This window comes from Allobosea sp. P1_B10 (genome assembly GCF_056406735.1).
In genome coordinates, this window is record NZ_JBFTZP010000005.1 from 57,672 (window position 1) to 112,522 (window position 54,851).

Annotated in this window: 55 protein-coding genes, 1 tRNA gene and 4 pseudogenes (2 of these 60 cut by a window edge); 27 read left to right on the forward strand and 33 right to left on the reverse strand. The window is 65.0% G+C overall.

The window, feature by feature from the left end; translation table 11 throughout:
• Both AC1D2L_RS13155 and AC1D2L_RS13160 read right to left on the reverse strand, forming a co-directional pair.
• Positions 1-257, reverse strand: partial view of a M48 family metalloprotease gene (locus AC1D2L_RS13155; protein ID WP_476846326.1) — the start only. The gene continues 1,225 nt to the left of window position 1, outside the view; the window shows 257 of its 1,482 coding nt (coding positions 1-257); it begins with the start codon at positions 255-257; its stop codon lies off the left edge, out of view.
• A gap of 5 nt (positions 258-262) precedes the next feature.
• Positions 263-1,057, reverse strand: a complete 795-nt coding sequence (locus AC1D2L_RS13160; protein WP_476846327.1) for a hypothetical protein — start codon at positions 1,055-1,057, stop codon at positions 263-265.
• 383 nt (positions 1,058-1,440) lie between these two features.
• Between AC1D2L_RS13160 and AC1D2L_RS13165 the strand changes: the two genes are divergently transcribed.
• A complete protein-coding gene (locus AC1D2L_RS13165) occupies positions 1,441-3,153 on the forward strand; it encodes a hypothetical protein (RefSeq protein WP_476846328.1) in 1,713 nt (570 codons plus the stop codon).
• A 121-nt stretch (positions 3,154-3,274) separates the two neighbouring features.
• On the opposite strand, the gene AC1D2L_RS13170 is transcribed toward AC1D2L_RS13165, so the two are convergent.
• From AC1D2L_RS13170 to AC1D2L_RS13185, 4 genes are read right to left on the reverse strand one after another with little or no spacing between them, the layout of a single operon-like run.
• Complete coding sequence (locus AC1D2L_RS13170; protein ID WP_476846329.1) at positions 3,275-3,712, reverse strand: GtrA family protein; 438 nt, start codon at positions 3,710-3,712, stop codon at positions 3,275-3,277.
• Entirely contained in the window at positions 3,709-4,416 is a 708-nt protein-coding gene (locus AC1D2L_RS13175) for a class I SAM-dependent methyltransferase (protein ID WP_476846330.1), read from the reverse strand. The genes AC1D2L_RS13170 and AC1D2L_RS13175 overlap by 4 nt, the downstream gene beginning before the upstream one ends.
• A 6-nt stretch (positions 4,417-4,422) precedes the next feature.
• On the reverse strand, positions 4,423-5,409 hold the full coding sequence (locus tag AC1D2L_RS13180) for an NAD-dependent epimerase/dehydratase family protein (protein ID WP_476846331.1): 987 nt from the start codon (positions 5,407-5,409) through the stop codon (positions 4,423-4,425).
• On the reverse strand, positions 5,406-6,419 hold the full coding sequence (locus tag AC1D2L_RS13185; RefSeq protein WP_476846332.1) for a glycosyltransferase: 1,014 nt from the start codon (positions 6,417-6,419) through the stop codon (positions 5,406-5,408). The genes AC1D2L_RS13180 and AC1D2L_RS13185 overlap by 4 nt, the downstream gene beginning before the upstream one ends.
• Before the next feature lie 486 nt (positions 6,420-6,905).
• Here AC1D2L_RS13185 and AC1D2L_RS13190 point away from each other — a divergent pair.
• Both AC1D2L_RS13190 and AC1D2L_RS13195 read left to right on the forward strand, forming a co-directional pair.
• Positions 6,906-6,982: transfer RNA gene (locus AC1D2L_RS13190), tRNA-Arg, on the forward strand.
• Positions 6,983-7,223: 241 nt separating this feature from the next.
• Positions 7,224-7,409, forward strand: a complete 186-nt coding sequence (locus AC1D2L_RS13195; RefSeq protein WP_476846333.1) for a hypothetical protein — start codon at positions 7,224-7,226, stop codon at positions 7,407-7,409.
• A gap of 90 nt (positions 7,410-7,499) precedes the next feature.
• On the opposite strand, the pseudogene AC1D2L_RS13200 reads toward AC1D2L_RS13195, so the two are convergent.
• Positions 7,500-7,712: pseudogene (locus AC1D2L_RS13200) on the reverse strand (IS6 family transposase); the annotation flags it as partial.
• 327 nt (positions 7,713-8,039) lie between these two features.
• Here AC1D2L_RS13200 and AC1D2L_RS13205 point away from each other — a divergent pair.
• The 3 genes and pseudogenes from AC1D2L_RS13205 to AC1D2L_RS13215 form a co-directional block, all read left to right on the forward strand.
• Positions 8,040-10,235, forward strand: a complete 2,196-nt coding sequence (locus tag AC1D2L_RS13205) for a hypothetical protein (RefSeq protein ID WP_476846334.1) — start codon at positions 8,040-8,042, stop codon at positions 10,233-10,235.
• 59 nt (positions 10,236-10,294) lie between these two features.
• Positions 10,295-10,618 (forward strand): annotated as a pseudogene (locus tag AC1D2L_RS13210) (IS3 family transposase); the annotation flags it as partial.
• Positions 10,616-10,803, forward strand: a pseudogene (locus AC1D2L_RS13215) (integrase core domain-containing protein); the annotation flags it as partial. The pseudogenes AC1D2L_RS13210 and AC1D2L_RS13215, both read left to right, overlap by 3 nt.
• 160 nt (positions 10,804-10,963) lie before the next feature.
• Here the strand turns inward: AC1D2L_RS13215 and AC1D2L_RS13220 are convergent.
• Positions 10,964-11,203: pseudogene (locus tag AC1D2L_RS13220) on the reverse strand (hypothetical protein); the annotation flags it as partial.
• On the opposite strand from AC1D2L_RS13220, the gene AC1D2L_RS13225 reads away from it, so the two are divergent.
• Entirely contained in the window at positions 11,135-11,305 is a 171-nt protein-coding gene (locus AC1D2L_RS13225) for a hypothetical protein (RefSeq protein ID WP_476846592.1), read from the forward strand. The pseudogene AC1D2L_RS13220 and the gene AC1D2L_RS13225 sit on opposite strands and share 69 nt — an antisense overlap.
• 831 nt (positions 11,306-12,136) lie before the next feature.
• Here AC1D2L_RS13225 and AC1D2L_RS13230 read toward each other — a convergent pair.
• The 7 genes from AC1D2L_RS13230 to AC1D2L_RS13260 all read right to left on the reverse strand — a co-directional run bounded on the left by AC1D2L_RS13230 (position 12,137) and on the right by AC1D2L_RS13260 (position 19,009).
• Positions 12,137-12,865 carry a hypothetical protein gene (locus AC1D2L_RS13230; RefSeq protein ID WP_476846335.1) on the reverse strand — a complete coding sequence of 243 codons (729 nt, stop codon included), beginning with the start codon at positions 12,863-12,865 and terminating at the stop codon, positions 12,137-12,139.
• A 37-nt stretch (positions 12,866-12,902) separates the two neighbouring features.
• Positions 12,903-14,228 carry an NAD(P)/FAD-dependent oxidoreductase gene (locus AC1D2L_RS13235; protein WP_476846336.1) on the reverse strand — a complete coding sequence of 442 codons (1,326 nt, stop codon included), beginning with the start codon at positions 14,226-14,228 and terminating at the stop codon, positions 12,903-12,905.
• A 128-nt stretch (positions 14,229-14,356) separates the two neighbouring features.
• Positions 14,357-15,655 carry an aspartate aminotransferase family protein gene (locus tag AC1D2L_RS13240; RefSeq protein WP_476846337.1) on the reverse strand — a complete coding sequence of 433 codons (1,299 nt, stop codon included), beginning with the start codon at positions 15,653-15,655 and terminating at the stop codon, positions 14,357-14,359.
• 67 nt (positions 15,656-15,722) lie between these two features.
• The gene (locus tag AC1D2L_RS13245) at positions 15,723-16,637 is read right to left on the reverse strand and encodes a phosphotransferase (protein ID WP_476846338.1); all 915 of its coding nucleotides are present in this window, start codon (positions 16,635-16,637) and stop codon (positions 15,723-15,725) included.
• Between the two features lie 208 nt (positions 16,638-16,845).
• Positions 16,846-17,571 (reverse strand): amino acid ABC transporter ATP-binding protein, encoded by a 726-nt coding sequence (locus AC1D2L_RS13250; protein ID WP_476846339.1) that lies wholly within the window; start codon positions 17,569-17,571, stop codon positions 16,846-16,848.
• Positions 17,568-18,224 (reverse strand): amino acid ABC transporter permease, encoded by a 657-nt coding sequence (locus tag AC1D2L_RS13255; RefSeq protein WP_476846578.1) that lies wholly within the window; start codon positions 18,222-18,224, stop codon positions 17,568-17,570. The genes AC1D2L_RS13250 and AC1D2L_RS13255 overlap by 4 nt, the downstream gene beginning before the upstream one ends.
• A gap of 17 nt (positions 18,225-18,241) precedes the next feature.
• On the reverse strand, positions 18,242-19,009 hold the full coding sequence (locus tag AC1D2L_RS13260) for an ABC transporter substrate-binding protein (protein WP_476846340.1): 768 nt from the start codon (positions 19,007-19,009) through the stop codon (positions 18,242-18,244).
• Between the two features lie 457 nt (positions 19,010-19,466).
• On the opposite strand from AC1D2L_RS13260, the gene AC1D2L_RS13265 reads away from it, so the two are divergent.
• The gene (locus AC1D2L_RS13265) at positions 19,467-20,132 is read left to right on the forward strand and encodes a GntR family transcriptional regulator (protein WP_476846341.1); all 666 of its coding nucleotides are present in this window, start codon (positions 19,467-19,469) and stop codon (positions 20,130-20,132) included.
• Here the strand turns inward: AC1D2L_RS13265 and AC1D2L_RS13270 are convergent.
• Together AC1D2L_RS13270 and AC1D2L_RS13275 are read right to left on the reverse strand one after the other, a co-directional pair.
• Complete coding sequence (locus AC1D2L_RS13270) at positions 20,129-20,374, reverse strand: hypothetical protein (RefSeq protein WP_476846342.1); 246 nt, start codon at positions 20,372-20,374, stop codon at positions 20,129-20,131. The genes AC1D2L_RS13265 and AC1D2L_RS13270 overlap by 4 nt on opposite strands.
• A gap of 145 nt (positions 20,375-20,519) precedes the next feature.
• On the reverse strand, positions 20,520-20,930 hold the full coding sequence (locus AC1D2L_RS13275; RefSeq protein WP_476846343.1) for a hypothetical protein: 411 nt from the start codon (positions 20,928-20,930) through the stop codon (positions 20,520-20,522).
• A 212-nt stretch (positions 20,931-21,142) separates the two neighbouring features.
• Between AC1D2L_RS13275 and AC1D2L_RS13280 the strand changes: the two genes are divergently transcribed.
• A complete protein-coding gene (locus tag AC1D2L_RS13280) occupies positions 21,143-21,526 on the forward strand; it encodes a hypothetical protein (RefSeq protein WP_476846344.1) in 384 nt (127 codons plus the stop codon).
• A 119-nt stretch (positions 21,527-21,645) separates the two neighbouring features.
• On the opposite strand, the gene AC1D2L_RS13285 is transcribed toward AC1D2L_RS13280, so the two are convergent.
• Positions 21,646-22,257 (reverse strand): MarC family protein, encoded by a 612-nt coding sequence (locus AC1D2L_RS13285; protein ID WP_476846345.1) that lies wholly within the window; start codon positions 22,255-22,257, stop codon positions 21,646-21,648.
• A gap of 201 nt (positions 22,258-22,458) precedes the next feature.
• Here AC1D2L_RS13285 and AC1D2L_RS13290 point away from each other — a divergent pair, with 201 nt between their 5' ends.
• Positions 22,459-23,184 carry a Crp/Fnr family transcriptional regulator gene (locus tag AC1D2L_RS13290; protein ID WP_476846346.1) on the forward strand — a complete coding sequence of 242 codons (726 nt, stop codon included), beginning with the start codon at positions 22,459-22,461 and terminating at the stop codon, positions 23,182-23,184.
• Between the two features lie 9 nt (positions 23,185-23,193).
• On the opposite strand, the gene AC1D2L_RS13295 is transcribed toward AC1D2L_RS13290, so the two are convergent.
• From AC1D2L_RS13295 to AC1D2L_RS13310, 4 genes are all read right to left on the reverse strand, one after another.
• Positions 23,194-24,534, reverse strand: a complete 1,341-nt coding sequence (locus AC1D2L_RS13295) for an amidase (RefSeq protein WP_476846347.1) — start codon at positions 24,532-24,534, stop codon at positions 23,194-23,196.
• A 188-nt stretch (positions 24,535-24,722) separates the two neighbouring features.
• Complete coding sequence (locus AC1D2L_RS13300; RefSeq protein WP_476846348.1) at positions 24,723-25,556, reverse strand: heme ABC transporter ATP-binding protein; 834 nt, start codon at positions 25,554-25,556, stop codon at positions 24,723-24,725.
• Positions 25,549-26,658, reverse strand: coding sequence for a FecCD family ABC transporter permease (locus AC1D2L_RS13305; protein ID WP_476846349.1), 1,110 nt, complete (start codon positions 26,656-26,658; stop codon positions 25,549-25,551). Before AC1D2L_RS13305 ends, AC1D2L_RS13300 begins: the two co-directional genes overlap by 8 nt.
• On the reverse strand, positions 26,655-27,611 hold the full coding sequence (locus tag AC1D2L_RS13310) for a heme/hemin ABC transporter substrate-binding protein (protein ID WP_476846350.1): 957 nt from the start codon (positions 27,609-27,611) through the stop codon (positions 26,655-26,657). The genes AC1D2L_RS13305 and AC1D2L_RS13310 overlap by 4 nt, the downstream gene beginning before the upstream one ends.
• 309 nt (positions 27,612-27,920) lie before the next feature.
• On the opposite strand from AC1D2L_RS13310, the gene hmuQ reads away from it, so the two are divergent.
• The 4 genes from hmuQ to AC1D2L_RS13330 all read left to right on the forward strand — a co-directional run bounded on the left by hmuQ (position 27,921) and on the right by AC1D2L_RS13330 (position 29,677).
• Complete coding sequence (gene hmuQ / locus AC1D2L_RS13315; protein ID WP_476846351.1) at positions 27,921-28,262, forward strand: heme-degrading protein HmuQ; 342 nt, start codon at positions 27,921-27,923, stop codon at positions 28,260-28,262.
• 14 nt (positions 28,263-28,276) lie between these two features.
• The gene (gene hutX / locus AC1D2L_RS13320) at positions 28,277-28,801 is read left to right on the forward strand and encodes a heme utilization cystosolic carrier protein HutX (protein WP_476846352.1); all 525 of its coding nucleotides are present in this window, start codon (positions 28,277-28,279) and stop codon (positions 28,799-28,801) included.
• A gap of 162 nt (positions 28,802-28,963) precedes the next feature.
• A complete protein-coding gene (locus AC1D2L_RS13325) occupies positions 28,964-29,215 on the forward strand; it encodes a hypothetical protein (protein ID WP_476846353.1) in 252 nt (83 codons plus the stop codon).
• A 165-nt stretch (positions 29,216-29,380) separates the two neighbouring features.
• Positions 29,381-29,677, forward strand: a complete 297-nt coding sequence (locus tag AC1D2L_RS13330) for a hypothetical protein (RefSeq protein WP_476846354.1) — start codon at positions 29,381-29,383, stop codon at positions 29,675-29,677.
• A 90-nt stretch (positions 29,678-29,767) separates the two neighbouring features.
• On the opposite strand, the gene AC1D2L_RS13335 is transcribed toward AC1D2L_RS13330, so the two are convergent.
• Positions 29,768-29,902 (reverse strand): hypothetical protein, encoded by a 135-nt coding sequence (locus AC1D2L_RS13335; protein WP_476846355.1) that lies wholly within the window; start codon positions 29,900-29,902, stop codon positions 29,768-29,770.
• A gap of 428 nt (positions 29,903-30,330) precedes the next feature.
• On the opposite strand from AC1D2L_RS13335, the gene AC1D2L_RS13340 reads away from it, so the two are divergent.
• From AC1D2L_RS13340 to AC1D2L_RS13375, 8 genes are all read left to right on the forward strand, one after another.
• A complete protein-coding gene (locus tag AC1D2L_RS13340; RefSeq protein WP_476846356.1) occupies positions 30,331-31,005 on the forward strand; it encodes a Crp/Fnr family transcriptional regulator in 675 nt (224 codons plus the stop codon).
• Between the two features lie 322 nt (positions 31,006-31,327).
• The gene (locus AC1D2L_RS13345; RefSeq protein ID WP_476846357.1) at positions 31,328-33,313 is read left to right on the forward strand and encodes an AMP-dependent synthetase/ligase; all 1,986 of its coding nucleotides are present in this window, start codon (positions 31,328-31,330) and stop codon (positions 33,311-33,313) included.
• Entirely contained in the window at positions 33,310-34,125 is an 816-nt protein-coding gene (locus AC1D2L_RS13350; RefSeq protein ID WP_476846358.1) for an ABC transporter ATP-binding protein, read from the forward strand. The genes AC1D2L_RS13345 and AC1D2L_RS13350 overlap by 4 nt, the downstream gene beginning before the upstream one ends.
• Before the next feature lie 295 nt (positions 34,126-34,420).
• Complete coding sequence (locus tag AC1D2L_RS13355) at positions 34,421-35,335, forward strand: branched-chain amino acid ABC transporter permease (protein WP_476846579.1); 915 nt, start codon at positions 34,421-34,423, stop codon at positions 35,333-35,335.
• A gap of 12 nt (positions 35,336-35,347) precedes the next feature.
• Positions 35,348-36,427 carry a branched-chain amino acid ABC transporter permease gene (locus AC1D2L_RS13360; protein ID WP_476846359.1) on the forward strand — a complete coding sequence of 360 codons (1,080 nt, stop codon included), beginning with the start codon at positions 35,348-35,350 and terminating at the stop codon, positions 36,425-36,427.
• A gap of 122 nt (positions 36,428-36,549) precedes the next feature.
• Positions 36,550-37,881 (forward strand): ABC transporter substrate-binding protein, encoded by a 1,332-nt coding sequence (locus AC1D2L_RS13365; protein ID WP_476846360.1) that lies wholly within the window; start codon positions 36,550-36,552, stop codon positions 37,879-37,881.
• Between the two features lie 154 nt (positions 37,882-38,035).
• On the forward strand, positions 38,036-38,881 hold the full coding sequence (locus tag AC1D2L_RS13370) for an ABC transporter ATP-binding protein (protein WP_476846361.1): 846 nt from the start codon (positions 38,036-38,038) through the stop codon (positions 38,879-38,881).
• Between the two features lie 151 nt (positions 38,882-39,032).
• On the forward strand, positions 39,033-40,271 hold the full coding sequence (locus tag AC1D2L_RS13375) for a phenylacetate--CoA ligase family protein (RefSeq protein WP_476846362.1): 1,239 nt from the start codon (positions 39,033-39,035) through the stop codon (positions 40,269-40,271).
• Positions 40,272-40,447: 176 nt separating this feature from the next.
• Here AC1D2L_RS13375 and ung read toward each other — a convergent pair whose 3' ends face one another.
• The 3 genes from ung to AC1D2L_RS13390 form a co-directional block, all read right to left on the reverse strand.
• Entirely contained in the window at positions 40,448-41,146 is a 699-nt protein-coding gene (gene ung / locus AC1D2L_RS13380) for a uracil-DNA glycosylase (RefSeq protein ID WP_476846363.1), read from the reverse strand.
• Positions 41,143-42,663, reverse strand: a complete 1,521-nt coding sequence (locus tag AC1D2L_RS13385; RefSeq protein ID WP_476846364.1) for a bifunctional metallophosphatase/5'-nucleotidase — start codon at positions 42,661-42,663, stop codon at positions 41,143-41,145. Before AC1D2L_RS13385 ends, ung begins: the two co-directional genes overlap by 4 nt.
• An 80-nt stretch (positions 42,664-42,743) precedes the next feature.
• Positions 42,744-43,454: a hypothetical protein gene (locus tag AC1D2L_RS13390; protein ID WP_476846365.1), complete on the reverse strand. Its 711-nt coding sequence runs from the start codon at positions 43,452-43,454 to the stop codon at positions 42,744-42,746.
• A 197-nt stretch (positions 43,455-43,651) separates the two neighbouring features.
• Here AC1D2L_RS13390 and hemH point away from each other — a divergent pair, with 197 nt between their 5' ends.
• The gene (hemH, locus tag AC1D2L_RS13395) at positions 43,652-44,719 is read left to right on the forward strand and encodes a ferrochelatase (protein ID WP_476846366.1); all 1,068 of its coding nucleotides are present in this window, start codon (positions 43,652-43,654) and stop codon (positions 44,717-44,719) included.
• 99 nt (positions 44,720-44,818) lie between these two features.
• Here the strand turns inward: hemH and AC1D2L_RS13400 are convergent, their stop codons facing one another.
• The 4 genes from AC1D2L_RS13400 to AC1D2L_RS13415 form a co-directional block, all read right to left on the reverse strand.
• Positions 44,819-45,736, reverse strand: coding sequence for a TorF family putative porin (locus AC1D2L_RS13400; RefSeq protein ID WP_476846367.1), 918 nt, complete (start codon positions 45,734-45,736; stop codon positions 44,819-44,821).
• A gap of 235 nt (positions 45,737-45,971) precedes the next feature.
• The gene (locus AC1D2L_RS13405) at positions 45,972-47,456 is read right to left on the reverse strand and encodes a L,D-transpeptidase family protein (protein WP_476846368.1); all 1,485 of its coding nucleotides are present in this window, start codon (positions 47,454-47,456) and stop codon (positions 45,972-45,974) included.
• Between the two features lie 186 nt (positions 47,457-47,642).
• Positions 47,643-48,596 carry an acetyl-CoA carboxylase carboxyltransferase subunit alpha gene (locus AC1D2L_RS13410; RefSeq protein ID WP_476846580.1) on the reverse strand — a complete coding sequence of 318 codons (954 nt, stop codon included), beginning with the start codon at positions 48,594-48,596 and terminating at the stop codon, positions 47,643-47,645.
• Between the two features lie 105 nt (positions 48,597-48,701).
• Positions 48,702-49,469, reverse strand: a complete 768-nt coding sequence (locus tag AC1D2L_RS13415; RefSeq protein WP_476846369.1) for a class I SAM-dependent methyltransferase — start codon at positions 49,467-49,469, stop codon at positions 48,702-48,704.
• Positions 49,470-49,773: 304 nt separating this feature from the next.
• On the opposite strand from AC1D2L_RS13415, the gene gloB reads away from it, so the two are divergent.
• Genes gloB through AC1D2L_RS13430 form a run of 3 tightly spaced genes read left to right on the forward strand, consistent with a single transcriptional unit; the run spans position 49,774 to position 51,785 of the window.
• Positions 49,774-50,538, forward strand: a complete 765-nt coding sequence (gene gloB, locus AC1D2L_RS13420; protein ID WP_476846370.1) for a hydroxyacylglutathione hydrolase — start codon at positions 49,774-49,776, stop codon at positions 50,536-50,538.
• A 44-nt stretch (positions 50,539-50,582) separates the two neighbouring features.
• On the forward strand, positions 50,583-51,023 hold the full coding sequence (locus tag AC1D2L_RS13425; protein ID WP_476846581.1) for a cupin domain-containing protein: 441 nt from the start codon (positions 50,583-50,585) through the stop codon (positions 51,021-51,023).
• The gene (locus AC1D2L_RS13430) at positions 51,024-51,785 is read left to right on the forward strand and encodes a GNAT family N-acetyltransferase (protein ID WP_476846371.1); all 762 of its coding nucleotides are present in this window, start codon (positions 51,024-51,026) and stop codon (positions 51,783-51,785) included.
• Between the two features lie 74 nt (positions 51,786-51,859).
• Here the strand turns inward: AC1D2L_RS13430 and AC1D2L_RS13435 are convergent, their stop codons facing one another.
• Complete coding sequence (locus tag AC1D2L_RS13435; protein ID WP_476846372.1) at positions 51,860-52,339, reverse strand: DUF2938 domain-containing protein; 480 nt, start codon at positions 52,337-52,339, stop codon at positions 51,860-51,862.
• A gap of 205 nt (positions 52,340-52,544) precedes the next feature.
• On the opposite strand from AC1D2L_RS13435, the gene AC1D2L_RS13440 reads away from it, so the two are divergent.
• Positions 52,545-53,624 carry an ROK family protein gene (locus tag AC1D2L_RS13440; protein ID WP_476846373.1) on the forward strand — a complete coding sequence of 360 codons (1,080 nt, stop codon included), beginning with the start codon at positions 52,545-52,547 and terminating at the stop codon, positions 53,622-53,624.
• Between the two features lie 18 nt (positions 53,625-53,642).
• Here the strand turns inward: AC1D2L_RS13440 and soxA are convergent, their stop codons facing one another.
• Entirely contained in the window at positions 53,643-54,338 is a 696-nt protein-coding gene (gene soxA, locus AC1D2L_RS13445; RefSeq protein WP_476846374.1) for a sulfur oxidation c-type cytochrome SoxA, read from the reverse strand.
• A 314-nt stretch (positions 54,339-54,652) separates the two neighbouring features.
• Positions 54,653-54,851: the 3' portion of a thiosulfate oxidation carrier complex protein SoxZ gene (locus AC1D2L_RS13450; protein WP_476846375.1), read on the reverse strand. 122 nt of this gene lie beyond the right edge of the window; 199 of the gene's 321 nt are visible here — the last part of the coding sequence; its start codon lies off the right edge, out of view; its stop codon occupies positions 54,653-54,655.

The window sequence follows — 54,851 nt, forward strand, 5'->3', positions numbered from 1 at the left end:
TGGACGACCTCGCCAAGGGCGGCGCGGGCTGCAGGCGCGCGATACTCGCCGCCAAAGGCCGAAAGCAGGCGCTGATGCTCGCGATCGGCCGCACGCTGGATCGGGCTGATGCGGGGAGCAAGTTCGCCCTGGGAGGAGGCCGGCGCGAGCAGCGCGGTCTGGTCTCCGATGCAGCCGCCCAGAAGCAGCGCCGGCACGGCCAGCAAGGCAAGCCGGATCGAGGCGGAACGATATCGATGTCGCCAGGGCATCAGCATGCGGTTCAGTCGATCAGCTCCAGAGCGAGCGCCGACGTCACGTCGAGCAGAAGGCCGTCCTGCCCCGAAAGGATGCCGCGCGCCCTGACCCGTTTACCGCTCAGCCCGCTCTTGGTCCAGCCGGCAACCTGCATCTCGCGCCAAACCCTCCGGGGCATCACAATGGCCCCGGCTTCCGCCCGACGCCGGGAAAAATTCAGATAGGTCCGCTGGGCCCGCTCGCCGACGGAAGCGACGCGCCCTTCGATGACCACGAGCCGCCCCATATGCGCCTTCAAGGCGGCGACATCGTGACCATCGAGTGAGCCGGCGGAGACAGGTTGCTGAGCGGGGGCGAGGGCCTGCGTCCCCGCCCTCGCAAGTTGCCTGACGGCCGGGGCAGGGACTCCGCAGCCGGAATGGGCGGCCTCGAGCAAACGGGTCGCGGCCCCGTCCGCGATCATCAGCGTGGCGAGATCGCGGGGTTCGACCTGCCCGCCATCGCCCGCGACGATGAGCCGGGCGGGGAGACGTCCCCAGCGATCGGGCGCGCCGGCCGCGACGAGCCTCAACTCGCGGTCCCGCCAATGCGCGATCCCGGCGCCGAACCGCGTCTCCTCGGCGGTGTCCTGGCGGGGCGCCAGTCCGACGAGACGCAGGCTGCGACCATCGGCCAGGATGGGATCGCCCGCGGCATCGAGCCCGGCAAGGCGTACCGCCTGCGTGTCGCCCGGGAACCCGGCGCAGACCTCGGCCGCCCGAGCGGGCAGCGGCCAGCACGAAGCGGCCACGAAAGCGAGGATCAGAGGCTTCACCGGCATGCCCCCATGCTACACGGTTTCCCGCGCGCCCCGGTAGCTCAACACGATAGAGCAACGGGTCTGTGGCGCCGATGCATTTCGATCGATGCCGAGCGCGGCGTGGCCCGGGTCCCTTGACCTAGGTGCCGGCATTTGGAAACCCGCTGAGCGAGCTAATACGCCATCACGCCGCCGTAGCCGCGTACGAAATACTGATCGTGCCGGTTCCCGAGTAGAGGGCTTGGCCCTATACGCAATGAATGGCGCGCGGCCATGATCGCCCGCTTCATCAGAAAATTGTCTTCGGCGGAGCCGGGGCGGTCATCCGGGGTGAGATATTGTCGTCTAGTAGGCCTCAGTCTGTGTTTGGGCGTTGGCGCGTTGGCGCTCTACGCAACGAACATTTGAGCCGTTTCCCGACCATGGGCTGGGATGTTATCTGCGCTGCCCTCGGAGCTGTTGCCAGCTTCTTTGTGGCGAGCATCGTCATGACGGGATGGCCGCGTGGCCTGATCCCTAACCTATCGTACCCCTATATTTACGCTGGCGATGCGCTCGCGCAGTACTGGATGACCGAGCGCGTGATCGAAGGGTGGATATACGAAAACCCGAGAAGCGGTTTTCCTTTCGGCTCTCCATCGTTTGATTTTCCGGGGTCGGACGCAGGAAACCTGCTCGTCGCAAAATTTCTGGGCAAGGCGCTCGGAGGATACGTCCAGGCTGCCAACGCCTACTTCCTGCTCGGGTTCGCCGTTACTTTTGCCGTCACCTTCATAGTTCTGCGACGGTTCTCCCTGCTGCGAATGACGGCGATTATCGGTGCGTTTCTATTCACATTCACGCCGTACCATTTCGCGAGAATGTTTTATGGGCACACATTTTACACTTGGTATTTTGTCGTTCCTTTATACGTTTATCTCGGATTTTTGACGCTCGGTCTCGACCAGAGGCCGAACCGGTCGAATTGCATAAAAGCTTTTCTCGCGCTGGCGCTCGCTAGTTGCTTCGGCGTGTATTTCGCATTCTTTGGCGTCATCGTCATCGTGATATGCGGCCTGGCTGGCGCGGTGAAGTCCCGAAGTCGGTGGCCGGTGATCGCCGCATTATCTTGTGTCGCTGCGATTTCTGTTGGGGTCGCCTGCAACGTCGCTCCAAGTGTCTGGTACACCCTTAAGCACGGGAAAAACCCGGATGTTGCTCAAAGAGTGGCGAGCGAGACAGAAATGTTCTCGTTGAAACTGATGCATATGATCATGCCCAATCATTTTCATCAGGTTCCATCGTTGGCTCAAATGGGCCATCAGTATGCCGCGGAGTTCCCACTTTCAAATACGAATGGCTCGATTGGACTGATCGGGGTGATCGGGTTGATCCTGATGGGAGCAACTTTCATCCGGCAATCGGTGGGGCACATCATTGATAAACGTGCGCGTTTTCTTGTGCTGCTGACCGGTTCGCTCTTACTGATTGCGACCGTTGGGGGGCTCAACGTACTTTTTGCTATTTTCGTCTCTCCAATGATACGTGGATGGGATCGAATAAGTATATTTATCGCATTCCTTGCGATACTTTCCGTAATGCTTTCAGTTGACGCATTGCTCCGTCGCAGGCGCGGTGTGGTATCGATCGGCGCGGTTTTCGCTCTGACAGCCGTCGCTTTTGCCGATCAGACGCCGGCCCCGGGATCGTTTGTCGCCTTCTCCAACCGTTCTGTCTTCGAGCAAGATCGTGATTTCATGCGCGCTATCGAAGCGCACGTTCCCCTGCGGTCGGCGATTTACCAGTTGCCGTATTTGGCATTTCCTGAGGTGGGCCCGTTGAACGCGCTGGGAACGTATGATCATCTCACCGGGTTCTTGAATTCCAAGCGGCTGAGGTGGAGTTCCGGCGGGATGAGGGGACGCGCGGCCGACCATTTCTACCGAGATCTCTCGTCGAAGCCCCTGGCGGATCAAATCGCCAAAATCAAGGAGCTGGGCTTCGCTGGCATCTATGTCGACAGGCGAGGCTACGCGGATAATGGCGCGTCCGTTGTGGCGGAACTGACAGCAATGATTGGCGCGCCCAGTATTGGCCAACCCTCTGGGCCGAAGTTGTTCTTCAATCTGCTTCGATAGGCTGAGGGATCGGGTCTTCTCGATATTTGGCCGAAGCAAGCGGGTGAACCTGCCCCCCTCATCCCGAGGTCGGTTCTCGAGACCGCAGTCGCGATCTGGGACCGTAGTGACGTCAAGACAGTTAGTCTCGACTGAGGCCTGTCCTGCCAAAAACCCACCAGTTCAAGGCAAAGAAGTTGACCAGGGGGACCAGGACGACGGCTGCGACCACGCCGAAGAGATAGTGTAGGCCCAGGATATCGACGATTGCTCCCATCGACAGCGATGTCAGGACGATATTACCGGCGTGAAGGCCGATGAAACGGCTTAGATCGCGGGTGAGCGTGCCCTCGGAGCGGAACGAAAACCGCCGATTGCACACGAAGTTCACCGGCATCGATGCCAGATAGCCCGCTATCGAGGCAAGCTTGGGATCAATGCCCCACAACCTGACGCAGGCCGCCGTTACAATTGAGAAAATGGCGCTGCTCAGGGCGCCAACCAGTCCGAATCGAAGCGCCTTGCTGACAAGCTGGTCGGATGAAGACTGCTTTCTCAACCAGTTCGCGAGTTGGCTCACGCAGTCGCCGCCACATAATACTGGCCGCCGAACGGGATTCTGGCGAAGAGTTGGTCGATGCGGCGCAGAAAACGGTTCGCAGGAGGAACCGAAAGAATGTAGCGGGAGGTGACACGATCAAACCCCGCGTCCCGGAACAGCTTCTCCGAAGTGTCGCTGCGCAGCAACACGGCATCGGCATCGAAGGGGCACTGGTTCACGGCGCGCATCGTGAGAGGATTGCGCGGGTTATGCTCGAAGACGAGGGCCAAGCCGCCGGGCTTGAGTACGCGGCGCATCTCGCGGGCGAAATTGGGCCATTGAGACGGCGGCACATGGTGCATGACACAGATCGTGAAGGCGACATCGAAGCTGTCGCTTTCGTAGGGCAGCGTCACGCCATCATAGACCCTGTAGTCCACCGTCGCGTTTCGCCCCCGCGCTGTCTCCACGCAGGCGCTCGAAATGTCGACACCCGATAGTGCCCCGAAATGCGGAGAGAGCAGGGAATGGTAGTTTCCGACGCCGCAGCCCACATCGAGTGCCGAAAAGCGCTTCGGATCGCCTCGCTGAGCGCGCGTGATGTCGAGGATATAGTCGGCCTTCACCCGCGTGAAGAAATCCGCTGACAAGCCGGTGAAAGACACGGAGGCATCGACCGCATCCGAGTAGGTATCCTTGTAGGTGTCGAACGTCCTTGCCGTCTGCGCCTGCTGCGGATCCATAGCGTTTCAACCTTCGCGTAGCCGGGCTGTCGGCCCAGCGAGATAGCGCCTCGCCCCGGTCTCGAAAGACAGAGAAAGCTGACGCGCGACCAACCTGATGCCAGTCTCCAGATCGGTGGGGCGCCAGCCCTCGGGTAGCGCCGATTGCCGGAACGTGATGTGACTGGCGTTCGATGGCTGAACGTCTAGCTTGAGATAGAGGGGACTTCCAACCACTTTAGTCACGATCTGCGCTATTGTGCTGACAGATGCGGGTTTGCCACTCGCCAGCAGAAACGTTTGCGAAGCCGTTTCAGGCTGGGTGATCTTGTTGGCAACGAACTCCGCGATATCGGACGCCAGGATGTAGTCCCGGACCGTATCCAGCCCGCCGAAGATGCGTGAGACCGAATGCTTCTTTGCATTTTCGATCAGCGTATTGATCAGGCCGGAGCGCCCGCCCTCACGGCTGAAGCCATAGACGGAACTCGGGCGATAGATGTGAGCGACCATCGTGTTCCGAAGGTCCTCTACGGTTGCTTCCTGCTCCAGCTTGGCTTCCCCGTAAGCGCGATGGGGTCTTGGAAGCGTGGTGCTGTCGACAAAGCGTTGGCCCTCGAACAAGCCTCCGGCCGAACTCAGCATATGGAATCCCAGGCTCGTACCTGGCGGCAGATGGAGCGGAAGCTCCTGGGCCCATTTCGAGATATCCCTGAAAGCCTCGAACTCGGCGCCCAGCTCCTCACGGCCCGCTCCAAAGCCCGCCTTGCCAGCAGCCCAGACGATGTCCAGGCGCGCGAGCGGGGCTCGATCGAACTGGCAATTGATAGCATGGGTCAGGGATAGGAGGTCCAGGGACCGCTGAGGGCGATCCTTCCAATTCAGCGGCAGATCAGCAAGCGACGTAACGCCGCGCTTCATCAGCGCACGCAGAATGGCTCCCCCGATCAGGCCCACCCCGAACAGGGCGATCGCGTGGCTGGCGCCGGGCTTCGGGCGGACGATTAAAATCATCTCGCTTCAGAGTTGAAATAGCGAGCGAGAGGCTCATCGATCGATCGATCGACGGAAAAGAAATTTGGCTTGCCATGGGCGGCCAGCGCCAATGTCGACAGATATTCCAACGCCAATGCACTCATGAAGGTGATCGACCCTCCGAAGAACAGGATCGTAAGCATCAAGGACGTCCAGCCGGTCACGGCAATCGATTCAGGCGAGAACATCTTCTGCGCGAGGAGTGCGACCGCTCCGGCCAGACTGGCCGCGACGATGAACATCCCGATCAAGCCGAACAGGCGCAGAAGCTTGACCTGGCTGGACATCACCATGCGGCGCGCATGCGTCAAGAGCCTCGAGAAGCTGTACCCGCTGCGCCCACTGCTGATAAAGCGCTGGTCCTTCAGCTCGATCGAACGAACCTTGATACGCTTCGTGAACCACGACAGAGCGACGTCGAAATACGTCTCGTAGCCGCACACGCTCGAGGCCGCGCGCGCGAGCGAACCGCGAAGCAACCGGAAGCTGTTGAAGTGAACCACGTTCGGGTTCCCCGTGAGCAGCACCATGAGCCGCTTGAAACCCTTTGAGCCCCAGTCGCGCGAGCGCGCCTCATGCACCGCACTCGCGGGCTTTGCATAGACGATATCGCCTCCTTCGAGGACTGCTACTCGCAACAGCGCCTCGATTTCTGATGGCGGATGCTGCAGATCCTCGTCCAGCGTCACGACCCAGTCGCCTGAACTGTGAAGAACCCCCGCGATGGTCGCTGCGTGCTGGCCGAAGTTGCGCATCATATGGACCGCTGTGACCCAGTGATAGTCGCTGGCCAGGCGATCCACCAACGCAGGCGAGCCATCAATCGCAGAATCGTCGACCAGGATCACTTCGGTAAGATCCATCGGCGCGCCGCGTTCGTGCCAACTCCTTCTGACCTTTTCCAACTCCGCGACGAGATCAGGTAGGAATGCCTCGCCGGAATAGACCGGCACGACGACTGAGATGGTGATGGGAGAGTCGGACGCCATAAAATCGATCCTAGGTTATCACTCTCTCCAGCGCGATAGTTCGCCAAAGAAAGGTCGCTCCTCTGTGCATGGTTGCGATCCACCGATCCAGTACAAAACCATACCTACGTTCCGGCTGCGCAAGCTCGGATCTTAGGTCATTCCCGGGGGTGGTCCAAAAGACACTATCCCACTGCGCGCGGTGCGGCACTCGTGGTCGCTGCGGGCGGGCCGCCGTAGAGGTGAGGCGGTTGTCGTCGACGTCGATGTCGGACCGGGTTGACGGCTAGACATGTCGCTCTGGCTGCGGCCCTGTTGTTTGCTGAGATGTCTTGCGGCTGTGACCGGGCGCGGGCGACGCGTTCATGCCCTTGGCGTTCCAGCCGTCGCAGCGCGCTCTTTCGTCATCCGCCGGTTGCCAATCACGGCAAGGTCGGACGCGTGTCCTCGGAAGGGGCTTACCTCTGGAACGCTCGCGAGGACCGTGTTAGAGACCGGCTTGCGTGCGTCCCGGTAGCTCAGCAGGATAGAGCAACGGTTTCCTAAACCGTAGGTCAGGGGTTCGAATCCCTTCCGGGACGCCAGAGAATTTTCATTGTAATCAGTGATTTAGTGGTCGCGTCGTGCCGGAATAGAGCGCGAATGCGTGTTGCATCGGCTCGCAACACGGTCTGATTGATCTCAATGGCCCAAAGCATGGCTCCGGCGGGGCCAGGCAACATCGCGCCACATGGTGAGCCGATATCCAACAGAATCTTTGCCGTGCGAGCGTCCCCCCATGGCGCGCCATGCAGTGCGGTGCGTTTCGGTACTAGGGCCTTGAAGTTGTTCGTGATCGACGTCACTCCGCTCAAGGCCGGGGAAGCCGCGCCAATAGCCCGAGGCGTGGCGGTGCGATCCGAGATGCTCGGGCGCCTGCCGGTCCATTTGTTTCGGCGGCTCGAAGACGGCGGCAAAAAGCGTGTCGATCATCCCCTCGAAGTGCTGCCGAGCGGCCGGCCGAATGGCTGACCAGCGCAGCCGAGTTCCTCATGACGATGGAGCGCGATTGCCTCCTCAACGGCCGTTGTCACGTTAGCTGCCGGCGGGCGCGAGGAGGCGCATTTGGCGTCGTGACGAACTCTTGCGCTTGAGGCGGCTGGCGTAGTCCCGTCCGAACGTCCTCGCCCAGCGCCGCACCGTTTCGTAGGTGACGGCAATGCCGCGCTTCAGCAACATCCCCTCCAGCAGGCGAAGGCTGAGGCGAAAGCGCAAACAAAGCCACAACGCGTGTGTGGTGATCGCCGGCGGGAAACGGTGTCGCTTGTAGCTGATGCGGGCCCAACGCTCATGCCCGGCAATCTAAGCCGCCGGTCGCCACGCTGGGGCTAACGTAACGTAGACGCTGTGGGAGAGGCGCATATATCACATCGAGGATCCAAACAGTATAGTCAAAGTAAGATATCATTCAGTGCGTTTCGCGGGGATGCTGGATTTCCTTGGCGCTTGGCGCATCTTAGACCCTGGTGAATCCGTCTAAGATTCTGTTCCGATCGATTGTCTTCATCTCTAGTCCAGTCAGAGAGGTCCGTTATCAGCGCGCTCTGATGCCTGCCTGCGCCCATGCCGTACCGCCCGCCCTTCCCGAAGGAAACAGCGACGATGGCGACCGCCCGCGAGATACAGACCGCATACCGTACCATTGCACGCGCGGAATTGTCCGAGGCCGAGGCGAGCGCCATCGTCGCCACCGGCATCACCTTCGCGGCCTATGTCGTGGAGCTGTCGTCGGAATTCGCGCTGACGACCGGAGCTGCAATCGCGGTCTCGCAGGTGGTGACGGGCCTCGTGCCGAGCTCAGAGCGGCTCGATATCCTCACACCGGAGGCTGACCGGCAACTGATCTGGTACCGGGACCGCGCGGTGTTGAATCCGTCTCTCGGCCCCTTTGAAGCGCTCGGCCGCGGCTACGCCAACGAACCGGACACGGGGTTTGCCGAGAAGTACGGCGCGCATTCGACGGTCGACTTCATCAACGAGGTCTATGTCGAGGTTTATGGCAGGCTGCCCTCTACCGGCGCAATGGACAACCTGAAGAGCCAGATCGCATTCTTCAATGAACTCTACACCAATGAGGGGCTCGACAACGTCGCCCTGCAGGCCAAGGGCGCCGTGCTCGGCCAGATCGTCGGCTATGCCTTCTTCGATCCGTCGGCAGCCGCGACGAGCCGGCTCGACGACGCGGTGGCGACGTTCTTCGCGAGCCTGGCGGGTGGGGATACGTCAGGCTATGGCGGGCCGCTCGCCTTGCTGCCCCCGCTCGCCTTCACCTCGGCGCGCAACGCGAACACGAAGGAGAATGTTGCAGCCAGCAGCGTCGTCTATCAGGCCGAGACCAACGCGGCAGGCGCCGTCAAATTCAGTCTGACAGGAGTCGATAGCGACGCGGCCCTGTTCAGGATCGACGCGGATACCGGCGCGCTGCGCTTCAGGGCATCCCCCGATTTCGAAGCGCCGGCCGATCGCGATCGGGACAACACCTATCTCGTCGACATCACTGCGACCGATGCGCGAGGCAATTCCAGCACGCGAAGCGTCGCGATCGAGGTCACGGACGTGGCCAGCATTACCCGGGTCAGCGTCGCCAGCAATGGCACGCAGGGCAACGGGGCCAGCATGCTGGCCGCACCGTCCGGCGATGGCCGCTTCGTGATCTTCAGTTCGGATTCATCGACTCTCGTGGCAGGCGATACGAACAGCACGAGGGACGTCTTCGTGCATGATCGCGAGTCCGGGACGACGAACCGCGTCAGCGTGGCGAGCAGCGGAACTCAGGCCAACGGCGCCAGCGATCAGCCGATCATCTCGTCGGACGGCCGGTTTGCTGTCTTCACCTCGGCCGCCTCAAATCTTGTTGGCGGCGACACCCACGGCAACAACGACGTCTTCATCGTCGAGCTCGCGACCGGAACGGTGAGACGCGCGAGCGTTGCAGGCGACGGAACCGAAAACAATGCAGATAACGGCTCACCATTCGTGTCCGGCAACGGCAGATATGTCACCTTCGTCTCCGACGCGACAAATCTGGGCGGCGGTGGGGATGACAATCAACCCGACGTCTTCATGCTGGATACCCAGACCAATGCGCTCTCGCATATAGCTCCCAGCCCCTTCTTTGCTCACGCGGACAACTTGATCGCCTACGCGGCCACGTCCGACGATGGGAAATACATCGCCTTCGATTCCTACGACGCCAGCCTGCACCCGTCAGACACAAACGGAACTTTCGACGTTTTCGTGAACAACACGGTGACGGGCGATACTGCGCTCATCAGCGTCGCGCTCGACGGGTTCTCCGGGGATTTTGAAAGCTATTTCCCCTCGATGTCAGCCGACGGGCGATATGTTTTCTTCGGCTCGACCGCGACCAATCTGGTCGCCAACGATACGAACACCAAATACGACGTATTCTTGCGCGACACAGCCACGAGCACGACGAAACGGATCAGCGAGAGCAGCGCCGGCACTGAAAGCAACGACCATAGCTGGGTCCCGAAGATTTCAGCGGATGGCCGCTATGTCGTCTTCGGCTCCGATGCGACCAATCTCGTTGCTAATGACACCAACGGCAAACATGACATCTTCGTTTATACGATCGCGACGGGACATATCAGCCGCGTCAGCCTGAATGACCTCGGAAGCCAGGCGATCCACGATGTTTACTCGCCGGTGATCTCGGCTGATGGACGCTTCGTCACCTTCTATTCCGAAGACCCGACGCTGGTGCCCGGCGACACGAACGGCGTCAATGACGTCTTCATCGTCGACGGCCTGGAACAGGGCTGGTGGCTGGCCTAGGTGACCGACCCATAACTGGCCTGCCCTCTGAAAAGTGTCGTTCTTGAAGTGGGCGTTCGAGCTCTTGGAGCTATTATCGCTGGTGCAAAGAGTTTGGCGGGCCTGAAGTCCGACCAAGGTGAAGCGTCTGAAGGAGCTGGAAAAGGAGAACGAGCGGCTGCGCAAAGCCGTCTCGCATCTAACGCTCGAGAAGCTCATGCTGAGAGAAGCTGCCTTGGGAAACCTCTAAGCCCCGATCGGCGCCGTCGCTGCATCGACGACGCCATGATCAAGTTCGGTGTGTCGGAGCGGCTGGCGCTCCGTGTCCTGGGGCAGCATCGATCCACGCAACGCAAGGTGCGGGTGGGACGGGCGGCGAGGTGGCGCTGACTGCGGACATTATCGAGCCAGGCAGTCATGAGGAAAACGGATACTGCGAGAGCTTCAACTCCAAGCTCCGAGACGAACCCCTGAACGGTGAGCTGTTCTCGAGCCTCCCGAAGCGAAGCCCGGCAACGAGAGTTGCCGCCAGAACTACACCACTAGGCGCCCGCACTCCTCGCTCGGCTACAAGCCGCCGGCGCCGGCAACTATCGTGGCGCCGTCAAGCACGGCCGCGTAGCCAACCATGCATTTGACTGTAAATGGACCACCTCGTTGGGGGCAGGCCAGAGTTTGAAAAGGAGCAGAAAATCTGACCCGAGGGCGTCCACACAACTCGGGGCTATTCGCAAATGGGTCCCCCGCGATCAGCGCGGGCACCAATCCCAGAAACCAGTTGTCCGATGCGGGGTCGTATAGAACCAGCAATAGCCCGCGCGTGGGGGCGAGCCAGCCAGTGATACCGCGGCAGCGCCAGCAATAAAGCCCAGAGCAGCGCCGGCTCCTACCGCTCCGCCTCGGTGCCAGTGGCGACGCGGATGGACCACGACGACCCGGCTGTGTCGCGTGTGGGGGCGGACATTGTGACGAGGATGATGGACTTGGGCGCGCGAATGATGGCGATTAACTTGCTGTCGACTGTGAGCCCGATTGACATGTTGTCCGCCGCCACGATGCGGCTGCTGCCTGCTCCGCACATTCTGGCGTGAAATGTCACGCCCACTGGACGCGCGTACTTGTGCTTCGGCAGGCCCTACGCTCACCAGAGGCGAAAGAAAGCCCGACAGAAGCGCGAAAAGCATGAAAGCGGATTTCAGTTTCAAGGTTCTGTACAAGGCTGTCTCCTGACGTCGGCCGACCAAGGTGACCGGCTGCATCCAGCCCCGCCGAAAAGAACTCGCGCAGCTCAGAGGCCTAAAGCCGATGCGTGGCTAGAATGTCGAGCCTAGTTGAACTTCCGCACGCTTGATAGCTGCCTCCTGACATGCTCTGCGCGGGCTCACTCATGAACTCTCTTCACTCGTCGCTGGCACCGCTGCCCGGGATACGCGCGCCTCGGGTATGGAAAGAGGCGCCGTAGCCTCCCGTCCACGGCGCCTCTTCCCGCAGGGAGCATCGCTACGACCTGCGCCCAGCACCTGGCTCTTTGCGGCCAGGGTGTCGAGTGCACCTGGTCTACCGGCACCAGGAACTCCCGCCGATTACAGCGAGATTACATCTGCGTCACTCCGAAGAAGAACGGGCCGCGAGCGCGACGATGATTACGGAGATGAAGGGTTTCGCCCCCTAGCGCGAGTGAGCAGTAGGTTCGTCTACGAGGGCGTTGCGCTCCAAAAAGCCGCCATTACTGACAATGAAACAAGCCGCGTTCGGGCGGCTTGTTTGCGTCCTGGCGGCGCCGTGCCGGCAGAACCCCGTTCTCATCTCGCGCTCACGCCGCTCTCGACCTTGCCGTTCCGGCTTGGCCGATCCGCCGTCGCTGCGTCTTGCCGTTTCGATGCGGGGCGGCGGTGGTTTCATCCGCCCGCCGCCCGCTTGCGTCACTTGTTCAGCACTGCGCAGTAGGTCTTGTCGACGAGGCCTTCGTTCTTCCAGGTGCAGGTCGTGCCGAAGCCGAGCAGGAAGGACGAACCGGCGGGCATGACGTCGCGTTCGCCGTCCGGGCCGTGGAATTCGGCGGCGCCGGTGTGGATGTACATGTATTCGTCCTTCGGGAACGGAATCGACTTGCGCTCGAAGCTCTGCGAGTTCCAGACGCCGACCTGCCAGCGCGTCGTGCTGTCGGTGAAGGCGCTGCGGCCGGCCTGTTGCGGGTTTTCCGGCGACAGCAGCAGCTCCGCGGCATAGGGAGCCGAGACCGTTCGGCCGCCCTGCTGCACGATCGGGACGATCTTGCCGGGCCTGCGGGTGTCCGCGCAGCAGCTGAAGGCGAAGTCGACATCGCCCTCCTGCCGCCATGTGAAGCGCGAGCCGGCGCCGGCCACGAAGGATTGGCCGCGCTGGAAGCAGAAGAGCTCGCCTTCGCTCTCGACGATCACGGCGCCGCTCTCGACCAGCACGAAAACGTGCGCAGTCGTCGCGACTTCAGCCGTGCCTGTGCCGGCGACGCTGCCATTGCCGAAGGCGGCGGCGTTGATGGGGCTGCGGTAGCGTTCCGCCGCCGCCACGGTCAAAGCGCCGCGGGTGGTGGCGAATTGCGCCGCGAAGCCTTCGGCGAGACCGGCGGTCGTCTCGGGAGCGCGATCGAAGTGAACTACCAGCTTGGTCATATCGTGTGTCTCTCGTGGTGAAATCTGGCTGGCGCCGTCAGTTCGGCGACAGATCGCGTGAAATCCGGGCTGTGCTCAGGCGCTCGAACCGGTAGGGCTGGGGGTCCGTCAGCGGCTCCGAGCCGGAGATCAGGTCCGCCGCGAGGCGGCCGCCGCCAGGGCCCATGGCGAAGCCATGGCCACTGAAACCCGTCGCGATGAACAGCCCGTCGAGCGGGGCGGGGCCGATGACGGGGGCGGCGTCGGGCGTGATGTCGATCATGCCGGCCCAGCTCTCGATCCAGGGCAGGTTGCCGAGCTGGGGGAAGGCGCGCTTCAGCGCCTTGTAGGAGTAGCCCAGCGCATCATTGTCGGGCGCCGGGTCCCAGACGCGCGTCTCCTCGAAGGGGCTGACCTCGGCGGCGCCCCAGGTCGTGGGGCGCTTCCATTCGGAGAGGAAGCGGCCGTTGAGGCGCAGCTTCATGCTCTGGCGCTGCTGCATGAAGGCCGGCCAGAACTCCTTCATGTACTTGAAGGCGTTGGGCACCAGCTCGAAGGTCCAGCCCATGGGCCGCGCGATGTTGTAGCCGCCATCGTCGCGACGGCGGATCGTGAAATCACGGAAGCCGATGCCGCCAAAGGGCGCGAGTTCGGCGACCGCGCCCGTGCGCAGCACCGAGGCTTTTGCGACGAGTTGCGGGAAATCGATGCCGTGGCGGCCGCAGAACAGGTTCGACCAGGCGCCCGCCGCGCAGAGGACGGCGGTGGTCCGGATCAGGCCAAGCTCGGTGTGGACGCCGGCGACCTTCCCGGCCTGGATGTCGAGCAGGCGCGCTGCGCAGCCCTGCAGGATGACGACGCCCTTGTCCTTCGCCGCGCGGGCGAGGAACGGCACCGCCCGATCCGGCTCGGCGAAGCCATCAGTTGGGGTATGGATGCCGTGCGTCCACTTGATGCTGCTGGGCAGCGCCGCATTGACCTGGGCGGCATCCATCATCGAGACGTCGATATCGAGGTCGCGGCAGGTGTCGAGCCAACCCTGCCAGGCCTCCGGGGGATTCTTGAGGTCCGTCACATAGAGCGTGCCCGAGCGCTTCATGCCGAGGTTGAAGCCGGTATCCTTCTGCAGGCGCTCCAAGAGTTCGACACTCTTCTTGATCAGCGGAAGCTCGGCCGGGCTGCGGCCCTGCTGGCGCAGAAAACCCCAGTTTCGGCTCGACTGCTCGCCGGCGACCTCGCCCTTCTCGACGACGACGACACTGAGGCCGCGCTCGGCGAGGCTATAGGCCGCCGTGATGCCGACGATGCCGGCGCCGATCACCACGACATCGGCGGATTCGGGAAGATTCGGGCTGCTGAGGACGGACTCGCGCCGAGGTGACATGGCGTACTCCAGGTAACGGGCGGGCTAGAGGAAAATGCGCTCGCGGACCCGACGATTGCGGGCGCGCAGAGCCGAGGTCGGGCTGGCCGGGGTGAGAGTCCCGGCAGCTCCCTCCGGGAGGCGAGGGGCTACAACTCCGGCAGCAGTCGATCGAGCGCCTGCATGAAGCGGTCGACATGCTCAGTGCGGAACACCAGAGGCGGGCGGATCTTCAGCACGTTGCCAGCGGGGCCGGAGGTGCTGACCAGCACGCCCTCCTGGCGCAGGCGGTTGACGAGATCGGCGGCGCCCTTGCCCCAGGGCGTGCGCGTCGCCTTGTCCTCGACCAGTTCGAGCCCGAGATAGAGCCCTTCGGCGCGGACATCGCCGAGCCTGACGTGGCTTGCCGCACGCTCGCGCAGGGCGTCGGCGAAGCGGGCGCCGACCTCGGCCGCGGACTCGACCAGTCCCTCGCGTTCGATCACCTCTAGCACCGCGAGACCGACGACGGCCGAGACCGTGTTGCCCCCGAAGGTGTTGAAGTAGCGGCGCCTGGCACCGAATGCGGCCACGAGGTCGGCGCGGATGACCATCGCGCCGATCGGGTGGCCGGCGCCCATCGGCTTGCCGAGCGTGACGATGTCGGGCGTCAAACCGGGATCGCGCTGGAAGCCCCACCAGCGCCCCGAACGTGCGAAGCCGCCCTGCACCTCGTCGGCGATGAACAGGCCACCCAGTTCGCGGATCGCGGCAGCGCCCGCGTTCAGCACGCCGGGTACGGGGAAGATGCCGTCGCTGGCGAACATCGTGTCAACCATGAGCGCGGCAGGCTTGTGCCCCGCCGCGACGAGATCAGCGGCGGCGGCGCGGATATCGGCCGCAAAGCGCGCTGCGAGATCGATGCCGGGCTCGGCGCGGTAGCTGTCGGGCGCGGGGATGACGCGGATATGGCCTGCCACGGGTTGAAGCGAGGGCGACATGTCGGCCAAGGCCAGCGTGACGCCGTGATAGGCGTTTGCGGTCACGATGAATCCGGTGCCGCCCGTGACATCGCGGGTCACGCGCAGCGCGAGATCATTGGCCTCGCTTCCGGTGCAGGTGAACATCACCGTGTCGAGCGCATCGGGGAGTTTCGCGACCAGCCGCTCGGCATAGGTGACGATCTCGTCCTGGATGTAGCGCGTATGCGTGTTGAGCTTGGCAGCCTGGCGCGCCAGCGCCGCGACGACGTCTGGATGGCAGTGACCGACCGACGGGACATTGTTGTAGCAGTCGAGATAGGCGCGTCCGGCGGCGTCGTGGAGCCAGACACCTTCGCCGCGAACGGGGATCAGCGGTTCCTCGTAGAAATGGCGATAGGCCGGGCCCAGCACGGCGCGCCGACGGGCAGCCAGTGAGTCGGCATCGACGGGAGGTTGGGCGGTCTGCTCGTCGCGATGGGACGTCATGGCAGCACTTCTCTCTTCGGTTTGCCGGGGGCCATTCTGGAAGCAAGCTCAGCGATCGACACGCATTTCATGGCTGTGCCAGCAGAGAGCCGGTCTCGATCGTCGCGAGGCGAGCCAGAGCCCGGCTGTTGAACTGGCGGTAGCGCAGCAGATAGTCGCGATTTGCAGGGGACCGGGCTGCCCGCCAGGCGCTGATGGTCAGCGACTGCGCCATGCGGAGGCCGATCAGGGACGGCAGCAACGCGTGGGCCGCCGCGCCGAGCGGCGAAACCGCCTCGTAGCCGCGGATGAGGGCGCGGACCCGCGCGAGCGCATCTCCCTCGAGGCAAAGATGATAGGCCGCTGCGATTGCGACCTCGGCGACGGCGGGGGCCCGCACGGCATCGCCGAAGTCGATGAAGCCAAAACCATCCTGGCCGGCGTGCGTCGTCACGATGACATTGTGCGGGTTGAGATCGTTATGGACGAGCTGCAGCGGCATGCGCAGGAAAGCGCCGCGATGGCGCTCGAAACCTGCAAAGGCCGCGGCCGCACGGGCGCGATCATCGGGATCCTCGATATACGCCAGTCGATCGACGAGCTGATGGGCGGTCTGGAGGTCCCAGGGTCCGGCAGGCGCGGTCGTCGTACCCGCGAAGCTCGATAGAGCGAGATCGAGCCGCGCCATAGCGCGGCCAAAGGCCTCGAAATCGACCGCCCCCGCTGCCGCCATCTGGAGCGGTCGCCCTTCGACATAGGTCAGCAGCCTGACGCAGCAGGGCTGGCCGATCTCGTCGTCGACACGCGCCACCGGAACGCCATCGAGCCCCGCGATGATGCGAGGTACGAGGCAGCCCGGATCCTGCGCCGCGAGATGCTCGAGCACCGCATTCTGCAGGGTGATGGATGGCAATTCGGCGGCGTGGCTGATCTTCAGAACCCCGAACCGGTCGTCCTGGTCGCAGATGCGGAAGTTGCGGTCGATCTCGCCGTTGAGTGCCATGGGTTCGCCGCTCCATCCGAAGACGGACCGTGCGATCTGGCGGGCTCGCGGCAGTGCGATCTGCGGCGCTGACGATATCTGCCCTGCGTTCAGCCCCTCGGCAGCCACAAACTCTTCTCCTGCTGAACTGGGTATGTCGTCGTCGCGGGATCGACGGGGTGGGCGCGGCCATGCGCCGTGCCCGCCGTCGCGCCCCCGCGCCGCGCGTCTAGTGCGAGACCCGGCGCAGGAAGTCCTGCGTCCGCGGCTGCCTGGGATTGGCGAGGATCTCGGAGGGCGGGCCCTCCTCGACGATGTTGCCGCCGTCGATGAAGAGGACGCGGTCGGCGACTTCCCGCGCGAACTGGATCTCGTGCGTGACGATCAGCAGCGTCTTGCCGGTCGCGGCGACGCGGCGGATGACATCGAGCACCTCGCCGACGAGTTCGGGGTCGAGCGCCGAGGTCGGCTCGTCGAACAGGATGGCGGAGGGCTGCATGGCGAGCGAGCGGGCGATCGCCACGCGCTGCTGCTGCCCCCCCGACAAGGCCGGCGGGTACTTGTGCTCGTGCCCGGTGAGCCCGACCTCCGCGAGCAGCTTCATGCCGCGCTCGGTGGCCTGCGCCCTGTTCTCGCCCTTCACATAGACCGGCCCCTCGATCACGTTCTCGATCGCGGTGCGATGGGGGAACAGATTGAAGCGCTGGAACACCATGGCAACGTCGCGGCGCAGCAGGTTGATGCTGCTCTTGTGCGGTTCCACAGGCCAGCCATCGACCGAGATCTTGCCGCCCGAGAAAGCCTCCAGGCCGTTGATGCAACGCAGGAAGGTGGATTTTCCCGACCCGGACGGGCCGATGATGCAGGCGACCTTGCCGGTTTCGAACTCCGTCGAGATGCCCTTGAGCACCTCGACAGCGCCGTATGATTTCCTGAGGCTGTCGATCTTGATCATGAGTTCGGCCGCGACCTGATTTCAAGCTTGCTGACCAACAGGAGCAGCGGAAGGCAGATGACCATGTAGAGAAGCGAGACGAGGATGTAGATCGTCGAGTTGTCGTAGGTCGAGCTGGCGAGGACACGGCCCTGGAAAGCCAGTTCCGTCACGGTGATCGTCGATGCCAGGGATGAGTCCTTGAGCATCATCACGGCCAGGTTGCCCCAGGACGGCAGGGCGATCGGCACCGCCTGCGGGATGATCACTCGCCGCAGCATCAGCCACCAGTTCATGCCGATGGACTTCGCGGCCTCGATCTGCCCGCGCTCGACAGCCTTCAGGGCCGCCCGGTAGCTCTCGGCATGATAGACGGAATAGCCGACCCCGATGCCGATGATCGCGGCCTGCAGCGCCGTCAGCGAAAGTCCGACCGACGGCGCCACGAAGTAGATGAAGTAGAGCTGCACGAGAATCGGGATGCTGCGCAGCATGTTGATCAGTGCAGCCACCATCGGCGACAGCACCGGGATCTCCATGTAGCGAATGACCGCCCAGACCGCCCCCAGCACCGTCGACACGGCCAGCGAGCCGAGGGTGACGACGATGGTCATTTTCAGACCCGTCAGGAGGAAGGGCATGTACAGCCCGGCGCGCTCCAGAAATGCGTGCAGAAACTCCGTCATCGCTGTCAGATCTTCCACTTCTTGCGAAGCTTGGCGAAGACGTCCTCGGCCATCATCGCATCGATGGCTGCGTTCACCTGCGCGAGGAGCGCTGCTTCGTCCTTGCGGACGATGATGCCCTGCTCGGCCATGTCGACGGGCTTGTAGCTCTCGACGATGCGGATGCCGTTATAGGTGCCTTCGCCGATGTTGTAGGCGATCACGGGCTGGTCGGCGAAGCCGGCGTCGATGCGGCCATTGGCGACCTCGCGGACGATGTCGGGGATCAGGTCATAGGCCTTGACCTCCTTGAAGAGGCCCGACTTCAGCAGGTTGTCGTAATAGAAGGTGCCGGCCTGGGCCCCGACGGTCTTGCCCTTGAGATCGGAGCGCGTGACATAGGCGGCAGCGGTGTCGTCTTTCTTGACGAAGCAGGCCTCGCCGAAGCTGCTGACGATCTTGGAGAACGAGACGATCTCGGCGCGCTTGGGGGTGTAGGACACCGCTGCGGAGATCACGTCGATCTGGCCGGCGGTCAGCGACGGAATCAGCGCAGACCAGGCCAGCGGCACGATCTCGATCTTCAGATCCTTGCGCGCGGCGATGTCCTTGATGATGTCGACCATCAGGCCGTCGATCTGCTGCGTCTTCAGGTTCAGATAGGTGAAGGGCGAGCCTGTCGGGGTGCAGCCGACCCGCAGGACGCGCGGGGCCTGTGCGCGGGCGGCTGGAACTGCCGTCAGTGACGCGGCTGCACCGGCAGCCATGGTCATGATCTCGCGACGATTCATCATTGTTGTCTCTCCCGTTATCCAAGCGCTTTTTGCGGCTGCACCGACAGGGATCGGGGGTCGTCAGGCCATCGCCCGCAGCGCGCAGCCTGCGCCCGCGTGACGGATAGGCCTCCCGGGGCAACAGCACTGCGGCTCCCGGCCTCGTGATCCCTGTTCTACCGACGCACCCACGATCGCGGGCCACAGCCTGCGACATGATTTATGATGCATCTTGTTTGTTGTATTCATATGGATGTGTCAATCGGGATTCTCGGCGGGAGCCACTAGTCGGGGCTGCCGCAGAAATTCGGGAAAAGCCGTCAGCCTGACGCTGAGTTTTGCGGGCCAGCGGGCGAAGTGTCGGTGCGTCGGTGCCGGACATCGTGAACTGACCTAGTCCCACACTTGATGCATCATGGTTTGATTTCCGGCGACGCCGATGCGTAGACTGCAACGACCGGAGGAAGGATCAGGGCGGATGACAGAGCTTTCCGTGCTCAACCACGAAAATCTGAGCAATACCGTCTACGCGACCCTTTGCGACGCGCTGATCTCAGGGAAATTCAAGCCTGGCGACCGTATCAAGATCCGCGATCTCGCCGAGCGGCTCGGGACGAGCGTCACGCCCGTCCGGGATGCGATCATCCGGCTCAGCCACGACCATGCGGTCACTTTCCAGACGGCTCGCAACATCCAGATTCCGCTGCTGACCGAGGCGGCCTATTTGGAGATTCGCAGCATCCGCGTGCGGCTGGAGGCGCTTGCAGCCGAGACGGCGGCCGCAATCGCCGGCAAGCAGGACATCGCCAGGCTGGAGGGGCTGCTGGCGGAAAACGAAGAGGCGATCAGCCGTGGCGACGGCGCACGCGGCGCGGAACTCAACCAGATGTTCCATTTCCAGCTGGCCAAGATCGCCAATCTGCCGACGCTTAACGGTATCCTGCGCGGTCTCTGGCTGCAGACAGGCCCGGCCATTGCCGAGATCTACATGCAGGGCGGGCGCGAGATGGTCTCGCATCACTACGAGGTGGTCGAGGCCCTGAAGCGCGGGGACGGTGCGTCAGCCGCACGCGCGATCGCCGAGGACATCATCGAAGGCGGACGGCCCATACTCGATCGCCTGAGGCTGCCGCTCCGCGGCTAGTTCGGCAGAGCACCGGCCGCGTGGACGGCCTCGCCGGCGATCTGCTCAGTGCGAATATCCCCGCGTCCATCGGACAGGATCCGCGCGAGGCGGAGGGCCTGCTCGCGGGTCTCGAAATGGCCGACCTCGTGGAGATTGCGGCCGATCTTCAGGACGTAGAGACCCCAGGGCTTCGTCGCCGCCAGAACGGGCTGGGCGATCGAGCATCGCGCCTTGCGGACGATGAGCGTCTTGACGGTCATTGGAGTTGCGGCCTCCAGCATCGGAACTGGAGCCGTAGCGCGCAGCCGGGTCCGCGCCGTCCTTCATTCGCAGTAGCGGTGCTGTCTTCGATGGCGGGCGGGCCGCGTTGTTTCGCCAGCGCAAGCCGGGACAGGCCCCGGCATCCTAGTCGCTCGGCTTGCACTCCATCCTGACGCGCTGGCCGGGATTGGCGATCGTCTGGCAGGAGATCGACGCCGGAACCTGCTGCCCGCGGCTTGGCCGTGCGACCGGTCGAGCGGCCGATGCGACGGGTTTGACCCGCGGGGGCAGGGGGTGAGGCTGGGATTGGGCACGCGGCGCCTGAGCGAGTGCAGGCGGAGGCGAGGGGGCGGCGAGGGGGGCGCTTTCGACCGGAGCGACCGGCGCGACCGGCTCGGGCTGGGCCGACGGCCAGGGACGCCATGAGCCCAGGCGTGAGAAGGCCTCGGTGGCGGGCTTGGTGACCTCTGTGACATCGGGCATCGATTGCCCCATGCAGCCCGAGGCAATGACGGCAGCCAGGCAGGCCGTCGGGATCGGGAAGCAGTTCGACATCGGCCCCATCCTCCTAGAGCTGGATCTGGCCGGCGCGACTCGCGCCTTGCCCTCGATGATCGGCGACGGAGCGACGAGACGCAACCCCGATCGACCGGAGCCTCGCTACGCCCACGTTGCGTTGGAGGCATGTTCCCCGGGGAATGCCGTTCGCCCGCCTTGACGACTCGGCCGGGATCGCTGCATCCCGCCGCTCGAGTCAGGAGGCGGCGATGCGTGTCTGGATGGTTGCGGGGATGATGATGGCGGCCTTTGGTGCCGTCGCGCAGGATGGCGCACATGTCGCCACGCTCGCGAAGGTGAAGGGGCACAGGGCCGCCTGGGTTGGCACCTTCGTCCGGGTCGAGAACGTCACGATCTCTAACTTCACCCGCGCCAAAGGTGCGCTCGCGAGCGACGCGACCGGCAGCATCCGGATCGACGATATCGGCCTTTCGCTGCAGATGATCGGCCATCTCGAGCGCCATTGCGCCGGCGCGCCGTCGGGGCAGGGGCGCGCCGAATGCCATGGCGCGCTCGAATTCACGATGGTGGAGGCCGAGGCCTCGCGAGAGGGTCTCGTGATCAGCGACGTCAACTTCATTCCGGAGCTCTGACCGCCGAGGCGCGGGCGCTCGCCGCTTGGGGAACGCTGGCGCTCTGGCTTGCCATCACCGGACCATGGTGGGATGGCGCGTGCCGCGGGGGATTCCCGGGCGAGGCGCCCGATTCCGCGTCAGGCCGCGATAATCTGGCGCAGCGCGCGGACGATGCCGTCGACGGCCACGCTCGCAAGGACCAGGCCCATGACGCGGCTGATGACGCTGGCGCCGGCATTGCCGATCACGGCGATGATGCGCGAGGCCGCGAACAAGAGGAGCAGCAGCAGGCCGAGGATCACGACGATCTCGGTTATGGTCTCGAGTTGCTCGGCGACGCTGAAGCGCGAATTGTCGGTCAGCGTCATCACCGTCAGCATGGCACCGGGATTGGCGATGCCGGGGATCGCGAGCGGGTAGACCGCGCGCTCGAGATCGCCGGTGCGCATCAGCTTCTCGTCCTCCTCGAGTTTGGATTCTCCGAAGATCATCGTCAGGGCGAACAGGAAGAGGACGACATTCCCGGCGACCTGGAACGAACTCAATTCGATATCCATCGCCGTCAGCAAGACCTGTCCGCCGACGACGAAGAAGACCAGTACGAGCGCGGCCACGAGTGTTCCGCGAATCGCTACTCGCCTGGCTGCGGCTGCGCTCATGCCGGCCGTGACTGCTAGGAAGATTGGGAGTGTGCCGATGGGGTCGATGACGACCCAGAGCTTGACGAACTCAGTGACAAGCCGATCCATCGTGCGTTCCTGCGTTGCCACTCCGCCAGCAACTATAGCGGGAACTCGATACCGGGCCTACACTTCGGTAAGGGATAGGCACACCCTCGATTAATAAAGCATTTTGACAGCTCGCCCCGGGCAGCCCATTTGTTGCGCCGGAGACAGGCTGGCTTCGCCTCCTTCGCTAGAGACGATCAGGAAGCGCGACCGGGACCAGTCATGTCAGACGCCGAACATCTCCGCGCCTTGATCCGCAAGATGGAAAGCATTTCGGAGCTGTCGAGCGCCGAGCGGCAATTGCTGCTCGACCTTCCGCTCACGATCAAGCGCTACGAGGCCGGCACCGACATCATCAGCGAAGGCGACAAGACCAAGCATTGCTGCCTCGTGCTCGAGGGGCTGGTCTGCCGCTACAAGACCGTGGAGAACGGCAATCGCCAGATCCTGTCGCTGCACATCCCGGGCGATATTCCCGACCTGCATTCGCTCCATATCGAGCAGATGGACCACAGCCTCGGCACGCTGACGGTGTCACGCGTCGGTTTCATTCCGCATGAATCGGTCCTGCGCCTGAGCCGCAGTTCCTATCGGATCGCGGAAGCGTTCTGGCGCGAGGCGCTGATCGACGCGGCGGTGTTCCGCGAGTGGATGGTCGGCATCGGCCGCCGCTCCGCCCAGAGTCGGCTGGCCCATTTCCTCTGCGAGTTCGCCACGAAGATGCGCGCTGTCGGCCTCTCCGACGGCATTCACTTCGAGCTCCCGATGACGCAGACGGAGATCGGCGATGCGCTGGGGCTTTCGACGGTTCACACCAACAAGACGCTCAAGGTCTTGCGCGAGAGCGGGCTGATCGAACTGCGCGGGCGACGGCTTAAGCTGCTGGACTGGGACGCGCTCTGCGAACTCGGCGAGTTCGACGCCGCCTATCTCCATCTGCGCGAGTGATGCGATAGGCTAGCGCCGCAACGCCGCCTCGATACCTGCCGCGATCGCAAACAAAGCGTGGTCGCCGCCGGTCTCGCCCATCAGCGTCAGCCCGACCGGCGCCTCGCCGGCTGCATGGCAGGGCAGGCTGAGCGCGCAGCGATCGAGGAAATTGCCGAGGCTCGGATTGCGCAGGACCAGGCCATTCAGCCGGAAATACTCGGCGTCCTCCGCGAGTTCGTCGAGGCGCGGCGCGATGATCGGGCAGGTCGGCATCAGCACCGCGTCATAGGCCCGGGTCTGCGCGTCCATCGCCGCGACGATGCGCTGCCGTGTCTGGAGCAGGTCGACATAGTCGGCTGCGAGTATCTTGGCTCCGGTGGCGATGCGGCTGCCGACACGGGGATCGTAGAGATCGCCCTTTTCGGCGAGCAGGTCGCGGTGCCAGGCAAATGCTTCGGGAGCGGTGAGGTGGCCCTTGGCCGTGGCCTTGCCGATTTCGGATAGCGGGCTGAAATCGACCTCCTCGATGACGGCGCCAAGCCGGCTCAACTGGCTGATTGCGCGGTCGAAGGCGGCCGAGACGGTGGCGTCCATGCCGTCGCGGACGATCTGCGTCGGGATCGCCAGGCGCAGGCCCTTGACGGGGCGCGGCACGGGGAAGGTGGGCGTCTCCCCGGCCAGGACCGCGTCGACGATGGCGCAGCAGGCGACGCTGGCGCCGAGCGGGCCTAGCGAATCGAGGCTGGAGGAGAGCGGGATCACGCCGTCGAGCGGCACGCGGCTTGCCGTGGGCTTGTAGCCGACGATGCCGCAGAAGGCCGCCGGGATGCGGCACGAGCCGCCGGTGTCGCTGCCGAGCGCAACGACCGCCATGCCGTCGGCGACCGCGACGCCAGAGCCCGAGGAGCTGCCGCCGGGAATGCGGCGGCCGGCCCGGTCCCAGGGGCTCAGCGGCGTGCCGTAATGCGGGTTCGCGCCAATGCCGGAATAGGCGAACTCGGTCATGTTGGTGCGGCCCACGGGGATGAAGCCGGCCGCGAGCATGCGCGCGATCGTCGGCGCGTGGCGCGTCGTAGGTGCGCTGCCCGCCAGCGCGCGCGAGCCGGCCATGCTGGTTTCTCCGGCGACGTCGTAGAGGTCCTTCACGCCGAAGGGGATGCCGGCATAGGGGCTGGCGGCCCGGCCGGCACGGCGCAGGGCGTCATGCGCGTCGGCGGATGTGCGAGCCGCCTCGGCGGAGACCGAGATGAAGGCGCGGGCGCCTTCCCCGGCGGGATCGGCGATCTTCTCCAGGCATTCTTCCACGAGGCTTCGTGCGGTCAGCGTGCCGTTGGCCATGGCTTGGGCGCTGCTCTGGACGGTACGCATGATCTCTCCTCCGGGGCGTCATCGTAAGAATCGGCTGTAGCCGGGGGCCGCAGCAAAATCCATGGGCGATGGCACTTTACGCTTGCCGTCTTTGCGAGCGCAGCGAAGCAATCCAGGGGGTAGCTCTACGACGTCTGGATTGCTTCGTCGCTGCGCTCCTCGCAATGACGGAAGGGCGCTGGCGGGCGTTACGCCGCTGCGCTGCCGTCGCGGCGTTGTTGTGGCAGCAGGAAGGGCAGGCCCGGCGAGGGGGCGCGGCTGAGCGAGAGATCGACCCGGAAGACCTGGCGAAGCAGCGCCTCGTCGAGCGTGGCGGCAGGTGGCCCCTTCGCGATGATGCGTCCCTGGTCCATCACCACGAGCTCGTCGGCATAGGTCACGGCGAGGTTGAGGTCGTGCAGGACGATCAGCACCGCGAGGCCCTCGGCGGCGAGGGCGCGCGCCTTGTCGAGCAGGGCGAGCTGGTGGCAGAGGTCGAGGCTGGCGATCGGCTCGTCGAGGAACAGCGCCTGCGGCTGGTCCAGGCTGCGTCCGGCCTCGAGCTGGCAGAGAACGCGCGCGAACTGCACACGCTGCTGCTCGCCGCCCGAGAGTGTCTGGTAGCTGCGCCCGGCAAGATCGAGCACGCCGGCGGCCATCAGGCAGGAGGCGACGATCGTCTCGCGCTTCTGCCGGGTCATGGCGCGGCCGATGCCATCGACGCCGAGCCGCGCGACCTCGTAGACCGAGAACGGGAAGGCGAGCCTGGTGTGCTGCGCCATCACGGCGCGTCGGCAGGCGAGACGCCAGCCGGGCATGGAGGCCACGGGCTCGTCGTCGAGCGAGATTGCGCCCCGGCTGGGCTTCAGTTCGCCGGTCATCAGCTTGAGCAGCGTCGATTTGCCGGCGCCGTTGGGGCCGATCAGCACGATGGTCCGTCCCGGCTGCATCGACAGGGAGGCGTCGTCGACGAGCTTTCTGCTACCGACTGAAAAGGTCAGGCCCTCGCCGACCAGGAACGAGCGGTTCACAATCTCAGCCATCGAGGTGACCGGCACGGCGCAGCAGCAGCCACAGGAAGAAGGGCGCGCCGATCGCCGCCGTGACAATGCCGATCGGCAATTCGGAAGGGATAACAACCATGCGCGCCACGATATCGGCGCCGACCAGCAGGGTTGCGCCGCCGATCGCCGAGAGGGGCAGCAACAGGCGGTGGTCGGGCCCGATCACGAGGCGGATCAGATGCGGCACGACGATGCCGACGAAGCCGATCACGCCGGCCGTCGCGACACCAGCGCCGACCGCGAGCGCGACGAGCAGGATGGCGAGCCCCTTGATGCGCTGGACCGGCAGGCCGAGATGGTAGGCCTCCGCCTCGCCCAGCATCAGCGCATTGAGGCCGCGCGCGAGCAGCGGTACGGCAAACAGCAGCGGCAGGATGATCGGGGCGACGACCATGAGCTTCGACCAGCTCGCGCCGCCGAGGCTGCCGAGCGACCAGAAGGTCAAATCGCGCAATTGCCTGTCGTCTGAGAGGTAGGCGAGCAGCCCGGTCATGGCCCCCGCAAGCGCTCCGAGCGCGACGCCGGCCAGCAGCATCGTGGCAACCGAGGTGCGGCCTTGTCGGGTCGCGATCAGGTAGAGCGCGAGCGTCGAGATCAACCCGCCGCAGAAGGCGCCGACGGGCAGCATGGCGAAGGGCAGCCGCATGCCGGTTCCGGCCAGCAGACGGTCACCGAGCACGATGGTCGTGGCCGCGGCAAGCCCGGCGCCGGCCGAGACGCCGACGAGGCCGGGATCGGCAAGAGGATTGCGGAACAGCCCCTGCATCAGCGCACCGGAGACAGCAAGCGCTGCACCCACCAGCATGCCGAGCAGGACGCGCGGCAGCCGGATGTTGAGGACGACCAGCGCATCGCGCCCGGTCAGCAGTTCGTCCTGGCCGAAGAGGCGCGCCATCAGGATCTCGGCGACGCGGCCGGGCGCGATCGAGACAGCGCCCTGGCCGATGGCGAGGATGCCGAGCACGAGGCAGAGCAGGCTCAGGCCGATCACGGCCGTCAGCGCCTGCCGGCGTCGATTTGCGGCAAAATTCGCGAGCGCCGACACCGCGGCAAGCTCTGCGGGGCGGGCGGCCAGTGTCACTGAAGCGCTGCCGTCTTGAGCGGAGGTATCGTGGTTTCAGGATAGAGCGCCGCCATCAGGTCGCGCGCGGCGGCAGGCGTACGCGGGCCAAAGCCGAGCAGATAGAGCCCGTCCATCAGGATATGGCCACGGCGCGCCGCAGCTGGCGTCTGCGAGAAGGCAGGCATCGCGAAAAGCTCTTCGGTCGTGGTGTTGTGGTTGGTCCCGTTGTTCATCATCAGGATGACGTCGGGCGCAGCCGCGATCACGGCTTCGTCGCTCATCGGCTTGTAGCCTTCGATCATGTCGGCGGCATTGATCCCGCCGGCGAGCTTGATGATGCCGTCGCCCGTGCTGTTGCGGCCGCCGACCAGAGCGCGGCCGTTCTGGAGCGAGAGCACGAACAGGACCCGACGCTTCGCCGGCAGGGCGGCGCGCAGCGTCGCGACCTCGTCGAAGCCGGCCTTGGTCTGTGCCGCCAGCCGGCGCGCGGGCTCGGCAGCTTCGGCTATCGCGCCGATCTGCTCGATCTTGGCGACGACGCCTTCCGGGCTGGTATCGTCAGAGACGCGCACGAGGCGCACCCCGGCCTCGCTGACCAGCGAGATTGCGTCGGGGGGGCCGGCGCCGTCGATCGCCAGGACCATCGAGGGCTTCAGCGACAGGATGCCCTCGGCCGAAAGCGCGCGGACATAGCCGATATTGGGCTTGTCCTTTAGCGCTTGGGCGGGGAACTGGCTGGTGGAATCGATGCCGACGAGCCGGTCCTGCAGGCCCAGCAAGTAGAGGACCTCGGTAATGACGCCACCGGCAGCGACGATCCGCTCCGGGGTCTGTGCGACAGCGCGGCCGATCAGCCTGTCGGGGCCGGCGAGCCCGCCGGCAGCCAGCAGCGTCAGCACGAGCGCGGCGCAGATCTCGCGCCGGTCGAGCCGGTGCTTGCGGCCGGGCAGGGCGGCTGGGTGGCAGTGCATTATCGGTTCTCCGTCGGGCATCAGGCGATGCGGAGCGGTGGCACCAGCGTCGTGGCCTTCCATCGCAAGCATCTTTCGTTCCGGTATAAGTAATTCTTCTTTTTAATTATTCTAATTCAGCAAGAGTAGCGCTGTTGCCGCTGTTGATATTCAGCTTTACTACATAGGGTCAAGAGCGATAGGTCGGGATCCACGTTGAGGTGCCGGAGCTGGAAGGCAGGCGGCTTCAGCAGGCCCAGGCGGCAATGCTCGGGCCCCGGAATACCGAAATCAGCCAGGCCGTATTCAAGTCACACAAGGATAACATCGATGTTCATCGCCATGAACCGCTTCAAGGTCGTCAAGGGAGCGGAAGCCGACTTCGAGACGGTGTGGTCGTCGCGCAAGACCCGCCTCGACGAGATGCCGGGGTTCCTTGCCTTCCACCTGCTCAAGGGGCCGGAGAAGGAGGACCACACGCTCTACTCCTCCCACACCACCTGGGCTTCCAAGGAAGAATTCACGGCCTGGACCAAGTCCGACCAGTTCCGCGAGTCGCATCGCCGGGCCGGCCAGCCGCGCGAGACGCCGCTCTATCTCGGCCACCCCGAGTTCGAGGGTTTCGAGACCGTTCTGAGCGAGAGCAATCCGCGCCTTCAGGCGGCCGAGTGAGCGGAGAGGGACCCATGTCGGTTCTGGAAATGGCGGCGCCTGACGCCGACAAGATGGCTCGTGTCAGGCAGATGCTGGCCGAGAAGCCCGATGGCGTGATCGAGGCCGTCGCCCGCGAGGTCGGCGTGTCGACGCTCGCCGTACTCAAGGAGGCGCCGGAGGACCAGCGCGTCGGGATCGCGGCCGAGCATTTCGAGGCGCTCTGGCAGCAGCTCGCCACCTGGGGCACGGTGCTCTTCATCGTGCATACACCCGACATCGTGCTCGAATGCGAGGGCTCGCTGCCGGTCGGTTCCTTCGGCCATGGCTACTACAACATCCATGGCGACAGCCCCATCGGAGGCCACATCAAGGCGGGTAACTGCGCGGCGATCTATCTGGTCGACAGGCAGTTTCATGGCCGGCGCTCCTGCTCCGTGCAGTTCTTCAACGGCGCGGGCGAGGCCATGTTCAAGGTCTTCGTGCGCCGCGACGCCAGCCGTGCGCTGCTCCCGGAGCAGGTCGCGTCGTTCGAAGCGCTCAAGACCCGCTTCGTCTGAGCCCGGGCCGGTCGCGACGAAGCGATAGGGAAGCCAACCAATCCAGCTCGGGGGCCGGTCGCGACCGGCCCCCGATGCATATTCAGTCCTTGGTAGGGTTTTCATGTGCCTTTGGGCGAAACGAAACCCTGCCGGCCTCGACCGGCTCCGAGGCCGCCGGCTTTGAAAACGTTTGCCGTCATCCTGCTCCTGGCCTGCGCGTGCTGGCCGTACGGCGCCAGTGCCTACTGGAAGCGCTCGCATTGGGCCGCCTGCTCCGAGGCGCCGACCGATGCGGAGCGGATACGGCTGAACTGCTACATTTTCGCGCCGGCCTATGACTGGCCCGTCGACTTCGGCCACTCCTTTGGAGGGTATGAGGGCGGGGCGCGTGTGCCGGGGTTGCCGCAACCTCCGGTGATCCGCAAATACTAGGCCGGCCTCACCGGCCTCCGCGGCGTGGCGGCAGCAGATGACAGCGGCAGAAACAGCCTCGCAAAAAATATGCGATCGCCTTTGAACCTCCCGGGCGCCCGCTGCGACCAATGATTATGGACGGGCGAATGGTTCGCCCCGAAACGGATCATGGGAGCCAAGACGATGACGACTTTCAAGAAGACCGCGACCGCAGCGCTCGCCGCCCTCACCCTTTCCACCGCCATCCTCGCCAGCGCCGGCGGCGCCGAAGCCCGCCCCCGCTTCCATCGCGGCCATGGCATCGGCCTCGGCATCGTTGGAGCGCTCGCAGTCGGCGGCCTGCTCGCAGCCTCCTCCCGCGCGGCCTACGCCGAACCCGCCTATGGCTATGACGAGCCCGTGCGCCGGTGCGATCTGGTCGAGCGCGTCAATCGTTTCGGTGAGGTCATCGGTCACCGCCGGGTCTGCAGCTTCGACTGAGCGGCCTTGAGCCGACCACGCCAGAAAGAGCCGGCCGTGCCGGCTCTTTCCACGTCCGGGATGCGCAGCACGGCTGGCCAGTAGATCAGGTCAATGCGGGGCGCGTGGACCGATCGCCGGGCGGTTGCGCACCGGGACCGGAATCGGCCGCAGCGACTGCGCTGGCTGGACCGGCAGTTCGAGGAGGACGCCGAGACGGAGGAAGAGGCGTACGAGCAGGTCCATGTCAGTCCCTCAGCTTTGCGCGATGACGACGATTCCCGGCGCGACCGCGGCGATGCCGACATCTGCGGGCGGGTCCGAGATTCCAATGGAGGGCCGCTCTCAGCATAGGCTCTGCCGCTGCTTCGGTCAGCACTCCGCAAGGAGATCAAAGGGATATCGGCGTCGATTGAGGAGCCCCGGCTGTTGGACCGGAACTCCCTGACCCGGTTATCGCCCTGAAAATACTTCGAAATGCCTTACGGGGCAGGATGGTCTCGCCATAACGTTAAGATGGTCCTGCCGCTGCCTGAGAAATATCAGTCTAGTCCGCCTGCGCCGCTTGCGGGGCGAGGCCTGCTGTCGCCGTCGCGCCTTGAGTTTCGCGCTGCCGCGCCCATACTGCGCGGCACGCCAGATCTCGCAGCCTGCATCAGCCCGGTGAACCCGCCTTGATTTCAGCCGAAGAGTTGCGCCGCATCGCGACCTGGTCGCATGACCTGACGGAGCCGGAATTCGAGGAGGCGCGACGCGGCATCACGCTGAAGCTCTATGGAAAGGGCAGCAATATCTGCCATGTCGGCGACCGGCTGGAGTCCTGGACCGGTGTCGCCGATGGGCTGGTCAAGATGTCGACCACCACCAAGACCGGAAAATCGGCGACGCTTGCCGGCATGCGCGGCGGCGCCTGGTTCGGCGAGGGCACGGTGATCAAGGCCGAGCCGCGCCGCTATGAACTCGTGGCGCTGCGCGAGACGCGGCTCGCATTGATGCGGCGCTCGACCTTCCTCTGGCTGTTCGAGCACAGCGCCGCCTTCAACCGCTTCCTCGTGCATCAGTTCAACGAGCGGCTGGCACAGTTCATCGCGCTGGCGGAGACCGAACGCACGCTCGACTCGACCGGGCGGCTGGCGCGCAATCTCGCCTGGCTGTTCAACCCGACGCTCTATCCGGGCCAGGACCGGACGCTGGCGATCTCGCAGGAGGAGCTCGGGCTGCTCGCCGGCATCTCGCGGCAGGTCGCCAATCAGGGGCTGGCGAAGCTCGCCGATCTCGGCCTGCTGGAAGTCGGCCATGGCAGCGTCACCGTGCTCGATGTCGAGAAGCTGTCGCGCTACGAGCCGTGACGAGCGCTGGTATTTCGGTATCCGTCATTGCGAGCGAAGCGAAGCAATCCAGCTTCGTAGCGCTTTACGCCAGCCTGGATTGCTTCGCTTCACTCGCAATGACGGGGATGACGCAGGGAAAACAACGCAACGCGCTCTCACGATCGCGTGCACTTGGTTGCCTGATAGACCTCTGCAAGACCATAGCGACCAAATACTGTTCCGTCTGTCAAGTCCCCCCTTGCAATGACGATGGGCCACTGCGAGGCTTGCATGAAGAACAAGGGTCCGAAGTGGCCCGAACGAAGGTCGCTGCCATGAATGGCGACCGTAAAGGGTGGAGATGGCTATCGTGGCAAGCGCAAGCGCCGGCCCTGCGGATACCTTTCCGAAGTTGCTGCTGCGCAATGCGCGGGAGCGCAGCCAGCGCATCGCGTTCCGGCACAAGGACCTCGGAATCTGGCAGTCCTGGAACTGGGAGCAGGTGGCGGACGAGGTCCGCAGCTTCGCCAAGGGGCTCCAGGAACTCGGGCTGAAGCGCGGCGAGAAGATCGCGATCATCGGCTACAACCGGCCGCGGCTCTACTGGTCGATGGCTGCTGCGCAATGGCTCGGCGCGGTCCCGGTACCAGTCTATGCCGACAGCGTCGCTGACGAGATGGCCTACGTGCTGGACCATGCCGAGGCGGTCTTCGCCGTGGTGCAGGACCAGGAACAGGTCGACAAGGTGCTCTCGATCGGCGAGCGCCTGCCGCAACTAAGGCAGATGCTGTACGACGAGCCGCGAGGCCTGCGCGACTACGATCACGGCAAGCTGCACGACATCGACAAGGTCATCGCAAGCGGGCGGGCCGCGCTGAAGGCGAGCCCGGAGGCTGCCGCCGCGCATGAGCGCGAGATGGAGCAGGGCGCGGGCACCGATCTCGGCATCATCCTCTACACCTCGGGCACCACCGGGCGGCCGAAGGGCGTGATGCTGAGCCATTTCAACGTCATCACCGCCGCCGAGATCGGCTGCCAGTTCGACGGGCTCAACGAGAGCGACGAGGTCATCGCCTATCTGCCGATCGCCTGGGTCGGCGACCACGTGTTCTCCTACGCGCAGGCCATCGTGGCCGGCTTCTGCGTGAATTGCCCGGAAGGGCCCGAGACCGTCGTCGACGACCGGCGCGAGGTCGGCACCACCTATGCCTTTGCGCCGCCGCGCGTCTTCGAGACCATGCTGACCATCACCATGGTGCGGATGGAGGATGCCGGCCCGCTGATGCGCAAGGCGTTCCACTATTTCCTCGGCGTCGCCAAGCAATGGGGCGAGAAGATCCTCAATGGCGAGAGCGTGCCGCTGTCGGCGCGGCTGCTCTACACGCTCGGCGACATCGTGATCTATGCGCCGCTGCGCAATCGCTTCGGCCTGACCAACATCAAGGTCGGCTACACCGCCGGCGAGGCGATCGGCCCCGAACTCTTCAAGTTCTATCGCTCGATCGGGGTGAACCTGAAGCAGCTCTACGGGCAGACGGAAGCGGGCGTCTACATCACCATGCAGCCCAATGGCGAGATCAAGGCCGACACGGTCGGCAAGCCGGCGCCGCTGGTCGAGATCCGGATCGATGACAATGGCGAGGTGCTCTACCGCTCGCCCTCGATCTTCGGCGGCTACTACAAGGACCCCGAGAAGACAGCCGAGACGATGACGGCCGATGGCTATGTCCGTTCGGGCGATGCCGGCTTCTTCGACGAGAGCGGGCACCTCAAGATCATCGACCGCGCAAAGGATGTCGGCAAGCTCTCGAATGGGGAGCTGTTCCCGCCCAAATACATCGAGAACAAGCTGAAATTCTATCCCAACATCAAGGAGGTCGTGGCCTTCGGGCAGGGCCGGGACTACGCCACCGTCGCACTCAACATCGACCTCACCGCAGTAGGCAACTGGGCCGAGCGCAACAATGTCGTCTACGCCTCCTACCAGGAGCTCGCCGGCCACCCGCTGGTCTACGACATGATCGCCAAGCATATCGACGAGGTGAACCGCTCGCTAGCGGCCGAGCCGCTGATGGGCGGGGCGCAGATCAAGCGCTTCCTGATCCTGCACAAGGAACTCGATGCCGATGACGGCGAACTGACACGGACCCAAAAAGTCCGGCGCGGCTTCATCGCCGAGCGCTACGCGCCGCTGGTGAACGCGCTCTATGACGGTTCGGAGGCCGCCGACATCTCCACGGAAGTGACCTTCGAGGACGGCCGCAAGGGCGTGATCTCGGCCAACGTCAAGGTCCGCGACGCCGCTATCTATCCGGCAACGGCTCCAGCACCGGCGAGGGCGGCATGAACGTGGCAGCCATGAACGTCACCGGCGAACCGGTCCGGGGCAAGGGCGAGGTGCTGCTCGCGGTCGAGAACATCTCGCTGCGCTTCGGCGGGGTGAAGGCGATCTCGGACGTCTCCTTCGACATCCGCAAGGGCGAGGTGCGCGCTATCATCGGCCCCAACGGTGCCGGAAAAACTTCGATGCTGAACTGCATCAACGGCTTCTACCATCCGCAGGAAGGCCGCATCACCTATAAGGGCCAGCGCCGCGACAAGATGAAGCCGCATCGCGCGGCGGCGGCCGGCATCGCGCGCACCTTCCAGAACGTCGCCCTGTTCAAGGGCATGTCGACGCTCGACAACATCATGACCGGGCGCACGCTGAAGATGAACCGCAGCTTCTTCTGGCAGGCGCTGCGGCACGGCCCGGCGATGGCCGAGGAGATCGCGCATCGCCGCGTGGTCGAGGACATCATCGACTTCCTGCAGATCGAACACATCCGTAAATTGCCGGTCGGCAAATTGCCGTATGGCCTGCAGAAGCGCGTCGAGCTCGGCCGGGCGCTGGCGATGGAGCCCGAGCTCCTGCTGCTCGACGAGCCGATGGCCGGCATGAACCTCGAGGAGAAGGAGGACATGTGCCGCTTCATCCTCGACGTGAACAACCAGTTCGGCACCACGATCGCGCTGATCGAGCACGATATGGGCGTGGTGATGGACCTCTCCGACCGCGTCGTGGTGCTCGAATACGGCCGCAAGATCGCCGACGGCACCCCCGAGGAGGTCAAGGCCAACCAGGCGGTGATCGACGCCTATCTGGGAGTGGCGCATTGATGGCTGTTTCGCAATTCATCCTCCCCGTCAATGCGAGGCGCGCAGCGCCGAAGCAATCCAGAAGCCGTCGCGCGAGCCCTGCTGGATTGCTTCGCTGCGCTCGCAATGACGGCTGGTCGCAGCGGGGAGCAAGATCATGAGCGACGTCGCCGCCAGGCCTTCGCCTAACCTGCTCGCCAATGGCTGGGTCAAGGCCGGCCTGATCCTCGCCGCCATCGTGGTCGCGGCCATCGTCGGTGCGCAGCTCGATGGCTCAGGCACGCTCTACAAGATCTTCATCGACCCGTTCCAGCAGATGGTCGCCGCGCCCGACCTGCTCGCCCAGACGGTCTGGGAGGGGCTGGTCTCCGGCGTGCTCTATGCCCTGATCGCGCTCGGCTTCGTCCTGATCTTCAAGGCGTCGGGCGTGTTCAACTTCGCGCAGGGCATCATGGTGGTGTTCTCAGCACTGACGCTGGTCGGCCTGCATGAGATGGGCGTGCCGGCCTTCGTGGCGGTGATCCTGACGCTGGGCGTGATGTTCGTGCTGGCGGTGACGATCGAGCGCGTCGTGTTGCGGCCGCTGGTCAACCAGCCCGACATCATCCTGTTCATGGCGACCTTCGGCATCACCTATTTCCTGATCGGCTTCGGCGAGGCCGTGTTCGGCGGCAATCCCAAGCGGATGATCACCGAGCAACTGTACCTGCCGAGCGGCGCCATCGACCTGAAGATCCTGGGCGGCCTGGTCTCGCTGCAGAAGATCGACATCGCGGCTGCCGTCATCGCCTCGATCATGATCGCGCTGCTGGCGGTGTTCTTCCAGTACACCCGCATCGGCCGGGCGCTGCGCGCGGTCGCCGACAGCCACAAGGCGGCGCTCTCGGTCGGCATCTCGCTGAACCAGATCTGGGTCATCGTCTGGTTCACCGCCGGCATCGTGGCGCTGATCACCGGCATCATGTGGGGCGCGCGGTCGGACGTCTCCTTCGCGCTCGAGATCGTGGCGCTGAAGGCGCTCCCGGTGCTGATCCTGGGCGGCTTCACCTCGATTCCCGGCGCCATCGTGGGCGGGCTGATCATCGGCATCGGCGAAAAGCTCGGCGAGTTCTACTGGGGCCCGCTGATCGGCGGCGGCATCGAGAGCTGGCTGGCCTATTTCATCGCGCTCGGCTTCCTGCTGTTCCGGCCGCAGGGACTGTTCGGCGACAAGATCATCGAGCGAATTTGAGGGGCTGACAGCGTGTTCTACCGTGAAGCCGGCCAATTCAAATCGACCTACTCTGCCGACATGGCGGTGTTCCCGCTGCGGCAGGACAGGATCGGCATCGCCGTCATCCTGCTCATTGCCTTCGTCGGCGTGCCGCTGATCGGCAACGACTTCTTCACCTCCTCGGTGATGATCCCGTTCCTCGTCTTCTCGCTCGCCGCGATCGGGCTCAACATCCTGACCGGCTATACCGGGCTGATCTCGCTGGGCACCGCCGCCTTCATGGGCGTGGGCGCCTATGCCGCCTACAAGCTCACCACCTTCTTTCCCGGCGTGAACATCATCGTGCTGGTGCTGCTCTCGGGCCTGTTCTCGGCCGCGATCGGCGTGCTGTTCGGCCTGCCCTCGCTGCGGATCAAGGGGTTTTACCTGGCAGTCGCGACGCTTGCCGCGCAGTTCTTCCTGCAATGGGCCTTCGTGCGCGTGCCCTGGCTGTTCAACTACAATGCCTCGGGCGCGATCGAAGTGCCGCAGCGCCTGCTGTTCGACATCCCGATCACCGGCGCGTCGGCAACGCCCACCACCCGCTATTTCGTCTGCCTCAGCCTCGTCGTGGTGCTGACCTGGTTCGCCTCGAACCTGGTCCATGGCAAGCTCGGGCGCAGCTGGATGGCGGTGCGCGACATGGACATCGCCGCCGAGCTGATGGGCATAAAGCTGCTCAACGCCAAGCTGCTCGCCTTCGCGGTCTCGTCCTTCTATGCGGGCGTCGCCGGCGCCATGATGATCTTCTTCTGGTATGGCGGCGGCGAGGCTGCGGACGTCTTCAACATCCGGCTCTCCTTCAACATCCTGTTCATGGTCATCATCGGGGGCTTAGGCTCGCTGATCGGCTCCTTCTTCGGCGCGGCCTTCATCGCCAGCCTGCCGACCATCCTGAAATTCGGCCTGCCGGCGATCGGCGTGCCGCTGTCGGGCGCCACCGCCGAGCACGTCACCTTCATGCTGGTGGGCGCGCTGATCATCACCTTCCTGATCGTCGAGCCGCACGGGCTGGCGCGGCTCTGGCAGATCGGAAAGCAGAAATTGCGGACATGGCCGTTCCCCTACTGAAGCGGAGAGGGCCCAGGAAGACGACCGAGGCAACAAGAACGACCGGCGACGATGAAGCGCCGGCGATGGGCAGACCGGGCGGGCCGAGGGGCCCGGCCGGAGGAAACGAACGGAGGACACAGATGAAGACTAGCAGCTTGATGAAGGGCGCGGCTCTTGGAGCGCTGTTCGCCGCGGGGGCCGTCATTGCTCCGGCGAGCGCACAGGACAGCGTCTATTTCCCCAACAACGCCTATCGCACCGGCCCGTTCTCGGGCTCCGGCATCCCGATCGGTGACGGCATGCGCGACTACATCTCGATGATCAACGAGCGCGACGGCGGCGTGAACGGCGTCAAGATCGTCTATGAGGAGTGCGAGACCGGCTACGACACCAAGAAGTCGATCGAGTGCTACGAGCAGGCCAAGTCGAAGAACCCGATCATCTACTCGCCCTGGTCGACGGGCGCGACGCTCGCCGCGATCCCGCGCGCCCATGTCGACAAGATCCCGATCCTCTCGATGGCGTATGGCCTCTCGGCCTCGGCAGACGGCACCAACTTCCCCTGGGTCTTCATCCCGCCCTTCACCTATTGGGACGGCGCCTCGGTGATGGTGCGCCATATGGCCAATGAGCTCGGAGGCATGGACAAGCTCAAGGGCAAGAAGCTCGGGCTGATCCATCTCGACGCGCCCTTCGGCAAGGAGCCGATTCCGGTTCTGGAGAACCTCGCCAAGAAATACGGCTTCGAGCTGAAGCTCTATCCGGTGGCGGCAGCCGACATGCAGAATCAGGGTTCGCTCTGGCTCTCGATCCGCCGCGACCGTCCCGACTACCTCTACAACCAGGGCTGGGGCGCGATGAACCCGACCGCGGTCAAGGAGGCGGTGAAGAACAACTTCCCGATGAACAAGCTGGTCGGCGTCTGGTGGGCCGGTGGCGATGACGATGCGCGCGCCGGCGGCCCCGAGGCCAAGGGCTATCGCTCGCTCAACCTGAACGCGGCAGGCACCAACTTCCCCGTGATCCAGGACATCATCAAGCATGTCGTGGAGAAGGGTAAGAGCCTGGCGCCGAAGGATAAGGTCGGCGAAAACCTCTACAATCGCGGCGTCTACAACTCGATGCTGGTCGTCGAGGCGATGCGCAACGCGCAGAAGATCACCGGCAAGAAGGTGATCAACGCCGAGGACATGCGCCGCGGCCTGGAGAGCCTCAACATCACCGAGGCCCGCCTGAAGGAAATCGGCATGGACGGTTTTGCCACGCCGACCTCGATCTCCTGCACCGACCATTCCGGCCACAGCAAGATGTATGTCGCCGAGTGGGACGGCACCAAATGGACCAAGCCGGGCGACTGGCTCGAGCCGCTGAAGGACGAGGTGCGGCCGCTGATCGAGGCCAACGCCAAGGACTATGTCGAGAAGGCCGGCAACTGGCCCAAGCGGACGGAAGCCTGCGAGAAGTCGTCCTGACCAGGCTTTCGACCCTTCTCCCCTCCGGGGGAGAAGGTGGCCCGGCGTAATCGGGTCGGATGAGGGAAGGACGGGTGAGGACGGCGCCTTGCAGCCCTCATCCGTCTGCTTCGCAGCCACCTTCTCCCCTAGGGGAGAAGGATTGGAGGTTTGGATGTCTATCGCCACACTCGACCAGCCCGCCACCGCCGCCACCAGCGACACCATCCTGTCGCTGAACAATATCGAGGTGATCTATGATCACGTCGTGCTGGTGCTGAAGGGGGTCTCGCTGACCGTCCCGCGAAAAGGCATCGTCGCGATCCTCGGCGCCAACGGCGCCGGCAAGACCACGACGCTGAAGGCGATCTCGAACCTGCTCAAGGCCGAGCGCGGCGAGGTCACCAAGGGTTCGATCGTGTTCGAGGGCGAGCGCGTCGACAGGATGTCGCCCAACGAACTGGTGCGGCGCGGCTGCATCCAGGTGATGGAGGGGCGGCACTGCTTCGGCCACCTCTCGATCGAGGAGAACCTGCTGACCGGTGCCTTCACCCGCCGGGACGGCAATGCCGCGATCAAGCGCGACCTCGAGAAGATCTACGAGCTGTTCCCGCGCCTGAAGCAGCGCCGCAATTCGCAGGCGGGCTACACCTCCGGCGGCGAGCAGCAGATGTGCGCGGTCGGGCGCGCCATGATGTCGAAGCCGAAAATGATCCTGCTGGATGAGCCCTCGATGGGGCTCGCGCCGCAGATCGTCGAGGAGATCTTCGAGATCGTACGCCGGCTCAATGCCGAGGATGGGGTGTCGTTCCTGGTCGCCGAGCAGAACACCAACATGGCGCTGCGCTATGCGACCTACGGCTACATCATGGAGACCGGGCGCGTCGTCATGGACGGCGAGGCATCGATGCTGCGCGAGAACGAGGACGTGAAGGAATTCTACCTCGGCGTCGCCGAGGGCAACAAGAAATCCTTCCGCGACGTGAAGAGCTACAAGCGCCGCAAGCGCTGGCTGTCGTGATGCGGACTTGTCTCGCTTCGTCGTTGCGAGCGCAGCGAAGCAATCCAGCCCTGCGCTCGACGTCTCCTGGATTGCTTCGCTGCGCTCGCAATGACGGTGGGGCGCCTTGCCCCAATGATACCGATATATTGATAGGTCAGAGGTGATCGCGATGTCATCCAACGAGCACCACGACCCCCTCGAGACCCGCTCTGCCGAGGCGCGCGAGGCCGACCTGTTCGCGCGGCTGCCGGGCGTGCTCGAGGTGGCTTTGTCGACGCCGGGCTATGGCGCACATCTGGGGGCCATCGACCACGCCGCGATCACCAGTCGCGCGGCGCTCGCGCGCCTGCCGGTGCTGCGCAAGGCCGAGTTGCCCGCGCTGCAGAAGGCTGCTCTGCCCTTCGGCGGGTTCATCGCCAGTCTGCCCGGCTCCTTCGGGCGGCTCTTCACCTCGCCGGGGCCGATCTTCGAGCCCGAGGGCACGATCGCCGATGCCTGGGGCGCAGCGCGCGGCCTGTTCGCGGCCGGCTTCCGGCGAGGCGACATCGTGCTCAACACCTTCGGCTACCACCTGACGCCGGGCGGCTTCATCATGGATTCCGGCGCGCGCTCGCTGGGTTGCGCCGTGATCCCGGCCGGGCCGGGCAATACCGAGCAGCAGATGGAGGTGATCTCCGCCTATCGGCCGAGCGCCTATGCCGGCACGCCGGACTTCCTGAAGATCCTGATCGAGGCGGCCGATGCGCGCGGTGTCGACATCTCCTGCATCAAGCGCGCGGTGGTTTCCGGCGCTGCGTTTCCGCCGTCCCTGCAGGCCTGGGTGCGCGAGCGCGGCATCGACGCCTACCAGCTCTATGCCACAGCCGATGTCGGCGTGATCGCCTATGAGACCTCCGCCCGCGAAGGGATGGTGCTGAACGAGAACCTGATCGTCGAGATCGTGCGGCCGGGCACGGGGGATCCGGTCGCGGAGGGCGAGGTCGGCGAGATCGTGGTCACCAATCTCGATCCGCACCATCCGCAGATCCGGCTGGCGGTGGGCGACCTCACGGCGCTGTTGCCGGGCGTCAGCGCCTGCGGGCGCACCAATTCGCGCATCAAAGGCTGGATGGGCCGGGCCGACCAGACCGCCAAGATCAAGGGCATGTTCGTCCGGCCCGAACAGGTCGCCGAGATCGCGAAGCGTCATGCCGAGATCGCGAAGCTCAGGCTCGTGGTCGGGCGCGCCAACGAGGTCGACACGATGACGCTGAAGGCCGAGATCTATGGCGAGCCGGCCGGACTTGTCGACGCGATGTCGTTGAGCCTGCAGCAGATCACAAAACTCAAGGGCGCGGTCGAGATCCTGCCGCTTGGCGCTCTGCCCAACGATGGCAAGGTCATCGCCGACGAGCGGCCTGTGGGGTAGGTGGCGGCGCGTCATTCCGGGGCGGGCCGCAGGGCCCGAGCCCGGAACCCATGGACACCGCAGATCAACAAGCGTGACGCCGAAACCGCGTTCATCTCGTGCAACGCGTGGTCATGGGTTCCGGGCTCTTCGCTGCGCTAAGCCCCGGAATGACGGCGTTCGGCGCCTACGGCAGCTTACCAGTCGACCGGCTGCTCGCCCTGTTCCGCCAGCCACGCATTCGCCCTGCTGAACGGCTTTGACCCGAAGAAACCCCGCCTGGCCGAGAGCGGCGAGGGGTGGGGGCTCGCGATCACCAGATGGCGGCTTTCGTCGATCAGCGGGCGCTTGGCCTGCGCCGGCAGGCCCCAGAGCATGAACACCACATGCGGCCGTCGCTCGGAGACGGCGGCGATGACGGCGTCCGTGACCGCGCCCCAGCCGAGCCGCAGATGCGAGCCGGCCTTGCTCGCCCCTTCGCGCACGGTCAGGGCGGTGTTGAGCAGCAGCACACCCTGCCGGGCCCAGTGCGAGAGGTCCCCGTCGTGTGGTGCGGGCGTGCCGAGATCGTCGCTGCGCTCGCGATAGATGTTCACCAGCGAGCGCGGCAGCGGCGGCGGGCCGACATAGGAGAAGGCCAGCCCGTTGGCGTGGCCGGGCGTGGGGTAGGGGTCCTGGCCCAGGATGACCACGCGGACGTTGTCGAGCGGGGTCAGGGCCAGGGCTGCCAGCGAACGCGCCGGGCTGGGCGCAACGATGGCGCCCGAGTTCGCGTCGAGATCGACGGCTGCGGCGGCGGCTGCGGCGCTGCCGTTCGAGAACACGCCGAGCTGGCGCCAACCCTGTGCTGCGGGAGAGGCCAGGAAGGCCGCCAGGGCCTCGGTATAAGCAGTCACTTCAGCACGGCTCGCCCTTCGACCTTTGCGTCGATCGTGCCCAGCCGGCGCAGATAGACCATCACCTCATTGGCCATCAGCTTGCCGTCGGTCAAGCCGATCAGGGTCTTTCCGCGCGAGAGCGAGGTGTAGCCGTCGCCGCCCGACAGCATGAAGTCGTTGGAGGCCACGGTGTATGTGCCGGCAAGTTCGATCGGCTTGCCATCGACGGTGATGGCGGTGACGCGCCGGCCCGGCGGCTGCTTGATGTCGGCTTCGAACGACAACCCCGAGACCTCCGGGAAGCGCCCGGAGCCTTGCGGCGCCGGCGCGAGACCGTTCTCGATCGCATCCTTCACATCCTGGCCGGTGATCTCGACCATGACGGTGGCATTGCCAAAGGGCAGTTCGCTCAGCACGTCGCGCCGCGTCAGCTTGTGGCCAGCCGGATACTGCTTGTTGGCGCGGATGCCGCCGGCATTGGTGATCGCGAGCTTTGCGCCGGTCGCGCTGCGGATGGCATCGGCGAAGAGGTTGCCGATCGCGGTCTCCTGCGTGCGGATGATGCCGGTGCGGGAATCGAGCGGGGCCGCCAGCGTCGCAATCTCGATGTCGAGTTCCTTGGAAAGCTCGGCCTCGTAGCCCTTGACGATGGTGGCGATGGCCGGATCGGGCGTCGCCGCGCGGGAATCGTTGACGCGGAAGGTCGGCGTCCAGGAGACCTGCCGGCTGGCCCCCTCGCCGCGGATGCTGACGGCGATGTCGATCGCGGTGACGTAATTGCCCTCCTCGTTCGACTCCACCATCACGACCTTGCCGTCATAGCCAATGGCGAGGTCATGGTCGTGCCCGGTCAGGAGGACGTCGACGAGCCGCGAGCGCACGATCTCGTAGTCCATCCGGCGGTCGGCATGGACCACGCCGACGATGATGTCGGCGCCCTGCTGCTTCAGGCTCGCGCTCTCGCGGCGCAGCGCGTCCATTGTCGAGGAGAACTTCAGGTCTCCGGGGTTGGAGACCTGCGGCGTCGGGTCGAAGGCGGTGCCGATGACGCCGACCTTGATGCCGCCGAGCTCAAAAATCTGCGAATCCCGGTGACCCGGCAGGGTGTTGCCGGCGGCGTCGCGCAGATTTGCGGCGAAGGTCGGGTAGGTCTGCGCCGCGACCAGCTTGAGATAATTCTCCTTGCCGAAGTCGAATTCGTGATTGCCGGGCACGAAGACGTCGAGCCCCATCAGGTTCTGCATCGCCACGATATGCGCGCCCTGGTCGAAGCCCGACATCAGCGAGGGCGAGTAGCAATCGCCGGCATGGCAGAACAGCACCGGCACACCCTTGGCGCGCTCGGCTCTGGCGATGCCAGCTGCGCGGGCAAAGCCGCCCCGGCCCTTGTCGTCGCTCATCTTGTAGATGTCGTTGACCAGGAGGAGCGTGAAGGCGGGCTGTGGCGTCTGCGCCATGCCGGCGGGCGTGGTCGCGGCCATGGCAGCCGGAGCGGCGAGAACGCCGAGGGCTTTTCGGCGAGTCAGGTCGGTCATGGGCACGGTCCCGGGCGAGGGAGGATGGAGGCCGTATTATCGCCGCCTTGCGCGTTCCCAGGCAAGCGCTCAACGAGAGGCTAGCGGTTGGTCATCTGGCTGCGGATCGTATTGATCTCGTTGCTGAGCGCCGCGTAATTGGCTGGGGAATCGCGGCGCTCCCGACGTGCGTTGCGCTCGCTGGCCCATGGGCCGTCGCGCAGCCAGATTGTGAGCTTATCGTTGCGGATATAGTGGTCGAAGGTCGTATCAGGCATCTCCTGCGCGTCGATCAGGAATTTCTTGACCCAGTCGTCCTTGGGCAGCTCTCCGGGCAGCCAGTCGCGAATGATCTGGATGTCGTCGAGGACATGAAGCAGTTCGTGTTCCCAGATCAGCGCGAACTTCTTCTGGCTCAGGCGGTCCTTCGCTACCGGCCGTTCCTCCTCGAGGACATGGACCGAGATCGTCGAGGTCAGCACGATCTCGCCGCCCCGGAAAGACCAGGCAATGCGGTTGCCGGCGGCGTTGACGCGCTGCCATTGGCGCTCGATGTCGGGAAATGTGACCGAGAAGGCAGCCGTGACCAACCCGCGGACCGAGGCCAGCTGGCCGGGGTTGTTGCCGTCGAGGCCGCTGCGCAGCTTCATCATCTCCTCGCGCTTGACGAATTTCGGCATACGCAGATCGTCGGCGGCGAGGCCCTTGGGCACCTTGATCGGATAGCGCGTCATCGGGACCACGACGTCATTGGCGTGAATGACCCGGCTCTTGACCTGGAGAGCGGGAGCCCTGGCGCTGACCGGAGGCATGGCCGTTCCTTTCGGACGATGGCGTGCTGGACGCGGCGGAGCGGATCGTCCGCCAGTCCGGCGGGCTGCGCAAGCGTGTGGCCTCGGGGCATTCGAGGTGCATGGCGGCGCTCGCCAGTGTCGCACCTCGCCCGGATTTGGCCTCTCCCGACTGGACGAAACCCGGAACTCGTCTAAATCACAAGCAAAGGACGAGCATGACCATGACAGTCGAAACCTTGCCGACGACACTTTCAGGCGCGGCCAAGCTGCCCGCCGACCACCCGACCATCCGCCAGGGGCGCGTCGGGGTGTTGCTCCTGAACCTCGGGACGCCGGAAGGCACGAGCTATTGGCCGATGCGCGCCTATCTCAGAGAATTCCTCTCTGATCGCCGCGTCATCGAGACGTCGCGCTGGCTCTGGTGGCCGCTGCTCAACCTCGTGATCCTGACGACGCGGCCGGGTCGCAAGGGCAAGGACTACGCGACGATCTGGAACAATGAGCGCGATGAGGGGCCGCTCAAGACGATCACGCGCTCGCAGACGGAGCAGCTGGCGCAGCGGCTCTCCGGATGGGGCGACCGCGTCGTCTTCGACTGGGCGATGCGCTACGGCTTCCCCGATACCAAGAGCCGGATCAAGGCGCTGCAGGAACAGGGCTGCGACCGCATCCTGCTGGTGCCGCTCTATCCGCAATATGCCGCGCCGACCTCGGCCACCGCCTGCGACCACGCCTTCCGCGCGCTGATGACGATGCGCTGGCAGCCGGCCGTGCGCGTCGCGCCGGCCTATCACGACGATCCCGCCTATATCGATGCGCTGGCCCGCTCGATGCGCGCCTCGCTGGCGAAGCTCGACTTCGAGCCGGAGGTGATCCTGTGCTCCTTCCACGGCATGCCGAAGGAATACCTGCTCAAGGGCGATCCCTATTACTGCCAGTGCCACAAGACCTGGCGCCTGCTGCGCGCCGCGCTCGGACTGTCCGAGGAGCGCTTCCGCCTGACCTTCCAATCGCGCTTCGGTCCCGATGAGTGGCTGCAGCCCTATACCGACGAGACGGTCAAGGCGCTGGCGCAGGGCGGCACCAGGTCGATGGCGATCGTCGCGCCGGGCTTCTCGGCCGATTGCCTGGAGACGCTGGAAGAACTCGACGGCGAGAACCGCGAGATATTCACCCATAATGGCGGCGAGAAATTCGCCTACCTGCCCTGTCTGAACGACACGCCAGAGGGGATCGACGCGATCGAGGCCGTGGTCAGGCGCGAACTGATGGGCTGGATCTGAGCCGCCGGCTCACACCGTGCAGATAAGCAAAAGGGCCGCTCCTGGGAGCGGCCCTTTTTCGTGGAGGCGGCCTGCCGCTGCTCGCGGCGCCTACTTGGCCTATTTGGCGGGGGCGAAGATGCCGACGCTGCTGGCGGTGATGTCGAAGGAGAGCGTGCCGACGACGGCCGGGCCGCACCATTTCGAGCTGGCATTGCCGCTGACGATCCCGCGCGGGTCGCTGGTGTTCAGGAAGCAATCGCGCTTCGACAGGCTGGTGTCGTGATAGCGGACGTCGGCCGTCAGGTTCTTGTAGGTGTAGGACAGGCCGGCGTTCCAGTAGGTGTAGTCGGGCAGGTTTGTCGGCGGGTTGGTCGACCAGATCGCCAGATTGGTGGTGCCGAGCCAGTAATGTCCGAGTTCGCCGGAAACGGAGAGGCCCTCGAGGAAGGGCAAGGCGTATTTAGCGGTGACCGAGGCATAGGTGCCGCTCGCGCCGGTGCCGAGCCAATCCCAGGCGTAGAAGACATTGGCGCCGACCGTCAGTGTCTCGGCGAAGGTGTAGGAGACCTTGCCGTAGACTTCGGTGAAGTCGGTGTTGCGCGGGGTCCAGAACACGCCGGCGCTGTCGATGAAGCGCTTCTCACCGGGATAATAATACTGCCAGATGCCGAAATCGAAGCTCACATCGCCGAATTTCGGCCGGATGCCGGCGTAGAAGTCGATCTCGGCATCGGGGCTAGTGACCAGATCGACATTCGAGCCGTAGACGCCGAAGTAGAACAGGTTGTTGTAGATCTGGACTTCGGCGCCACCCTGGATGGCGGGCTTGCGATCGGTCTGCGAGATGCCGCGGAAATTATAGTCGGTCATCCCCTTGATGCTGACCGCGACGTCGATCCAGGTGATCGCGGGCGGGATCGGCGCAATCGGCGCAGCCTTGCGGCTGGGCAGGTCCGAAGCCTGCGCCGCGCCGGAGAGAACCGAAACGGACAAAGCCGCGCCGGCCAGTGAGTAACGGAAGAAATCAAAGGCCATTCGCCAGCTCCGTCCAGGGTCCGAAAGGTTTCACGCAAAAGCGGCGCGCTTTCGTCTCCAAGGAGCTATCGAATCATCTTGCTCAGCAAGATGAGGTTTTTGGCAGCCTGCCTAACCCCAGGGCAAAGCAGGCGATCTACGCGGTCGGGTTGCATCCGAAACAAGCAGAGGCAACAAATCGCGTCTCGCGTTGCATTTTCATCACGCGCCGGGGGGGCGCGCGATGCGTGCAATCTCAGCGGATGGCGGGCTGGCTCGCATAGGCTGCGGCGGGCTGGTCGAGCTGCGAGGTGCGCAGCCCGTTGGCGCGGCGGGGCGGGAGCGGCGCGCGGATATTGGTCGGCGCATCGGGGACCGCTGCCGCGACCGGCGTGGACGTCTCGGCCGGCGCTGAGGTCGAGCCGCCGAGCAGCGGCACGAAGCTGAGCGCACGCTGGTAGAACGGGGCGGCAGCAGGCTCCGACGCAGCCACAGGCGCGGGAGCAGCGCTTGCGACGATGGGAGCAGTGGCGGCGGCGCCGGGCAGGACCTTGGCGACCTGCGTGGCGGCGGCACCGACCGGCTTGGTGGCCAGCGCCTTGCCGGGCTCGGTCTTCACCAGCTCGGCCTTTGCCGGCTCGGCCTTGGTGGGTTCAACCTTGGCCGGCTCGACCTTGGCGACTTCAACTGCGGCCGGCTCGGTCGTAGCGGACGCCGCAGCTGCGAGAACGGCATCGTTGTCGGCGGAATCGGCTCGGACCGTCGCCTTCGCCTTGCCCTTGTCGTCGAAGACGACGACGCGCGGGCCGCTGGAGATCGCGTCGGGGCGGCTGACGCCGACATCGCGCGAGGCCCAGGTCGCGGTCTTGTTCAGCGAATCCGAGCCTGCCGCCATCAGCGTGCGCTTGAAGGATGAGTGCGAATCGCCATCGTCATAGATCAGCTTGATCGCAGGCGTGCCCTTGGCGACCAGGGCAGCAACCTGTGCGTCGTCCTGCTGGCGCTTCTGCTGCACGGCCTGGGAGGTCGAGCTGTCGCTGCTGAAGACATAGCGCCCGCCCGCGACCGCGACCGGCGGCTCGCTCTTGGTGACCTCGAAGTAGTCGGTGCCTTCCTTCAGGTTCTTCCAGAAGGCGATGTTGGGGTCCATGCGGTGCTTGGCGAGGTTCGCCGGCGTCATGCGGAAGGGCAGGGCCTGCATCTGCACGGCTTTCTGGCCGGCGTTCTGGGCCTCTCGGACCAGCGCATAGATTTCCCCGATCTGATCGTCCGTCATCGAATAGCAGCCCGCCGAGGAGCAGGCGCCATGCACCATCAGATGCGCGCCGGTGCGGCCATAGGAGCGGTCATAGGCATTGGGATAGCCCATGTTGAACGAGACGTAATAGGCCGAGTTCGGGTTCATCTGGCCCGGCGTGATGGCGTAGAAGCCCTCAGGCGCCATGCGGTCGCCTTCGCGCACCTTCGGCCCGAGCTGGCCCGACCAGCGGCACATCGGGAAGGTCTTGAGCAGGGCGTATTCGCCATTGCCCTTGCGCTTCCAGATCTCGAGCTCGGATTCCTTCTTGTAGGAGCGAATCAGGATCGGCTGATCCTTGCTCATGCCCTTCTCGCCCATCAGCGTGTAGGTCGCCGACGGGATCGGAATGTTGTGGCGCGCGGAGCCGCGATAACGGTCGTCCTCGCAGGCGCCCAGGGACAATGCAACAAAAGCCACGAGCGCGAGTTGCTTGAATGCCACGTCGTCAATCCCATCGATCGGTCGGCCGAAGCGCGACGTCTGACTGTGCAACACGGCCGAATTATGCCGCTCGCATGGTTGTAGAAGCGTTAGCCTTGAGGGTTCCTTACCATAGGCCGCTTCCGCTTGGCCATATGGTGAATGGCGCCTTAACGGCGCCCTGCACCGCTGACCCTACGGCAGCTCCTACAGGGTGCGCCCGATCGCCAGGAATTTCTCAGAGCGCTTGCGCAGGATATCCTCGGAGCCGAGGCCGTTGAAATCGGACAGGGCGGCGAAGATCGCATCGCCGGCGCGCGCGATCGCGGCCTGCGGGTCGCGATGGGCGCCGCCGACCGGCTCGTTGACGATCCGGTCGATGACACCGAAGCGGAGCAGATCCTGGGCCGTAATCTTCATGCCGGTCGCGGCATCCTGCGCGCGCGCGGTGTCGCGCCAGAGGATCGAGGCTGCGCCTTCCGGCGAGATCACCGAATATATCGCGTGCTCCATCATCATGACGCGGCTTGCGGCCGCGATCGCGATGGCGCCGCCGGAGCCGCCCTCGCCGATGACCAGGGCCACACTCGCCGTCGGCAGGCCGAGCCAGGCTTCGGTCGACCGGGCGATCGCCTCAGCCTGTCCGCGTTCCTCGGCTTCGATGCCGGGATAGGCGCCGGCGGTGTCGACGAAGCTCAGAACCGGCAATCCATAGCGGCCGGCGAGCTCGGTCAGGCGAATCGCCTTGCGATAGCCCTCGGGCTTGGGCATGCCGAAATTGTGCCGGATGCGGGTCTCGGTGCTGTTGCCCTTTTCCTGGCCGATGACGCAGACCGCCTCGCCACGGAAACGGCCGAAGCCGCCGACGATCGCCTCGTCCTCGCCGAAGGCCCGGTCGCCGGCCAGCGGGGTAAACTCGGTGATCAGCGCGGCGCAGTAGTCCTTGAAGTGCGGACGCTGCGGATGGCGCGCGACCAGCGTCTTATGCCAGGGCGTCATCGCGGCGTAGACGTCCTTGAGCGCCTGCGTCGCCTTGGCGTCGAGCTTGTCGATTTCCTCGGTGAGAGCATAGCCCTCGCCCTTCGCCTCGAGGGCGCGCAACTCGTCTGCCCTCGCCTCGATTTCGGCGACCGGCTTCTCGAAATCCAGATAGCTTCGCATCATGATCCAGTTCAGGTGGCGCGCCTACGGACCCGCGCGCATAAGCGACAGGAGGGACCGGGCTCGCGAAAAGCGCCGGACCTTGGCCGCGCGTTGGCGAAATTGTCAACCCAATCCGCTGTCCCGGGATGGGTCGGGAAGCCGCGGCGTGGGTCTGGGCTGCGGCAGGAGGATCGGCCGGAAGGCGAAGCTGCGCCGGGTGGCGCGAAGGGGCGCGCGCATGCGGAACTGCTTGGTGGCATCGATCACATGCACCCCCGAAAACGGCAGGGAGAGCCCGGAACCGAGGTGCTCCCAGGCGCCCGCGGACCGCATCATGAGGGGGCGCTTGACCGGCGGGACGAAGAGCGCCTCGGCCCAGTTTTCGGGCGAGAACTCGGCGCCGCGCATCAACGCCTCCAGCTGCGAGCGGCTGAAGGGCCGTCCATGGCCGAATGGCGTGCCGTCCATGCGGGCCCACAGGCCACGCCGGTTGGGCGCCACGACGAGGATGCGGCCGCCGGGACTGAGCACGCGCGAAACCTCTTCGAGCAGGTCGTCGGGGCTCTCGGTATCCTCCAGCGCATGGACGAGAACGACACGGTCGACGGACGCCGTCGACAGGGGCAGCAGCGTCGGCTCGACCAGCGCGGAGGCTGAGCGGCCACCGGAAGGCCAGTTCACCACACCCTGGGCCGCCGGCATGAAGGCGATCACGCGCTCCGCGCCGACGCCGAGCACCGAGAGATAAGGGGTCGCGAAGCCGAGCCCGAGGACACGCTGGCGCGCGCAATCGGGCCAGAAGCGCAGCATCGCGCGCCCGATGAAGCGTCGGGCGACATGCCCGAGCGGGCTGGCATAGAAGGCGCGCAGGTCAACGACATCGATAGGCATGTGCGCGCAAGATGTGGTGCGCCGGTGACGGACGCAAGACGCTGGAGCCCGGCGGAACCAATGGAACCGCGAAGGCGGACGGATACCTGCAGGGAAACACGCCCTGATCCCGGGGCGGAGCGAAACGGAGATACCGGGATCCATCATGGAGCAAGGCACACTCCGAGGAATGTCGGAGCTCCGAGGCTTCTCCAGGATGATGGTGTCTCTCGCCGGGGCAATGTGCCGCCAACATGCTGCGCTGGCGCTCAGGCGTTTCATTGGGTATTCGCCATGGGTCACTCAGTTTGATCCGGAGCCCGCAATGTCCCTCGAAGTCCATGTCTTCAAGACGCTCAGCGACAATGCCGGCGCGCTGATCTTCGACCCCGCCTCCAAGGCCTGCGTGGCCGTGGATGTGCCAGACGCGGCGCAGGTTCTCGCGGCCGCCCAGGCCAAGGGCTGGTCGATCACGGACATCCTGGTCACCCATGCCCATGCCGACCACACCCAGGGCGTCGCGGAGCTGAAGCAGGCGACCGGGGCTTTCGTCTGCGGCCCTGCCAATGCCGCCGATGTCGCGCCGCTGGACCGGATCGTTGACGACGGCGACAAGGTCGAGATCGGTGCCAATGTCTTCGAGGTCTGGCTCACGCCCGGACACCAGGACGGTCACCTCACCTATGCCAGCACCGGCGCAAAGCTCGCCTTCGTCGGCGATGTCGTCTTCGTCATGGGCTGCGGGCGCGTGCAGCCCGGCCAGATGGCAACGATGTGGACCTCGCTCAGCCGTGTCATGGCGCTGGCCGACGATGTCCGCCTCGTCACCGGCCATGACTACACGCTGTCCAACGCCCGGTTCGCGATCGCGATGGACCCCTCCAATCCTGAGCTGGTGGCCCGTGTCGCGGAAGCCGAGGCCGCGAAGGCTGCGGGCCGCTTCTGGGCGCTGACCACGGTCGGCGAGGAGCGCGCCACCAATCCGTTCTTCCGCGCGGGTGAGAATGCGCTCGCTGCAGCCGTCGGGCTTGTCGGGGCGCCGGCCGGAGAGGTTTTCGCAGCGTTGCGCGAAGCCAAGAACAAGTTCTGAGGCCTGCACAGGCGCATTTGAGCATGAGCCCATCGCTGAACGGCATGAGCGCGGCCGAGGTCATCCGGCTGCTCGATCTGAAGCCCCATCCCGAGGGCGGGCACTATCGCGAGACCTTTCGCGATCCCGCCGGGCCGGAGGGGCGCGGCTTCTCGACCGCGATCTATTATCTGCTCGACACCGGCGAGACCTCGGAATGGCATCGCGTCGATGCCGCCGAGATCTGGCACCATTATGCCGGCGCGCCGCTGGTGATCACGCTCTCGCCCAACGGCCATGACGCCTCGGCACATCATCTGGGCACCGAGCTGGCGACCGGGCAGCTCCCGCAGATCGTGGTGCCCGCCGGCTGGTGGCAGAGCGCCACCTCGCTCGGCGCCTGGACGCTGGTCGGCTGCACGGTCGCACCGGGTTTCGACTTCGCCGGTTTCGAGATGGCGCCTCCGGGCTGGCGCCCGATGCCGCGCACGCCCCAGGGGTCCTGAATGTCTGCGCATAAATCGGACGACAACGCGCTGGTCCTGGCCTGCGAGCAGCGCATCATCAATGCCTGGCCGGCGGTCTCGACCCTGCTCGTCGGCAGCTATGCGGTGCGCTTCGCCAATGGCTATTCCGGCCGGGCGAATTCGGCCTCGGCGATCATGCCGGGTGCCGAACTGGACGACGAGGCGTTGGCGCTGATCGAGGGGCTCTATCGCGCGGAGGGCCTGCCGCCCTGCATCCGGCTGACGCCGCTGGTCGGCGCAGCGACGCGCGACAAGGCGCTGGCGCGTGGCTACCGGGTCAAGGACGCGTCCTTCGGGATGATCTCCGACGTCTCGGGCGCACCGTTCGCCATCGATCCGCAGGTGACGATCGAGAGCAGGCCAAGCGCTGCGTGGATCGCTGGGGTCGCGGCCCGCCAGACCGGCGCGAAGACCCATGTCGGCAACCTCACCGCCATTCTCGCGCAGCTACGGCTGCCGGGCGCCTTTGCATCGGTGGTGATCGAGGGTGTGCCCGTTGCCTATGGCATGGGCGTGGCCGAGCGCGGCATGGCCGAGATCGGGCTGATCGTGGTGGATTCGGCCCAGCGCGGCCAGGGCCTTGGCCAGCGGTTGGTCGGCAGCCTGATGGCGTGGGCGGCAGGGCAGGGCTGCAGCAGCGCCTATCTTCAGGTCGAAGAGAACAATGCGGTGGCGATGCGGCTCTACGACCGGCTCGGCTTCCGCAAGCTCTATCGCTACGAGACGAGGATTCTGGACTGAGGACGTTGAGCCAGCACCAGCCCTCATCCTGAGGAGCCGCGAAGCGGCGCTAAGGATGAGGGCTCGAATGTGGTTCAGCGCGTCAGCAGCGCCGTGCCGTAGAGGCCGATCGCGAAGACGATGTGGCCCACGATGTTGAGCGCGCGCAGCGTCCAGGCATTGGGCTTCTTCGAGGCGGCGATGCCGGCGCCCATGCCGGGCTGGAGGATGAACCAGCCGCAACCCACGGTGACGAGCCCGACGATCAGCGCCGGCATGAAGGTCGGGTTGCGGGCCCAGTCTACGCCCCAGATCAGCAGCAGCGCCGCGGCGAAGAGGATGCCGACGGCGTAGTGGAAGACCCAGCCGATCGCGAGTTCGTTGGGCACGGGTTGTGCCTTCGCGATGTCCTCATGGACGAATGTTCCGCGAGGCAGATGCGAGACCCAGCGGCCTGGCATCGCCCAGTTCGGCGCGGGGAAGCCGGCGACGCGCTTCAAAATCTGCGCCCAGATGTCGAGCAGGGCGGTCGCGCCGATGCCGATCACCACGGCTCGGGTCAGGAATTCCAGCATTGCGCGCCCCCTCAGGCCAAGCGGGCATGATGCGGCAGTCGTTTGCCAGCGCCGTCAACCACCCTGCCGCCATGGAAGCGGTGCTGGCGGCTATTGGTCAAGCGTGCTGCGCTCATGCGGGACATGCGTCGCGGCGCGATGCGGGAACCGTGGCAGCGGTCGCCCGTTCCCCCTCTGAGTTATCGCGAGACAGGGGGAGATCGACATGGGCACTGCTGCGGCAGAGGTTCTTCACAGCCACGGTGCGCATGGATCGGCGGAGCTGCCGTCAGTCAAGGTCACCAGCTACAATCTCGAGATCCGGGATCAGGACGGGTTCGTCGGCGACAAGGCCAGCCGCGGTGCGTTCGTCGAACATCTCGATTCACTGCGCCGCCATCTCGACAAGACCGGCGACGACCCGATCGACGGCGAGACGACCGCCATCAGCAAGAAGACGCTCGACGCGCTGCTGCGCGATGGGGAGCCCCATGAGGCGGCCCTCGTCTTGAGCGCCATCGAGGGTTTTGCGCAATCGCTTGCCTTCGTGATCCGGCGTTTTGCGCGACAGAAGACCTGGGCCCAGGTCGAGCGCATCGTCGTCGGCGGCGGCTTTCGCGACAGCCGCATCGGCGAACTCGCGATCGGCCGCGCGGGCATCATCCTGCAGACGGACGGGCACGCGGTGCAATTGCGGCCGGTACGGCATCATCCCGACGAGGCGGGGCTGGTGGGCAGCGCGCATCTCGCGCCGAAATGGATTTTTGAGGCCTATGACAGCCTGGTCGCGGTCGATATCGGTGGCTCCAACATCCGAGCGGGGATCGTCGAACTGCGTCAGGACAAGGCCGCAGACCTGAGCAGGGCGCGCGTCTGGGAGAGCGAACTCTGGCGCCATGCCGATGACGAGCCCAGCCGCGACGTCGCGATCAAGCGGCTTGGAAAGATGCTGAAGGACCAGATCGCCAAGGCCGAGAAGGCCGGCTTGAAGGTCGCGCCCTTCATCGGTGTCGGCTGCCCCGGCCTGATCCAGCCCGACGGCTCGATCGATCGCGGCGCGCAGAACCTGCCCGGAAACTGGGAAAGCAGCCGCTTCAACCTCGTCGAGAGCATTCGCGAGTTCGTTCCCGAGATCGGGAAGCACGAGACCCAGATCGTGATGCACAACGATGCCGTGATCCAGGGCCTGAGCGAGATGCCGTTCATGCAGGATGTCGCGCATTGGGCGGTGCTGACGATCGGCACCGGGCTGGGTAATGCGAGTTATGAGAATAACGCAAAGCCGAAGAAAAAGGCGAAGGGCTGACGGGGGGCCACCTCGGTCCTAGCGCCTGATCCCCGGCGTCTCGCCCGGCAGGCCCTTGGCCCGCCCGGCAAGATAGAGCTCCAGCGCGAGATATTCGGGCGCGCCGTAGTCGAACTGGGTCGCCCGCACGCCCAGCGAACAGGCGCGCAGGCGCCGGTGCAGCGAGCCGACGCTGTTCCATTCCAGGCGATAGGCGGGGTAGCCGGTGCCCGCGCCATGGCTCACGACGTCGCCGCGCAGATGCTGGCCGACAAGCCCGTCATGGCATTGCTTGCAGGAGAGGTTGAGTTGGCCCTGCCGGCGCTCGAAGAAGGCCTTTCCGGCTTCGTAGAACGGTTTTGCCGGGCCGTCCGTCGCCACATCCAGCGGCATGCCGCGTGACAGCGAGCCGATATAGGCGGTCATCGCGAGAAGCTCCGTGCTCTCATAGCCGAAGGCGGGCTGCTTCTGCCGCTCGACGCGGCATTGCTCGATGCGGCCCTCGAGGTTGAGCAGCTTTCCGCTGGACGCGTCGACCTGCGGATAATGCGTCGCCGCGCCGCGCAGGCTCTGCTTTGGCTCCGCATGGCAGGAGATGCAGGCCTGGCCGACGCCATCGGGTTTGGCGGAAAACAGATCCTGGCCCTGCTCGACCCAGAAATAGGCGGGGTTGCGTGTCTCGTCGGCCTGCTGCCGGCGCATATCGGGCGACAGGAATTCCGTGGTGGAGCGCACCTGCGCGGTGGCGGGGGCGGGTGCCAGTGTGGCGAGGAGAAAGACAATGACTGCCCCGATCCTGCGCCAGCACGAGGGAACCTGACCTTCTACAATCTCTGCGCCGTCATCCCGGGCGCAGCGAAGCGGAGACCCGGGATCCATTCCGGAGCGTCTCTGGGGCAGGTTCTGGAATGGGTCTCGGGTCTCCCTATGGTCGCCCGGGACGACGGCGCGTTCCGGTTCGAAAGTCCACCCCAACACAGCGTGCCAACTCGTGTACCAGCGCCTCGGGATGAGGGCCGCAAGCGAACGTAGATCGCGCCAGACAAGCTTCACGTCACCGTCAGCCTGGCCGTGCGGGTAAAAACCGCGCCGCCGTCCTCGCGCCATTCGAAGACGATGTCGCCCGTCGCCACGGCGCGCGTGGTAAAGGACACGAATGGATTGGACGCCACGCCGGTGTACATGTCGACGCGGAAGATCTCATCGCCGGCATAGGTCGCAGTCAGTCGGTTCAGGATCTTTCGCGGG

Coding starts and splice junctions, on each gene's coding strand:
- AC1D2L_RS13160 (WP_476846327.1), bottom strand. CDS start 1,057: ATGCCGGTGAAGCCTCTGATCCTCGCTTTCGTGGCCGCTTCGTGCTGG.
- AC1D2L_RS13175 (WP_476846330.1), bottom strand. CDS start 4,416: ATGGATCCGCAGCAGGCGCAGACGGCAAGGACGTTCGACACCTACAAG.
- AC1D2L_RS13180 (WP_476846331.1), bottom strand. CDS start 5,409: ATGATTTTAATCGTCCGCCCGAAGCCCGGCGCCAGCCACGCGATCGCC.
- AC1D2L_RS13185 (WP_476846332.1), bottom strand. CDS start 6,419: ATGGCGTCCGACTCTCCCATCACCATCTCAGTCGTCGTGCCGGTCTAT.
- AC1D2L_RS13205 (WP_476846334.1), top strand. CDS start 8,040: ATGGCGACCGCCCGCGAGATACAGACCGCATACCGTACCATTGCACGC.
- AC1D2L_RS13225 (WP_476846592.1), top strand. CDS start 11,135: ATGGACCACGACGACCCGGCTGTGTCGCGTGTGGGGGCGGACATTGTG.
- AC1D2L_RS13230 (WP_476846335.1), bottom strand. CDS start 12,865: ATGACCAAGCTGGTAGTTCACTTCGATCGCGCTCCCGAGACGACCGCC.
- AC1D2L_RS13235 (WP_476846336.1), bottom strand. CDS start 14,228: ATGTCACCTCGGCGCGAGTCCGTCCTCAGCAGCCCGAATCTTCCCGAA.
- AC1D2L_RS13240 (WP_476846337.1), bottom strand. CDS start 15,655: ATGACGTCCCATCGCGACGAGCAGACCGCCCAACCTCCCGTCGATGCC.
- AC1D2L_RS13245 (WP_476846338.1), bottom strand. CDS start 16,637: ATGGCACTCAACGGCGAGATCGACCGCAACTTCCGCATCTGCGACCAG.
- AC1D2L_RS13250 (WP_476846339.1), bottom strand. CDS start 17,571: ATGATCAAGATCGACAGCCTCAGGAAATCATACGGCGCTGTCGAGGTG.
- AC1D2L_RS13260 (WP_476846340.1), bottom strand. CDS start 19,009: ATGATGAATCGTCGCGAGATCATGACCATGGCTGCCGGTGCAGCCGCG.
- AC1D2L_RS13265 (WP_476846341.1), top strand. CDS start 19,467: ATGACAGAGCTTTCCGTGCTCAACCACGAAAATCTGAGCAATACCGTC.
- AC1D2L_RS13270 (WP_476846342.1), bottom strand. CDS start 20,374: ATGACCGTCAAGACGCTCATCGTCCGCAAGGCGCGATGCTCGATCGCC.
- AC1D2L_RS13275 (WP_476846343.1), bottom strand. CDS start 20,930: ATGTCGAACTGCTTCCCGATCCCGACGGCCTGCCTGGCTGCCGTCATT.
- AC1D2L_RS13280 (WP_476846344.1), top strand. CDS start 21,143: ATGCGTGTCTGGATGGTTGCGGGGATGATGATGGCGGCCTTTGGTGCC.
- AC1D2L_RS13285 (WP_476846345.1), bottom strand. CDS start 22,257: ATGGATCGGCTTGTCACTGAGTTCGTCAAGCTCTGGGTCGTCATCGAC.
- AC1D2L_RS13290 (WP_476846346.1), top strand. CDS start 22,459: ATGTCAGACGCCGAACATCTCCGCGCCTTGATCCGCAAGATGGAAAGC.
- AC1D2L_RS13295 (WP_476846347.1), bottom strand. CDS start 24,534: ATGCGTACCGTCCAGAGCAGCGCCCAAGCCATGGCCAACGGCACGCTG.
- AC1D2L_RS13300 (WP_476846348.1), bottom strand. CDS start 25,556: ATGGCTGAGATTGTGAACCGCTCGTTCCTGGTCGGCGAGGGCCTGACC.
- AC1D2L_RS13310 (WP_476846350.1), bottom strand. CDS start 27,611: ATGCACTGCCACCCAGCCGCCCTGCCCGGCCGCAAGCACCGGCTCGAC.
- hmuQ (WP_476846351.1), top strand. CDS start 27,921: ATGTTCATCGCCATGAACCGCTTCAAGGTCGTCAAGGGAGCGGAAGCC.
- hutX (WP_476846352.1), top strand. CDS start 28,277: ATGTCGGTTCTGGAAATGGCGGCGCCTGACGCCGACAAGATGGCTCGT.
- AC1D2L_RS13330 (WP_476846354.1), top strand. CDS start 29,381: ATGACGACTTTCAAGAAGACCGCGACCGCAGCGCTCGCCGCCCTCACC.
- AC1D2L_RS13335 (WP_476846355.1), bottom strand. CDS start 29,902: ATGGACCTGCTCGTACGCCTCTTCCTCCGTCTCGGCGTCCTCCTCGAA.
- AC1D2L_RS13345 (WP_476846357.1), top strand. CDS start 31,328: ATGGCTATCGTGGCAAGCGCAAGCGCCGGCCCTGCGGATACCTTTCCG.
- AC1D2L_RS13350 (WP_476846358.1), top strand. CDS start 33,310: ATGAACGTGGCAGCCATGAACGTCACCGGCGAACCGGTCCGGGGCAAG.
- AC1D2L_RS13355 (WP_476846579.1), top strand. CDS start 34,421: ATGGTCGCCGCGCCCGACCTGCTCGCCCAGACGGTCTGGGAGGGGCTG.
- AC1D2L_RS13365 (WP_476846360.1), top strand. CDS start 36,550: ATGAAGACTAGCAGCTTGATGAAGGGCGCGGCTCTTGGAGCGCTGTTC.
- AC1D2L_RS13370 (WP_476846361.1), top strand. CDS start 38,036: ATGTCTATCGCCACACTCGACCAGCCCGCCACCGCCGCCACCAGCGAC.
- AC1D2L_RS13375 (WP_476846362.1), top strand. CDS start 39,033: ATGTCATCCAACGAGCACCACGACCCCCTCGAGACCCGCTCTGCCGAG.
- AC1D2L_RS13385 (WP_476846364.1), bottom strand. CDS start 42,663: ATGACCGACCTGACTCGCCGAAAAGCCCTCGGCGTTCTCGCCGCTCCG.
- AC1D2L_RS13390 (WP_476846365.1), bottom strand. CDS start 43,454: ATGCCTCCGGTCAGCGCCAGGGCTCCCGCTCTCCAGGTCAAGAGCCGG.
- hemH (WP_476846366.1), top strand. CDS start 43,652: ATGACCATGACAGTCGAAACCTTGCCGACGACACTTTCAGGCGCGGCC.
- AC1D2L_RS13400 (WP_476846367.1), bottom strand. CDS start 45,736: ATGGCCTTTGATTTCTTCCGTTACTCACTGGCCGGCGCGGCTTTGTCC.
- AC1D2L_RS13410 (WP_476846580.1), bottom strand. CDS start 48,596: ATGCGAAGCTATCTGGATTTCGAGAAGCCGGTCGCCGAAATCGAGGCG.
- AC1D2L_RS13415 (WP_476846369.1), bottom strand. CDS start 49,469: ATGCCTATCGATGTCGTTGACCTGCGCGCCTTCTATGCCAGCCCGCTC.
- gloB (WP_476846370.1), top strand. CDS start 49,774: ATGTCCCTCGAAGTCCATGTCTTCAAGACGCTCAGCGACAATGCCGGC.
- AC1D2L_RS13425 (WP_476846581.1), top strand. CDS start 50,583: ATGAGCGCGGCCGAGGTCATCCGGCTGCTCGATCTGAAGCCCCATCCC.
- AC1D2L_RS13430 (WP_476846371.1), top strand. CDS start 51,024: ATGTCTGCGCATAAATCGGACGACAACGCGCTGGTCCTGGCCTGCGAG.
- AC1D2L_RS13435 (WP_476846372.1), bottom strand. CDS start 52,339: ATGCTGGAATTCCTGACCCGAGCCGTGGTGATCGGCATCGGCGCGACC.
- AC1D2L_RS13440 (WP_476846373.1), top strand. CDS start 52,545: ATGGGCACTGCTGCGGCAGAGGTTCTTCACAGCCACGGTGCGCATGGA.